The following is a 57,671-nucleotide window of genomic DNA, read 5'->3' as shown; positions in this document are numbered from 1 at the left end:
CCCTTCGCGTCGCTGAGGGCCTGCAGGTCTGCGGTGGTCGTCCCGTACTTCAGGCCAGCTGAGCCCAGCGTGACGAATGCGTCAACTTTCGCGGACGTCGTTTTCAAGGCTTCGGCAAGGACGTTCGTGCCGTAGGAGTGACCGATGGTGACGAACCGGTCAATCGATTTACCACGCTGCGCCGCGATCCCATCCAAGAAACTCGACATGCGAAGAGCCCCGCTATCGGCACGATCCTGCCACATTTCCTCAGCGACGTTCGGGGCACGGTACCCGATCCACGTCACCATGGCAAAGTTCGGATCATCTGCTCTGATCTTCTTGAAGGCGTCTAAGGTGTCCCCTAGCTCCCGGACGTTTGAGCCCATTCCCGAGGCAAAGAGCCCGACCTGTTTTGCTTGGTCGAGGTCACCCATCGAGATACCCGCAGTCACGGCACCGTCATGCACACCAAACGACAGCAGCAGCACGGGGTCGCCGTCTGCAAGCTTCTTCGCGTCTTTCAAGCCGGCTCGAATGCCTTCGAGGTCAAGTTTGAAGTCATCCAGCGACATGTCCCACCAGTTCAGGCCCAGTTTCGCGTACGCCGCAGCAAGGTTCTCTGGATGGTCTGGGTCGAGCGCCCAGGTCAGCGCGTACTGGCCGGCCTGGTCCATCACCGCGAACGGGATGCCGTTCAGGCTTGCGAGCTCGAACGCGTATCGCTCAACGAACTTCTCGAGGTTGAACCCCTTCGTCGCCGCAAGCAGCGCCCACACCTTCGCGACATCCTCAGGAGACAAATTTGCATCAAACAACGCTCGCTCAAGGACCTTTGGATGACCAGCGCTGATCGCGAGCATGATATCGAAATCATCCAGCGTCCCGCTCCCAGCGAGTTCGAACGCTTCAGCAATCGACGCGATCCATCGTTCATCCGTCACGTTCTCATCGATGAAACGCGAGAACCCGTCCAACAGCGTCACGACTGCCGTAGGCGCCCACGAACACGCACTCGCGTACGAAGACACTGCCTTGTGCAACGCAGTCTGGCCCTCGCGCATCAACCCGGTGATCGTCTGCGACCGTTGCACAAACCCGCGAAGCGTCACCGGGTCCGCCGATGTCGTTCCACCAGCCCCCGCAGCACTCGAGTACCGGCCGCGCCCCTTCGGCGCGAACGCTGCCGTGATCGTCGGAGGCCGCACCGGTGTCGTCTCAGGCTCAACCCCAACAAACGTCTCGGCCTGGCTGGCCCCATACAACCCAAGTGTCTGCCTCCGCAGCGCCTCTGCCGCTTCAACCCGGGCCTCCCACGCTTCATGCGCCGCGATCCGCTCCCGCTCCTTCGCCGCGGCAGCAATCGCCTTGTCAACGAGGTCTGCGAGGTCGTCAAGCTTCCCAGAGAGCTTGCCCCGGTCGTCCGACTCAATCGCGCACGCATCGGTGAACCTCGTTGCGTACCCACCACGAAAATCCACGCATGCAGCATCAACCGCGGCAGAGCGTTCCCACCCGGCTCGCTGCAACATCGCAGCAACCCCACGAAACGCATCCGCGAGCGTCGTCGCGGTCGGTTCATCAAATGCGATGTCGGCCATCATCACCTTTCACGGACACGAGCGAGAGGCCACAGACCGCGGCCACAAACGACAAAGGGGAAAGCCATTTCTGGCTTTCCCCCAATGCTCGCAACTATACCGGATTCGGCACACCTGTTAGCAAACTACAGAACCTCCGCGTTGATTATAAGAGGCCCGGAGCCTTCATTCGAACGCTACCCCTGGAAGCGGATGATGCGGTCTAGCGCCTCCGCGACCGCGGCTTCGCCGGCCGCATACGAGAGGCGAACCGCGCGGTGACCGGCGACGGGGTCGAAGTCGCCACCCGGCACAACCGCGACGTCGGCACCCTCGAGCAGGGCCCGGGCGTATGACGACGAGTCGCCGAAGCGCTCGAGCTGTGGACCGAGCTCTGAGTAGTAGTAGAAGGCTCCGTCGGACGGCGCCGCCGTACCCCAGTTCAGTGAGGACTCGGCCTCGAGAATGAGCGCTCGCGCCCGAGCGAAGCCCTCAACGACTCGATCGCGCTCCTCGTAGGTCTCGTCAGAGAATGAACGCATCGCGAGTTCCTGGGCGGGCGCGGGCGGTGACAGGGCAAAGTTGGATGCAAGCGCCTCGAACGGCGCGACCATGTCTTCGGGAAGTAGCGCCCAGCCGAGCCGCCACCCGGTCATACCCCAATACTTCGAGAACGAGTTAATGACGATCGCCTCGCCGTCGAGCTCGATCGCACTAACGCCGCGGCGATCGCGCTGCGGCACGGCGGGGTCTGCAAAGGTGATGCCGTGGTAGATCTCGTCGCTAATGAACCGCACACCGCGCGCCGAGCACCACGCGGTGATCGCGGCGAGCTCGGAGCGTCCCAGCATCGTTCCCGTCGGGTTCGCGGGCGAGGCGACGATCAGACCTGCGAGGTCGCCATGCTCACGCACGGCTTCATCGAGCAGCTCGGGCGTGGGCTGGTACCTCGTTGCGGGCCCCGAGGCGATCTCGACCACGTGAATGCCGAGCGCGGTGAGGATGTTGCGGTAGGCGGGATATCCGGGGCTCACGAGGGCCACCCTGTCGCCCGGGTCGAAGGCGGTGAGGAACACGAGCTGGAACGCGCCCGACGATCCCGTCGTCACTGCGACCCGCGCGGGGTCTACCTCGACGCCGTACCACGACCGGTAGTGGCCGGCGATCGCCTCGCGCAGCGGCGTCGTGCCGAGCGGCCCGGTGTACCCAGCGGGCTGCAGCGTGCCCGGTGCCGGGCGCGCGCTCGGCTCGCCCGCGCACAGCGAGACCACGTCGTGCCCGGCGTGCCTGCGCCGCCCGACCTCGTCGGTGATCTGCATGACCTCGAAGACGGGGATCTCGGAGCGGCGTGACGCGCTCAGCGGCGCCCGTGCGCCTCCCTGGGCGGGGCTCAGCGGCTCGGCGGGAACCTCCGCGAGCGGCTTTGGGTCGAGCTTGATCGACGGCGGCGTCTTGAACGGGCCTGGAACCTTTACCATGACTCCACGTTACCCGCGCTCGGTGAGTCGGAGGTAGCCCGAAAGCGCTGCGACGCCCTCGACCGAGGTTGGCAGTCCGTCTCCGAGGCTCGGCGCCGAGAAAAGGTAGCTCGCCCACTGAGCACGGCTAATCGCGACGTTGAGGCGATTGCGCATGAGCAGAAACTCGAGCCCACGCGGCACGTCCTCGGGGCTTGACGCGGCGAGCGTCACGAGCGAGATCGCGGCCTCCTGCCCTTGAAAGCGGTCGACGGTACCGACCCGAACGTGGCCAAGGCCCGCGTCCGCGAGGGCCTCGGTGACGCACTCGACCTGAGCGTTGTAGGCCGCAACGACAATGACGTCAGACTCCGTGAGTGGGCGGCCCCCGCCGGCCGGCCGGTCCCCTGCGTCGAGCAGTTCGGCCGCGGGCTGGCCACCCGCGCCCAGAAGCCGTTCGATCGTTGCGACGACCGCGGCTGCCTCCTCGATAGAGCTCGTCGAATTTCCGCTGTGCTCTACAGGCCGCCAGTGGAGGCCAGGCCCGTCAGCGCCGAGCACCGACCGTTCCAGGGTGCTCGGGTGCGCGTGCAGCCGCCCGGCGTATGACAGTTCTGAGACGACCTCGGTGAGCGCCGGGTGCATCCGTCGGGTCTCGGCAAGGAAGTAGCCGAGTTCCGGGGGCATCGTCTCGCCGCCATCGAGCAGCCACGACAGCGCGGCTTGGTCGACGTGTTCGGGGTGTGACCCCTGCGACACCTGTGGCAGCTGCTGTTGGTCACCGAGCAAGAGCAGTCGCTGCGCTGCAACCGACGCGGCGATGGTGGGTGCGAGCGAGAACTGCCCGGCCTCGTCGATCACGAGGAGGTCGAGGCTGCGCCGCGGGAAGCGATCCTCATTCGAGAAGTCCCACGCGGTACCGCCGATGACGGCGCCACGGCCGGCGAGTCCGTCGACGAACGAGGCGTACCCATCTCGGCCGAGCACGGTGTACCCCGGCTGCTCTGCTCCCGGGGCGAGTTTGCCGCCCTGCGGGACCTTGGCGACGAGTCGGGCGTCGAGCCCCGCGGCGACGACCCCCTCGAGCACGTTCTCCACGACCTTGTGTGACTGCGCAACGACGCCGATGCGCCAGCCGTCGCGTTCCACAAGCTGGCGGATCACCCGGGCGGCGAGGTACGTCTTGCCAGTGCCAGGCGGTCCCTGCACGGCGAGCGCGGCGCGGTCGAGCCCGCGGAGGCTTGCGAGCACCGCACCAATCGTTCGCGCGTCCTCGCTACCGCCGGCGGCGAGCGCCTCGTCGGACCCCGGCGAGACAAGCCCCGCGCCGCCCTGCAGCGTCGGACGTGCGCGCGTCAAGAGCGCGTAGACGGGGTCGCGAGGGGTGTCGCCGAGTTGCTTCGCGGTGACGAGCGAGCTCCCCCACTCTTCGATGGCGCCCTTCTGCCGACCTGCGGGCGGTGGCGGCCCTGGCGTCACCGCGATCGGCAGTGTTTCGAATGGGCTCGAGTCGTTCGGCAGCTTCTCCTCGATCGTCACTCCGTCTTCGTGCCGCTCTACGACCTCCACCTGGCGCGCGGCACGCGCCCCCGGGGCGCCGCCCCACTGCGGAAACGGTGCCGGGTGTTCATACAGCGCAAACATCTGCGCGCCGGGTTTCAGCGTACTTCCCGGAGCGACCTCGCCCCGTAGCCGCACGCGCCGCCGATCGATTCTGGCTCGCGGTGGGCGGTGCCAGCCTTCAACGGTCTCGCTGGCTTCGAAGGATGCGACAACGACGTCGCGCGTGTCAGCCCAGTCTTCGACGGGGTCGACGAGGCGGGCGAAGTGGGCCCACCAGAACGACTTCTGCTCGCGCTGGTGGTAGTCGATGGCGCTCGCAGCGAGTTTGAGGGCGGTGCGAGCAGTTTCGTTGCTCTCGACCTCGGCGAGCTCAAGCAGCTGCGCACCCACCCTGCTGAGCTCGACCGGCGGCTCTCCGGCCCCTTCGAGCAGGTCGGGCGAAGCCTGCGAGATGCCGTCGTCGTGCGCGATGCCGAGCAGCCAGTCACGGAGCCTGAGCGTTGAGACGCAGTCGTACCTGTTGTAGTCAGCGATGTCGTCGAGCCTGCGCTGACCCGCGGCTCGCTCGGCGGCGTCACCCGACGCCAGCTGGGCCGCCGCCTCGGCGTACTCGACGACAGACTGGGCCCCGTTCACGACACCGTCTTCGGCACGCACCTCGACGCCCATGTACAGGGGCTCGAGCTTCTTGATCGAGTACGAGCGAGACCCCACTCGAAGGGCCTGGCGCACAATCGGGTACAGGTCGACGAGCACGTGTTCGCGGAGCAGCTGGTCGACCTCAGCTTCGCACACGCCGTGGCGCGCCGCGATCGACAGGAGGTGGGTGCGTTCGTAGCTCGCGTAGTGGTAGATACGCATCCCCGGATACTGTTCGCGGCGCTCGCGCACGAGCTCTATGAAACGTTCGAGGGCGGCGCGCTCGTCGCGAAGTGAGTGCGCCCAGATCGCGGTGAACTCTTCCCGCGCGTCGACCATGCCGAACAGGTAGTCGAGGTTCCAGTGAGCGGTTCCGTCGCGTGTTTCCCGGTAGAACGGGTCTCCCTCAAAGTCGAAGAACAGGTCGCCTGGGTTCGGCACGGGCAGCGCCGCGAGCGCAGCAGGGGCGACAACTCTGACCTTGGGCGCCGCGGCCACCCCTGGTGCGGCCTCCGTCTGCTCGGTCTCGACCTGCACGGCGGCCTGCAGCGCAATGCGTTCGAGCACCGCGCCGGTGAACCCAGGCACCGTCAGCGACCCGGCTTCGACGCGCGGGAGCGCCTGGGCCACCGCGTCGATCGTGGCGAGGCCCGCGGCGACGAGGGCGTCGCGCTGCCTGGGATACAGCCCCGCGATGAGCAGCGGGTCGCGGGTGCGCTGAATCTCTGGCTCGCACACCTCGCAGCGGCCGCACGCGTTGACGCCTGTGGCGCCCCAGGCGACTGCCGGAGCACTCTCGCGCCTTCCGTCTGAGCCCACTGCCCCAAAGCTTCCGAGCAGGATCCGGTGGAGTCGCGCCCGGCGGCGTCGAAACACCGGCGCGATATCCGCGATCCTGTGTGACGTGCGCTCTCCTGAGCCGAGGATCAGTGTCGCGTCGCTCGCGACCGGCACGCCAATGCGCTCGAGCTGCTCGGCGTACGCGGCGAGCTGCATGAGCGCCGTGACCTTGGCGCGGCGCGCCAGCTTCGTGTCCTGTACCTCGTAGCTCCCGTCGTCGCGCAACTCCAGGAAATCCGCGAACCCGAGGAACGCGATCGCGGGCTCGCCACGCTCTGGCGCGGCGGGCCGCTGCTCAGGGTCGAAGAACGTCGCCTGGAAAACGACTTTCGCTCCCCCTGCAAGGGCAACCTCGGTCTCGGCGGCGACAGAGGCGAGCGCCTCGGGTGTCATCGCAGCGGGTCGCGGGATCTCGACGACGCCACCCGGCTCACCGACGAGACCCGACCCGTAGGTCGCGCGCAGCTCAGAGAGCACCCGCTCTTCGTGTTCGTCACCGAGTGCGCCGGCGCGAGCGAGCATCACGTCGTCGTCAGGCGGCACCTCAACTGCCCTGCCGAGCTTCGCGTCGACCCGGCGCAGGAAGGCGAACTCGCACATGCTCGCCGCGGTGAGGTCGCTCGCGCTCGTGACGAGCAGCGGGCCAGCCGGGGTCTCCCGTACGAACACTGCGCCTCCTTCGTGGCCTACGAGGCCGTTTCATCTGACAACGACGGTACCGCGCGCCACCGACAACGGCGCGCAGGCCGCGCCAAGCCCAAACCCGAGCCCGACCCAACCCCACGCCAAGCCTTAAACCCACCCCGCTCCAAGCACCCACAGCAGACGCCAAGTAGAATGGCAGTACCGGAGGAAATCCTCCATGACATATACCAACGCAGGAAGTACTCAACACCGCGTGACCACTCAGACTTTCGCCGATCTCGGCGTGCCCGCACTCATCGCCCATGCGCTTGAAAAGAACGGCAAGACTTCGCCGTTCCCGATCCAGCGCGACACTCTCCCCGACACGCTCAAGGGCCGAGACGTGCTCGGCCGCGGCCGCACCGGCTCGGGGAAGACCATCGCCTTCGGCATCCCCATCATCGCGAACCTCGCGGGTGGCGAAGAGGGCATCGCGGCCCACGCCGCCGCGAAGAAGCGTCAGCCCTCGCGGCCGCGCGCCATCGTGCTCGCGCCGACCCGCGAGCTCGTCACCCAGATCGCGGAGACCCTCAAGATGCTCGGCGACCCCGCCGGCATCAAGGTCACCACGATCTTCGGTGGTATCCCGCAGCGCCGCCAAGAAGCCGCGCTCGAGGCCGGCGTCGATGTTGTCGTCGCAGCGCCAGGCCGCCTCGACGACCTACTCAACCAGGGCGTGCTCACGCTCGACGGCGTCGAGATCACGGTGCTCGATGAGGCCGACCACATGGCTGACATGGGCTTCCTTCCCGTCGTCACCCGCATCATGAACAAGACGCCGAAGAAGGGCCAGCGGCTGCTGTTTAGCGCGACCCTCGATAACGGCGTCGATAACCTCGTAAAGCGCTACCTTCACGACCCAATCATGCACTCCGTCGACTCGGCTGAGTCGCCCGTGCCGCAGCTCACGCACCACGTTTTCGAGGTATCGGGCAAGGGCCAGAAGGATGCTCTGATCGAGGCGCTCGCGAGCGGCACGGCCCGCCGCATTCTTTTCACGCGGATGAAGCACCAGGCGAAGAAGCTTGCGAAGCAGCTCACCGCGGCCGGCATCCCCGCCGTCGAGCTCCAGGGCAACCTGTCGCAGAACGCCCGCGACCGGAACCTCGCCGAGTTCGTCTCGGGCGAGGCAAAGGTGCTCGTCGCAACCGACGTCGCGGCTCGCGGCGTCCACGTTGACGGTGTCGACCTCGTCGTGCACATCGATCCCCCGGTCGAGCACAAGGCGTATCTGCACCGCTCGGGCCGCACCGCCCGCGCCGGCAACGAGGGTGACGTCGTCACGATCGTGCTCCCTGAGCAGCGCGGCGAGATGCGCCAGCTCATGCGCGCGGCAAAGATCAACGTCACGCCGCTCCAGGTGAACCCGATGGCGCAGAGCGTCGACCGCGAGGTCCTCGACCTCATCGGCGATGTCGCGCCCCGCGTGGATCCGAAGCTCACTGAGCAGCGCCGTGCCGAGGCGCAGGCCGCGCAGCAGCGCGCAGCGGGCCACAACCCGGCTGGATCAGGGTCGTCGACCGGTGCGAACGCGAAGCGCAAGCGCTCGCGCCGCGGTGGCGGTGGCGGACAGGGCGGTCAGGGATCAACGACCGGCGGTCAGGGCGGACAGCGCTCGGGCGGTCAGCGCGGTGGCCAGGGGCAGCGCGGCGGCCAGGGCGGACAGCGCTCGGGCGGCCAGGGCGGACGACCCGGCGGCGGCCGGCCAGGCGGCCAGGGCGGCCCACGTCGCCAGGGCGGCGGCCAGCGCAGCGCCTAACCGGCGACAGCCCAGCAGCTATACAGAGCGAGGGGCTCCCACACCACCAGGTGCGGGAGCCCCTCGCTCGTTCCGGCGAAGGCGCGCTACCGCCCGATCATCTCCTGCTTGTGGATCCTGCCCGCCCGCGCGAACCACGCGACGACGAACGAGAACACGAGCGCGAAGAACACGCCGAGGTTCGCGTACGCCCAGTCGCCGTCCTTGCCCCCGATGAACCCGAGCAGGTATCCCTGCCAGTTGTTCCACGGGGCGTCGGCGGCGAAGCCGTTCGTCACGAGCCCCCAGCCGATCGCCGAAGCGACCGCGAAGATGGCGACCGAGACCCAGTCCCACGATCCGTAGCGGCCGCGCGCGTCGAACAGCGCCACCTCGTCGTAGTCGCGCTTCCGGCGAAGAATATCCGCGATCAGGATCCCGGCCCACGCAGCGAGCGGCACCCCGAGCGTGATGAGGAAGCTCTGGAACGGCCCGAGGAAGCCCTCCGCGAAGAACACGACCCAGATCGTTCCCGCGGTGAGGATCAGCCCGTCGATTCCCGCGGCGGCGGGGCGCGGGATCCGGATCCCGAGGCTCAAGAGCGTGAGCCCCGACGAGTAGATGCCGAGCACGGCACCCGAGACGAGCGCGAGCACCGCGGTGAGCAGGAACGGGATGAGCACCCAGACCGGCAGCAGTGTCGCGAGGGCGCCGATCGGGTCGCTTCCAACGGCGTCCATGAGCTCCGGGTCGGAGCCTGCGAGCAGCAGGCCAAAGACGACGAGGATCACGGGCGCGAGCGCGCCCCCGATCGTGTTCCACAGGATGATCGAACCGTCTGACGCGTCGCGACGTTGGTAGCGCGACCAGTCGGCGGCGATGTTGATCCAGCCAAGGCCGAACCCTGTCATCACCATGACGAGCGCCCCAATGACGTTCCCGGCGCTCCCGGCGGGGATCGCCATGACAGCGGCAAGGTCGATGTGTGGCGCCGCGAGAACGATGTAGAGGACGGTCACGGCGCCCGTGATCCACGTCAGGATCGACTGCATCTTCATGATCGTGTGATAGCCGAGCACGGAGGCGACGACGATGAGCGCGGCGACGACGATCGTCGCGACGAGCTTCACTGCGACCCCGCCGTCGCCGCCAAGCTGCGTGATGACCGTCGCGGTCGCGAGCACCGCCATGATCGCGAGGAACGTCTCCCAGCCGATCGAGGTGAGCCAGGAGATGATGCCGGGCACCTTCTGGCCGTGCACGCCGAACGCCGCGCGCGACAGCACCATCGTCGGCGCCGACCCGCGCTTGCCCGCGATCGCGATGACACCGCACAGGAAGAACGACACGACGATGCCGATCACGGAGACGGCGGTCGCCTGCCAGAACGAAATGCCGAAGCCAAGCACGAACGAGCCGTACGACATCCCGAACACCGAGACGTTCGCCGCGAACCACGGCCAGAACAGGTCACGGGGCCGCGCGGTGCGGGCGCCCTCGGGCACGATCTCGATACCCGTGCGCTCAATCAGTGAGGGCGATAGTTCTTCGTTGGACACGTTGGCCTCCGTGAAGCGGTAGGCGCTCCCCCGTGGAGCTCCCCTCCAACCATCTTTCCAGAGACCGGCCATTCTGGGCAGGAAAATGTGACGCGGCCCGCCGCCCGACGCTCGGGAGGAGCGTGGGCGACGGGCCGCGTCGTGGTCAGGGGCTGCGACTCTAGGCTGCGACTCTAGTCCGCGAGCTGGCCGCGCATTGCCGCTTGCAGGGTGTCGAGCCTAGTGACGCCGAGCTGCAGTGCCTCGCGGTGGAAATCGCGGATGTCGAACGCCCCGCCGCCTGACTCGGCGCGGCCCTTGGCCTCGTCGCGCAGCTCCTCCCAGATGCGCTGCCCGATCTTGTAGGAGGGAGCCTGACCCGCCCAGCCGAGGTAGCGGAGCACCTCAAAGCGCACGAAGCCGTCGTTCATGTTGACGTTCTCTGCGAGGAACTCGAACGCGTAGTCGCCGTCCCAGACACCGCCGCCGTCGGGGCGCTGCTTGCCGAGGTGTACACCGATGTCGAGCACGACGCGGGCGGCGCGCATGCGCTGGCCGTCGAGCATGCCGAGCCGGTCGGCGGGATCGTCGAGGTAACCGAGCTGCTCCATCAGGCGCTCGGCGTACAGCGCCCAACCCTCGGCGTTCCCCGAGCTGCCCGCGAGCTGGCGGCGCCACTCGTTGAGCGTGCCGCTGTTCACGACGGCCTGGCCGATCTGCAGGTGATGCCCGGGCACACCCTCGTGGTAGACGGTCGTGAGCTCGCGCCACGTGTCGAACTCGGTGACGCCCTCGGGCACGGACCACCACATGCGGCCGGGCCGCGAGAAGTCGCTCGAGGGGCCGGTGTAGTAAATACCGCCCTCCTGCGTCGGGGCGATCATGCACTCGAGGGTGCGAATCTCCTCGGGAATGTCGAACTGGGTCGCGCCGAGCTCGGCGACGGCGCGGTCGCTCGTCTCCTGCATCCACTTCTGCAGCGCGTCGGTGCCGTGCAGCTTGCGCGAGGCGTCTCCGTCAAGGTGCTTGATCGCGTCGGCGACGATTCCGGGGCGCGGCTTCTCGCCCAGGATCTCGCCTGCAATGCGCTCCTGCTCGTCGACCATGCGACGCAGTTCTTCAACGCCCCACTCGTAGGTCTCGTCGAGGTCGACCTTCGCGCCGAGGAAGACCTCAGACGCGAGCTCGTAGCGTTCGCGCCCAAACGCGTCCATCTCTGGCGCGTGCGCGGCAAGGTGGGTGTCCAAGAAGTTCGCGAGTCCAGCGTACGCCTCAGAGGCTTTGCCTGCGGCCTTCGCGAGATCCTGACGGAGCGACTCGGGCACCGACTCCCCCGCGCGCTCTGCCAGCTCAGCGAAGAACCCCTTCGGCTTGTCGCCCGGGGCGGCGCCGCCCGGCACCCCGCCGCGAGGCTGAATGAGCGGCGACATCCCCGCGGTGCGGCGCAGCTGAGCCGCGACCTCGCGGACCTGGCGCAGCGCGGGCACCAGCCCGCGCGCGACTCCTTCGTCAAGCGACTCGCGGTACGACCGCATCGCTTCGGGAACGGCGGCCATGCGCGCCGCGATGTTGGCCCAGTCGCCCTCGGTGTCGCTCGGCATGATGTCGAAGATGTCGCGAACCTGCTGGCTCGGTGATTCGATGACGTTGAGGTTGCGCAGGTCTTCCCCGGCCGCGTGACGCGCGAGCGAGAGCTCAAGCTCGGCCGTCAGGTCGATCTTCGTGACGCGGTCGACGTCGTCAGCGGGAGTCGCTTCGCGGAGCTTCGCGAGGGTGTCGCGCATCACCCCGGCGACGGCCTCTGACCCGGCGGGCGAGAAGTCGTTCAGGCGGGCGTGGGCGCCCTCGCGGCCGATGTAGCTGCCGGTGATCGGATCGTGCTCCGTGAGCGCGTCAACCCAATCCTCAGCGATCTGGTCAATGGCGGTAGATTCGCGTTCGAGACTCATGAATAGAGCTTATCCACGCGCCGCGGAAAAATAGGGCAGAATAGACAGGGTGCGCTGCATGATGCCGCGCGCTCACAGATTTCTGAGGAGACACAGTGAAGATCCGCACACGCATCGCAACCGCCGCTTCTGTCGCGCTCGCTACCGTTCTGGTCAGCGCGCCCGCGTTCGCGTCGGAGGGCGTCGAGAAGGTCGACACGCACGCACCGTTCTCGGCAGCTGGCCAGCCCGTTGACGTTGTCGCCATCTCGATCGTCGGCATCGTGCTGCTCGGCGTCATCCTGCTGACTTCGACGCTCGTCGGCAACCTCTTCGAAAAGAGCAAGAAGAAGGCCTAACGCTTCTTCGCACAGGGCGGGTGCCGGCTCTTGCCGGGCCCGCCCTTTGCTGTGCCCGGACGCGGCAGCACGCCCCGCCCGCGCGAGCCAAGCCAGGCCAAGACGAGCCCTGCCTGGCCTGGCTGGTGGCACCACGCCTCGTCCGCACAGGAGAGCCCCTTCCCCGCAGGCCTACCCCAATCGAACGGTTGGGAAGTACCTCTTGTGCGGGGAGGGGGCTCTTCAGCGGATGGCGGCGGTGCCAAGCACAGGCCCGCCGGCCCGCGAGGCTTCCCAGCGCGCGAGCCGGCCCGACCAGATCTTGTACTTAGTTGGCGCTCGCCGTGAGGGGGTCGCGTACGACGCGGAACGTCGCGACGAGCGGGTCCGCCGCACCGCGCACGTACCCCGTCGGCGACGAGGCAACGGCCTGCAGGAACGTCACGGTCTCCTCCGTGATCTCCTCGCCGGGCACGAGGTTCGGAATGCCGGGAGGGTACGCCGCGAGCGTGTCTGCCGAGATCTGACCGATCGCCTGGTGCGCTGTCACGACGATGCTCTCCGCAAAGAAGGCGGCGCGCGGCAGCATGCGCAGCGTGCCCGCCTCCGGAAGCTCCGGGAACGCGCCAAGCTCGCTCGGTCCGCCGTTGCTCTCGAGTGCCTCAGCGGCAACCGCTTCGAGACCCGCCATGACGCGGTCGATGTCGGGGGTGGCAAGAGCGCCGATCACCGCAACGATTGTCGTGGCCGTCGACATCTCAAAGTAGACACCGTACTCAGAGATCATGCGATCCCGAACCCAGTGGCCGCTCTTGCCGAGGCGCGACACGTCGATCGGGATGCGCAGCGGGTCGACACTCACGATGTCAGGGAAGTCGCCAAAATCGTCGCTGATCACGGTGAAGTATTCGCTCGCGCGAAGCCGCTCGCGGAACTCCTCCGAGAGCTCGATCGAGCGCCCGATCTGCTCTTTCCCGTTCATGAGCGCGTGACGGGCCGAGTCGAGCGACCCCATGAGCAGGGCGCTCGCGGAGGTCGACGCGGTCATCGTGTACGAGCGGTTCACGAGCGGCTCGAGCCGATCGGCGAACTCGGTGTCGCCCATGTGCAGCATTGCCGACTGCGTGAACGAGCCCGCGAGCTTGTGCGTGCTCGAGATGACCAGGTCCGCGCCGAGCCGAACGGGCGACTCGGGGAGGTCGTCATGGAACCCGAAGTGTGCGCCCCACGCGCCGTCGACAATGAGGGCCGCGCCGTGCGAGTGCGCGACGCGGGCGAGGCCAGCGACATCCGCGGTCGACCCGAAGTAGCTCGGCGACACCACGTAGACGCTCTGCACCGCGCGGCCAGCATCAGCCTCGGTCGAGAGCGCCTCGTCAAGCACCTCGGGGGTGAGGCCGTGTGCGATGCCGTGGTCGTGGTCGACGTTCGGCGCGACGAACGCGGGGATGAGGCCCGCGAGCAGCACGCCGTCGGTGAAACTTGAGTGCGAGCTGCGCTGCATGAGCACGCGCTCGCCGAGGCCGCGGACAGCGAAGGCAGCCGTGCGGTTGCCCTGCGAAGCGCCGTTCGTGAGGAACCAGGTGCGGCGAGCGCCCCACGCGCCGGCCGCGAGCTCGAGCGCCTGCGCGAGAGGGGATCCTGGCCCGAGGTCAATCCCGTCGAGCATGAGCGGCACGTCAAGCTGCACTGCACGGTCACCGAACAGCTTAGCGAGGTGCTCGCCGCCCGCCTCCGGCGCACAGCCGTGCCCAGGGACCATGAGGCTCTGCGGACCGGCGTCTGCGTAACGTTCGAGCGCGGACGCGTAGGGAGCGTCCTGTTGGGTCACATGATTCTCAATAGGCATACCTTTCATAGTGGCCTCGCGCAGCTCACAGGAGAACCCCCGATTCAGCTCCCTAGAGACATATACTGTATGTATCAGGGCGCTGAATTCTTCGCCGCAACCTCAGCTATTCCGGGAGCCCACATGATCGATCTCCGCCAGCTTCAGGCACTCAGCGCGGTCGCCGCCGAGGGCTCCGTCGCCCGCGCGGCAGCCCGGCTCGGGTGGAGCCAGCCAACGGTCGATTACCACCTCAAGAACCTCGACAGGCTCGTCGGCACGGAGCTCACCGCGCGCAGCAGCAGAGGCTCCCGCCTCACGAATGCAGGCCTCCTCATGCTTGAGCGCGGCGAGGAGATTCTCGGCCTGGCCGATCGCACGCTCACCGACGTGCGGGACCTCGCCGAACTGGGGCACGTTCGGCTCCGCTTCGGGATCTTTCCGACCGCGGCGGCGCGGATCCTGCCCGGCATCGCCACGCGCCTCTCGGAGCTCGGCATCGAGCTCGATGCCACCCTCGCGGAGGTCATGCCGCTCGTCGGCGGCGTCAACCAGCACACGCTCGACGCCGCACTCGTGTACGCGGCGGGCAGCTACGCGTTGCCCCTCAGGTCAGAAGTGCACACGACCCACGTGTTCACCGACCCGATGCTGCTCGCCCTGCCGGCGCACCATGAACTCGCGAACATTGAGGAGTTCGACACGGCCACGCTGCTGCAGCTTGGCAGCGCGAACTGGGTGATGGGGTCGACGCCGGGCGACACGCTCGACGACCTCGTGCGCGAACTGTTCGACGAGACCCGCGTGAAGCTCAACGTGCCCGTGCGCACCGACGACTACGCCGTGGTACTCGGTCTCATCGCGGCGAACATGGGCGTGGCCCTCGTCCCCTCGCTCATGCGAAGTAGCGCCCCAGAGGGCGTCGTGCTTCGGCCCATCGCCGACGACAGGTTCACGCGCGAGCTGCTGCTTGCGGCCCCCGCGGGGCCCGCCGGCCCGAGTGCCGCGGTGCGGCAGCTCGCCGAGGCCGTGCGGCGCTCGATCAGCGCGCTCGATTCAAAGCACACGGTGCAGGTCTAACAACTCGTACACGCAGCCCGGCCGACGACGAGGCCCGGCGCGAAAACGCAAGCGGACGCCCACCACCCAAGTGACAGGCGCCCTGCGTCACGCGAGAGGGATCGAACTACTCGCCGATCTCGCCAGCCGCGACGGTCTCTGCGAGCGCGTGCACCTGCGCGAGGTGGTGCGCGCTGTAGAAGTCGGCCTCGCTGAGGCGGCGCACGTCGTCGGCCGAGCGCTCGCTGTGCCCGAGCACCGCGGTCGCGATCGTCGCGTGCATCCACCCGCCAACGAGGGTCGCGAGCATCTCCTGGAACGGCACCGACACCGCGAACGCGTCGCGCGGGCTCGACGCGAACCCCAGGAGCGCCTGCGTCGCGCGCTCGGCGGAGGCCACGGCCCGCTCGGTGCGCTCTGCCACGCGGGTCGCGGTGGTGTCGCCCGTCGCGGTGAGCGCCTGGAGCTGCTCGCGAATCATCGCGAACACCTGCCCGATCGTCTGACCACCGTCACGGAGCACCTTGCGCCCGACGAGGTCGTTCGACTGGATCGCTGTGGTGCCCTCGTAGATGGGCAGGATGCGCGAGTCGCGGAAGTGCTGCGCCGCGCCGGTCTCCTCAATGAACCCCATACCGCCGTGCACCTGCACAGCGTCAGACGACACGTGCACTGCCTGCTCGGTGAGCCACGACTTGAGAATAGGAACGAAGAGCTCTGCAAGTGCCCCCGTGCCATCGGATTCGGCGCGGTCGTGCACGTCGCCGACGAGCACGGAGAATGCCCGCATCGCAGAGATGCGGCTCGACATCGACAGCAGCAGGCGACGAACGTCGGGGTGACCGGCGATCGGCGTGCCGTCTGGCAAGCCGAGCACGGCGCCCTGCACGCGGGTGTGCGCGTACGAGAGCGCGCGCTGGTAGGCGCGGTCTGCGACGCCGAGGCCCTGCACGCCGATGCCGACGCGCGCTTCGTTCATCATGACAAACATGCCCATGAGGCCCTGGTTGAGCTCGCCGACGAGGTAGCCCGTCGCGTCTTCGAACTGCAGCACGCAGGTCGGGCTCGCGTGGATGCCAAGCTTGTGTTCGAGGCCAACCGTCACGACGGAGTTCCGCTCGCCCGGAGCGCCGGCTGCGTCGAGTGTGAACTTCGGCACGACGAAGAGCGACAGGCCGCGGTGCCCCTCGGGCGCACCCTCTGTGCGGGCGAGGACGAGGTGGACGATGTTGTCGGCGACGTCGTGGTCGCCCCAGGTGATGAAAATCTTCTGGCCGCTCACGGCCCAGCTGCCGTCACCGTTGTCGCGCGCCATCGTGCGCACGGCGCCAAGGTCACTGCCGGCCTGCGGCTCGGTGAGGTTCATAGTGCCGGTCCACTCGCCGCTCACAAGCTTCGGGAGGTAGGCCGCGCGAATCTCGTCAGAGGCGTTCGCCTGGATAGCTCGGATCGCACCGTGGCTCAGGCCGGGACAGAGCGCAAAGGCGGCGTTCGAGGCGTTCCAGAACTCCGAGAGCGCGGCAGTGACGGATCCGGGAAGCCCGTCTCCCCCGGCCTCCTCAGCGACCGAGGCCGACACCCAGCCCGCCTCGGCGAAGGACTTGTAGGCCTCCTTGAAGCCGTCGGGCGTGCGCACGTTTCCGTCGACGAGCTGCGAGCCCTGCTGGTCGCCGACGCGATCCAGCGGCGCGAACACCTCGGCGGCGAACTCGCCAGCCGCTTCAAGGGCGTCACCCGCGTCTGAGGCGCTGAGCGCGCCGCCGGTGGCGCGGGCCACCACATCGGTTCCGAAGGCCTCGCCGAGCAAGAAGGCGTAGTCCGCGACAGGCGGCACGTACGTCGCAGCGTCGGGAACACTCTGCGGGGCGAAATTTGCGATTGCCATACTCGACACTCCATCGTTTGTCGTCCGGTGCGCGCCAGGGGTCGCGGCGCGCGTCACCAGAAGTATGCCTGACACTCAGTCTCAAAGCAAGGACACCCAGAGGCTGAGACCCGAGAATTCCGCTTGCGGCTGCCAAAACATATGCGAGACCGCGTCTCACCCCTGTGCTAGCTTTCACTCATGAGCGACAGGAACGCGCCCCCGCAGACAACGGCAGCGGCGTCACCGCAGGCGACAGCGGTGCGCTACCTCACCGAGCACGGCTACGAGCAGACAACGACGAGCAGCCTTGCTGACGCGATCGGCATGAGTCGCAGCACCTTTTTCAGGCGGTTCGGCAGCAAGGAAGACGTCGTCTTCGCCGACCACGACCTCGCGCTCAGCCAGCTGCAGGAGCAGCTCGATGCCTCAGAGCTCAGCGCGTCGGCGACCATCGCCCAGGGCACACTCGAGGTCTCGCGCGTACTCACGCGCGACCCCGTGACCGCCAGGATGCGCTCGCAGCTGCTCCGCAGCACTCCCCTACTCCGCGAGCGCGAGCTCGTCATCACTCACCGCTACGAGCGCATGTTCCAGCGCTACCTCGCGCGGGTCGCCGCCCCTGGCACCCCGGACTGGGGTTCGATCGCTGCCGCCGCCGCGATCGTCGCCGTTCACAACGCCGCGCTGCGCCGCTGGATGAAGTTCGGTGACAATCACGCGTTCGAAGAGCTCGAGCGCGAACTGACTGACCTACTGGGCAGGTTCGCCCCGTGGTTTGGCGGCGAGCGCGGCGCATCGCGCGTTGTCGTCACTTCGTTCAGCACGGATATCGCCCCCGAGGACGTGCTGCGCGCGGTCGCCGCGCAGCTCTCGTAGCCGCTAGTTCGCTGCCGGGCGGATCAGCATCTCGGAGATCGTGCCGTCGGGCTCGACCCGCACCTCGAGCGAGAACGATTCGGAGTTCGCGGCGGTGATTCGTGCCGCGCCAAGCACGTCGCTCACATCGGTGTACGCAGTGGTCTTAAAGGGCTTCAGGGGTCGAACGCCCTCGTTCAGCTGCGCCGCGAGATCTTCCACCGACACCTGCGCGAGGAACTCCTTCGTGAACCGGCCCTCGAGCTGGTCGACGGTCACGTCGGTATCGGCGTTCAGCAGGCCGAGAGCCCACTCGATCTGGCCCGCCGCCGCGGTCTCCGGGATCACGACGACGCCGCCCGGGTCGCTCGTCTCGGGGGCCGCGCTCGGCGACGTGCAGCCCGATAGCAGGAGACCCGCCGTGATCGCGAGCGCCGCAGCTGCGCCACCCGCGCGCCGGCGCGAAGTTTGGTACTGCGAGAGCGAGGTGAGTGGTGCGCGCATGCGTGGCCTCCGTGGGGTCGCTTGATGGGGTTCTCGTGCCAACCTATCAACGCTCTGTGTACGCCGCACAACGACAAGGGGCGCCCCACCGCTCTCGCGGCACGGGGCGCCCCAGTCGTGGCCGACCGTGAACCGGCGCGGTGCTAGCCCCCGAAGGAGACGTAGCCCGCGATGAGGTAGGCGATGAACGACAGCGCCGCCGCGAACCCTGCGTAGGGCAGGATCGAGAGCATGAGGTTCAACGGCTTCACGCCAACCGACTTCGACGCGAGAATCATGCCGTCGCCGTACAGGCAAGTCGTGGAGCCAAGCGCAGCACCCGAAAACACGGCTGCGCCGGCAAGTACGGGGTCAACGCCAACGGCGATCGCGAGCGGCAGCACGACGGGCGTGATGACCGCCGCGAGGTCCCAGAACGCACCCGTGGCGTAGGCGTACAGGCCGCACACGAGGAACACAATGGCGGGCAGCAGCGCGCCGTTCATGATGGGCTCGGTCGCGCCAATGACCCAGTCGGCGAGCTGGAGGTCCATGTTGATCTGCTGGACCATAAAGGCGAGCACGAAGAGCACCATGACGTAGGCCATGCTCATGATGCCCTCGAACGCCTGCTCCACGACGTCCTTGAACGTCATGCGGCGCTGGACGAGGTAGAGGATGATCGCGACGACGACAGCAGCCGCTGCGCCCTTCACGATGTCGACCTCGGTAAGGATCGTCACGACGACGAGCGTGATAATCGGGATCAGGAAGTTGAAGGGAAGCGGGCGCTTGCTTTCGGCACCGTCTTCGGCGAGCTCGAAGGCGCGCTCTTCGGGGGTAAGCCCCTCGGGCAGCGGGTCGCCGGTGCGGTCGACGCGCAGCTGCTCACGCTTGAGCGGGCCAACGAGCGGCAGCACGCCGAGGGCGAGGAGCAGGCCAACCGCGAGCGCGATCCAGCCGAAGAAGACGTAGGGCAGACCTGCAATGTAGGCGCCGAAGCCCGAGCCGTTGACCGTGACGCCGTCTTGCTCGAGCAGCGCGGAGAAGAAGATCGCCCAGGTCGAGAACGGGATGACCACGGCGATCGGAGCCGACGTCAGCTTGACGATCGAGCCAAGCATTGTGCGGGGCACGTTGTAGCGGTCGGTCACGCGCTTCATGGAGGTGCCGACGGTGAGCGCGTTCAGGTAATCGTCGATGAACAGCGCGATCGTCAGCAGCCAGGTCAGCAGCAGCGACTTGCGGCGGGAGTTTACGAACCGCTCTGTCCACTTCGCAAAGTCGTTCACCGCCCCCGACACGTTGAAGTAGGCGATGAGAATGCCGAACAGCACGACGACGAGCACGAGCCAGTGCACGGTCTCGTTTGACAGCGATGAACCGACGAGCCCGACGAGGGAATCGAAGAACCCCCAGCCGCCGATGAGGATCGCGCCGACGATGGCGCCCGAGAACAGGCCGAGGAGCGCTCGCTTGGTGAGCACCGACACGACAAGGACGGTTATGACTGGCAGCAGCGCCAGTGCAGTGTTTTGGACCACGGTGGCCTTTCGAGGGAGCGACGGTGCCGCTCGATGGGTGGGATGGAATTACTCGGTGTGGGAGGTGTGGAGCCCGTCGAGATACGTCGCGCGTACGGGGAGCTTGGCGAGATCGTCGCCTGGCACCTCGAGCGGATCTTCAGACCACACAGTGAGGTCTGCGTGTGCACCGGCACGGATGATGCCGAGGTCGTCGTCGCCCTGTGCGAGCGCTGCACCGCGGGTGTATCCGTGGAGCGCCTGAGCGGCGGTAAGTCGTTCTGCTGGCTCGTAGACGAAGCCATCCGTGTCGCCCGGGGCGCGGCGGAGCATCGCCCAGGCGAGGCCCACGCGCGCGTCGAGGTCGGCGATCGGCCAGTCCGAGCCGAGGGCGAGCGGGGCCCCCGCGCGGAGCACCGTGCCCGCCGCCCAGCCGCGCGATGCGCGCTCGGGGCCGAGGCGGCGAGCCCACTCGTCGCTCCCGTCGGGGATGCGCCACTGGAGGTGCGGCAGTTGCATGGACGCCGTGATCCCGCTCGCCGCGAGGCGCACGACATCGGCCGGGGTGAGCGTTTCGAGGTGCTCGATGCGGTGCGGCACCCCGGTGCGCGCGATCGGGCCAGCCGCTTCGTACGCGGTGATCGTCTCGCCGACCGCGCGGTCACCAATAGCGTGGGTCGCGATCTGGAAGCCCGCCTGGGTAAATTCGCGAACGGTCGCAGCGAAATCAGCCTGGTCGGGCCAGAACCCAGTCGTGCCGTCGCCGTCGGCGTCGGCCTCATAGAGCCAGCCGGCGCCAGTATCGATCACGCCATCAGCGTAGAGCTTGATGACGCCGCCGCGCCAGCGGCTACCGCCTCGGTCAACCTGCGCTTTGATCGCGGCACGAACCTCGGCGGAGTAGCTCGGCTTAATGTCCATCGCGCTCACGATGCGCACGGGCAGACCCATGCCGGTCCCATCGAGCGCCTCGAGCAGGTCGAGGGTCTCGGTGTTGCCGTCCATGATCGACCCGCCGGTGAGGCCCGAGCGGCGCATCTTTGCGAACGTGGCACGTGCTGCCTCGAGCGTCTCTTCACGGCTCGGCTTCGGCGCGATCTCGAGGATCGGCTGGTACGCGCTGTCCTCGCGCAGTTCGCCGGTCGGCGTCCCCCCGGGGCCGACAACGATCTCCGAGGTGTCCTCGAACGAGCGTGCGCCGGTGATACCGGCTCGCCGCAGGGCCTCCGTGCTCGCGACCGCCGTGTGGAAGTCGAAGAAGAACACCATCGCGGGCAACTCCCCCACGACGTCATCGAGGAACTGCGAGGTGAGCGGCGCGCCGTCAAACACGGCGTAGTCGAGATTCCACCCGCGGACCCAGCCCCCACTGGCTCCCGCGCGCACCCGCTCGGTCTCGGCGAGCAGCGCTGTGCGCAGCTCGCGGAGGTCTCGCACGCCGCCGAGATCGGCGCCCTGGCACAGTTCGACACCCTGGATCGGGTGCAAGTGAGCATCGATGAGGCCCGGCGTGACCGTCGAACCGCTCGCGTCGTCCACCCGGGTGCGGGGGCCACGGAAGGCTTCGTCGATTTCCTCGGGCTTCCCCAGCGCGAGAATTCGACCACCGGCGATGGCAATGGCGCGTGAAGCGTCAGAGCCGTCGCCAGCCACCATTGAGTGCACGCGCGCGCCCGTAATGATCAGGTCTGCGGTCGTTTCTCGCACGGTGGTCCCCCTTGGTTCGTGTGACCCCGTATCCTCGACAGAGACGCGGAGCAACTTTAATTTACGCAGATTCAATAATGTCTGCAACCCCGCGAGACAAGGATGCGCAATGACAACGGCTCCCGAGGCACATCGACCCGCCGGTCGGCCCCGCAAAGCGGTGCTCTCCCGCGAGCGCATTCTCGAGGCGGCGTTTGAGCTCGCCGACACCAAGGGCGGCGATTTCACGCTCGCCGCGCTCGCGCGAAACCTTGAGGTGCGCCCCTCCGCGCTGCACCACTATTTCTCAGGCAAAGACGAGCTCATCGCCGGCATGCGCGGCCAGCTCACCCGCCGGGTGGGCGACCACGGCTTCGAGACGCGCCCCTGGCATGTCGCGATCGCCGCGTGGGCGCGCGCCTACCGGGCAACCTTCGGCGCACACCCCGGCATCATTGCCGCGCTCGCAACCATGCCGGTGGACGATGAGCCCGAGTCGATCATTGACTACGAGCGCATCGCTTCGGCGATGCGCCGCGACGGCTACCCCGAGAGGCGGATCGTGCCCGCCATCGTCGCGATCGAATCGTTCGTCATCGGCTCGGCACTCGACTCGCTCGCGCCCGAGGACAATCTGCGCCCCGTCAACAACCCCGAGCTCGCCCCGCACCTGACGAGCGCAGAGGAGCGCGCACGCGCACACGCCGCCGAGCTGCGCACAACCGTGACAATGGAGACCTTTGAGTTTGGGCTCGCGGCCCTCATCGCCGGGCTCGTGGCCGCGGCGTAAGCGCCACTCGCGATGTCAGTCGCTACCAGAAGAGGTCGGGGGATAAGATAACTCTGTGAACTGAAGTAATAAGCGCAAGGAGGCGCATTGTTCGACAGAAAGATCTTTGAGCGGGACGTTCTCGGGGGCCTTGCAGCCCCCATCGTTGCCGCTCCCATGTTTCTCATTTCTGGCCCAGACCTGGTGGTCGCCGCGTGCCGCGCGGGGGCCATCGGAGCGTTTCCGGCACCAAACTGCCGAACGCCCGAACAGCTCGACGAGTGGCTCACCGAGATCGCGGCACGCCTAGCAGACGCGCGACGACGGGGCGAGTCCCCCGCACCGTGGGCGCTCAACCTCATCACGCACAGCAGCAACGAGCGGCTCGCAGACGACCTCACCCTAGTCGCGAAACACCAGCCGCCGATTGTGATCACAGCTCTCGGCTCCCCCGCACCCGTCATCGCCGAAGTGCACGCCTACGGCGGCATCGTCATCGCCGACGTCGTCAGCATTGCCCTCGCGCGCAAGGCGGTGGCAGCCGGCGCCGACGGGCTGGCCTGCGTCAGCGCGGGCGCTGGGGGCCACACCGGGCACCTCTCGCCATTTGCGTTCGTCTCAGGCGTGCGCGAGTTCTTCGACGGACTCGTGGTGGTTGGCGGTGGCGTCAGCGACGGCTGGGGTGTTGCCGGCGCGGTCGCGGCGGGTGCAGACCTCGTCTATGTTGGCACGAGATTCCTCGCAACCGATGAGAGCATGGCCCCTGACGACTACAAGGCAATGGTTGTCGCGCACGGCGCCGACGACCTGGTCGTGAGCGCGGCCATCACGGGAGCAAACGCGTCGTGGCTGCGGCCAAGCCTTGAGGCGAACGGCATCGACGTCGCGACCCACGAGCAGGCTGGCGCACCGAACTACAACTCGGCGGGAAATGTTCAGGGTCGTTGGCGCGACATCTGGGCCGCCGGTCAGGGCATCGAGAATATCGACTCGGTGAGGCCCACCGCGGCAGTCGTCGCTTCGATGAGCGCGGAGTACGTCGCCGCCTCGGCCCGGTTCGCGGCGGTGGCAGGGCGCCTCGCAGGCTGACGCAAGTGTGGGCCCCTCCCGAGGGAAGGGCCCACACTTGCGTTAGGCCTGAATATCTACAGCCCCACAGCGGAGGCGGCGTCATCATCCTGTCGCCAACGCCGCAGTTCCTCTCCCGCCGCCCACGTCGAGTGAGTGCCGCTAGAGACCCGCTCAGGGAGCTTGAGCTTGCAGACCGGCCCGTCACTCACCCGGGCCGCGTCGAAGACAACGCAGTACGAAGCGTCCGCGCCCATGTCGCTGATGATGGTGACGAGGTAGGCGTCATCCTCCGCGGTACCCCCGATCTTTGGGGCGACAGCCGTCTCACTCCCGAAGACCCCGTCGCCGAAGCTGTATTTCTCTTCACTGCCCGTCTTCAGGTCGTGACGCACCAGACCGTCAAAGAGGAACCAGCCGGGCTTTCCGGTCGCGGCGTAGGCGTAGCGGTAGTCGTCGGTCTGAAAGTCGCCGTTCATCATGCCAAATTCGGTAATCGTGTCGCTGAGCTGCTGCTCCCTCACCTTTCCCGTGACGAGGTTCAGCCGCCACCGGTGCAGACGCGCCTGCATCCGGTCGAGCGCGAGGAACCGGAACGCCCGCTCCCACTTCGTGCCCTGGCCGTTGTCTTTCGGCTCGGGGTCTCCCTGAAAGAAACCGTCGATGACAATCTCGTCGCCCTCCTCGTAAGCATTCACAAAGTGCAGCACGTACGTCGCCTCGGCCTCAAACCACCGAATATCGCTTGTCTGCCCGCGTCGCGGGATCACGCCGAACCGGCTCGGCATATCGCGATGGAAGCGGGCGGCGTGGTGCCCCTGCTTCAGTGCCTCTTCGTCCCAGAACAACGGGAAGTCGTTGAGGATCGCATAGTTCTCTGTGAAGGCCATGTCGTGCGGCAGGCGCGCCCCGGGAAGCGGCACGTCGACGTAGTGAACGAGGTCGTTCTGCTTGTCAACAACGCCGTAGTGCATGTACGGGGCTTCCTTGCTGTAGTTGAAAAACAGCATCTCCCCCGTGCGATCGTCGACCTTGGGGTGCGCCGAAACTCCCCATTTGAACGGGAATGCGCCGTTGAAGTCTTCTTTCCCGCGCGTCTCTGCCGAGTACGGGTCGAGGCGGTACATGTCGCCGCACTGGTAGAAGCTCGTCAGCGCCATGCCGCGGTGCACAACGACGTCGGTACTCGAGGCGTCTTTCATCCTGCCGCGCGCCCCCCAACCGTCTTCGCGCAGCGACAGCTTCGGGTTCTCTGCAAGACCCGCCCACAGCGCCTGCCCAGATTCCATCTCGGCAAGGTAGCCGTCGGTTCGAATCATCCGATTCCGGTAGAAGGCGGTGCCGTCGCGGAAGCCAACGACGTGGATCATGCCGTCGCCGTCGAACGGGTGGTAGTTCTTCAGGGACGGGTGAACGGGGTTCTCGGTGTTGCGCAAGTACACGCCGTCGAGGTCGTGCGGGATCTCGCCCTCGACGACCTCAAGGTCGTCCGCCTTCCACTCCGTCGTCTGGGGCCTCCAGGGACCGGTGCGGTACGGGTGGTCATCCTCCTCAGGCAGCGTCGAGAGCAGTCGCCCAACGATTTCAACGTCCATGGCCGTTCCTCATTTCTTGACAGTTGTGCAGGGTTGCTGGTGTGGTCACCGGTCAGACACTCCCTCGACGACGAATGACACCGTCGTCGTGGTTGAGCCGCCGAAGTTGAGTGTCGCGAAGCGCTTCGCCCCGTCGATCTGGGTGTCGCCCGCCATACCGGCAACCTGTTGAGACGCGTCGACCAGCATGCGAACGCCCGTCGCCCCAACGGGATGGCCGCCGCCGATCAGCCCGCCGCTCGGGTTGATCGGAAATCGGCCACCGAACTCGATCGTGCCGTCCTCGATGGCCCGCCACGATTCGCCGGGCGGCGTCAGCCCAATGTGGTCAATGGCGACGTACTCGCTCGCAGAGAAGCAGTCGTGCGTTTCAAGTCCACTCACGCTCGAAAGCTCCACACCGGCGCGCCCGAGCGCATCGTCAACCGCTCGTTTCAGGTGCGGAAACACGTAGGGGTCGCCCGAACTCCGGGCAAACTTCTGGCTCACGCCAAGCCCGGCGGTACTGTGGCCCCACCCCGCGATCCGCGCCACGGGTAGGGCTCCGGGGTGCGCTCGCAGGTAGGCATCGTTGACCAGCACAACGCCCGCACCACCGTCGGTCATCTGGCTGCAGTCGTAGCGCCTCAACCGCCCTTCCACTGGCGGGTTCACCTCGTCGTCGCCGCCGTTGGCGACCAGGTCAGGTACCTCCCAGCCGCGTGTCTGCGCCAGCGGGTTTCGCTTTGCATTGGCGAGGTTCTTCTGTGAGATCGCGCGCAGGTACGCGTCGTCGAGGCCGAACCGGCGATCGTACTCGTCAGCCACGGCGGCAAACATGTACGGCCACATAAACGTGGCCTCTTGGCCCTCGTGCCCGGCCCAGGCCGCTGTGCCCATGAACTGAGCACCCTTGCCTCCGGGAACGGTCTTCTCGAGCTCAACACCGACAACCAGCGCGACATCGTAATTACCCGCCCGCAGATCCGCCATCGCGGCGAGCGCCGCGACGCTTCCGGAGGCGCACGCCGCCTCATGGCGCGCCGCAGGAACGCCCCACAGCGAGCCCCGCGCGGTGGCGGGCATCGCGCCAAGCTGCGCCTGATCCGCGAACAGTTCACCGAAGGCGTTGCCGACGTGCAGCACCCCCACATCGGCGGGGCTGATCTTCGCGGCGGCGAGTACCCCGTCGACGACTTCGCCCGTCAAATCGGCGAACCCCTTGCCTTCACGCGTGAGGTTGCGGGCGAAGTCACTTTGGTACCCGCCAAGCACCCAGATGTTGTTTTCAGCCATGTGCGTCTCCTTCGGTCAGTGTGTGCGTGTGCTTCATTTCACAGAGCTTGCGGTCAGCTGAATGACTCGACGATCACGGCCGTGGCGAGCCCCAGGGCCGCCGGGATCACGAGGAGGCCGAACCCGCCGCCGCGCTCCGCGAGGCGGTCGAGCGCCGTCGCAAGCAAGATCCCTCCGCTCGCCCCGAGCGGGTGCCCAACCGCAACCGCCCCACCGCTTCCGTTCACCCGGGCCTCCCCGATCCCAAGCTGATGACTGAGCACTATCGGCGTGACCGCGAACGACTCATTGAACTCAGCGACCGCGATGTCTGCGGGTTCCAGCCCGGCTCGCGCCAGCGCCTTCCTCGCCGCTGCTTCCGCGGCCCACAGCCCCGGCGACCGCACTGCGGCGTGCGCCCACGACACCACGCGACCCCGCGACTGCCTGCCAATCCGGCGCCCGGCCTCCGACGTCCCGAGGACGACTGCCGAGGCGGCGTCGGCGAGTTGCGGCGCGGTCGCGACGGTGTGAAGCCCGGCCGTTGGCCGATCAACTCGCTCGCTCGCAAACCGACCGAGCGCTCGAGCCCACTGCGGATCCTGCCCGAACAGCGCGGGGAGCTCTGCAAGCGCGGGCCCGCTCATCCCGTGGCGCGCCCCCTCGTCGCGATCGAGCAGCAGGTCACCGCCGCGCGCGATGGGCACGACCGAGTCTGTAGCTGGCGCGGCGAGTGCGAGGCTGTGCGACCGGACCGCCCACTCGTCGAGCTCTGACCGCTCGATTCCAAACCGGGCGGCCATCAGGTCGGCGGCGACTCCGATCGTCACGAACCCGACCCTCTCCCCAAGCTCGTCCTCCCGGGCGAACGCCGGTTCGTCCGCGAACATGGGGGTTCGCGACATCGACTCGGCCCCGCCCGCGACCACGAGTTCACCACCACCGCTCGCAACCTGCGCGGCGGCGCTCGCAATCGCATCGAGCCCAGAACAGCACATCCTCGAGACGACTCCCCCACTCACCTCGTCGGGCCAGCCGGCGACGGCGATCGCGACCCGGGCAAGATCAGCGCCCTGCTCGCCCACGGGAGTGCTGACCCCGACGAGCACGTCGTCGACCTCGCGCTCGGGAATTCCCCGGCGCGAGAGCTCCGCAAGTAGGCCAGCGAACAGCTCGTAGGCCGGGACGGCGGCGAGCGTCCCGCCGTCACGCCGCACCCGACCGCGAGGGGTCCGGACCGCTTCGAAGATCAATGCTCCACGCACCGCGCTCTCCTTTCCAGGCAGGCTCACCATCAAACAGCCGCGAGCCGCAGCTCTCGCTTGAGCACTTTCCCCACGGGATTCCGCGGCAGCGCTTCGACGAGCGCCAGGCGCTCGGGCAGCTTGAACGACGCGATCTTCTGCGCGCGCAAGTACTCCACGAGCTGGTCGAGCGTGAGTTCAGCACCCGGCCGCAGCACCACAATCGCAGCAACACGCTCGCCGAGCATTTCGTCTGGGTCGCCGACCACGGCAACCTCAAACACCGCGGGGTGCTCGGTGATGAGCTGTTCGAGGGAGGCCGGCGCGATGTTCATTCCCCCGCGAATGATGAGGTCTTTCGCCCGGTCCACGTACCTGAGGAACTGGTTTCGCTCACCTGCGATCTCGAAAACGTCACCCGTCTTCAGGTAGCCCTCGTCGTCGAAGGGGTTCGCGAGTCGCTCCCCGTTGACGTAGCGCCCAAAGAGCTGCGGGCCGCTGATGTGCAACTCACCTGGCCTTCCCGGCTCTGTGATCACCTCGCCCGTCTCGAGGTCCACGAGTTTGTGGTGCACCCAGGTCGAGACCCGGGAGGCCCAACGCATGCCCTCCGCCCCGTAGCGCGGGAAGAAGTTCGCCCGCTCATCAGGGTCAGGGAAGTCCTCGCCGCTCGACAGGAGCGAGACCCCCTCGTTTGACCCGAAGAAGTTGATCACTCTCAGCCCGAACCGCTCTTGCCAGCCGCGCACCATGGCGGGCTGCAGCGGAGCCGAACCTGAGCCGATGCGGGTGAGGCTCGACAGGTCGACCTTCGCGAGCAGCTCTTCGTTATTGAGGAGCATCCACAGGAGCGCCGGTGGCAGAATCGTGCATGTCACCCGTTCACGCGCAACCTGGGCGAAGAACGTGGGGCCGTCGAAGGGGTGGTGTTGCACCAGCACGCACCCGGTTCGTAGCCACGGGAGGAGGAACCCGCACACCCCGGCCATGTTGATGAGCGGGAACGGGTTCAACAGCACGTCGTCAGCCCCAAGTTCTTGCAGCTCACCCGCACCGCCGTTCTCGCGTGACCCCGCAGCCTTGAGCGCATCAATCACAGCCCAGCTAAAGCTCAACCAGTCGTAGTGCGCTCGCATGACGCCCTTGGGTTGCCCTTCCGTCCCCGAGGTCCAGCAGATCGTTGCGCACTCGTTCGGGTCATTCGTTCGATCGGCACGCAGCGCTTCGATCGCCTCACGCTCGGCTTCGCTCGCGGCTCGCGGCGAGAGCCGCACGACACCACGAATCGGCTCCGTCGCGGCTCGTCCGATGCTCAACACGGTTCGAATGGACGGGACCTTGTCGCGCAGCCCGGCGACCTCGACCGCCATTCGCCTGTCCCCAAACCGGTCACCGCACACATACGCGTCGAAGGCCGCGTCGTTGGCGGAACTCGTCACCTCGAACTCGCGGTACTGCATGGCGAGCGGCGAGACAATGGCCCCGATTGTCCAGGCCGCGAGGTACACCTCGAGCTGCTCGATACTGTTGGGCAGCTGCATCCCGATCACGTCACCCTGCCCGATGCCGTGCTGCAGCATTTCGGACGCGAGCCAGGCAACCTCACTGCCGAGCTCGCCCCAGGTCAGCCTGCGCGGCTCCTCACCGTCGAGGTCTGGCCGGTTCAACGGGTCCACAACGGCGAGTGCGTCCGGGCGCTCGGCCACGCGCTGCCAGAAAAGGCCGTCGATTGTCTCGCTCGTCCACCATCCCTTCGATACAAAATGGTCTACTCGAGATTGCGGATGCAACCCGCCTGCGAGTGTGTTCATCGGTGGCCTCCTTGCCAGTCCGGAAGTGCTCGTACAGGAAACCCAGACGCCAGTGTCTGCGGCTTCGTGTCCGAGATTACTGCAGTTAGCAGAGTGACACAAGCCTGTGACCCACGTGCAAGGGCTCCGAGCCGCGGCGGCCCGCGATTACACCAGCAGAGCCCGGCGCTGACGGGTACGCTGGGGGCATGACCTCACCGGCTGACCCCACCGCGGCACAGCCCCGAGCGGCACAGGCTCGAGCGGCACAGCCCAACGGCCTCGGTGTCACATTCGGCCTCCTCGGTGATGAGTGGACGCTGCTGCTGCTCCGGGTGGCGCTCTCAGGCGGTAAACGGTACTCAGATTTTCGCGACCGACTGCCGATCTCTCACGCGGTGCTCAGCGGCAGGCTTGAGCGATTGGTGAGCGAGGGGCTGCTGGAGCGCCACGTCTATCAGGTGCGCCCCGAGCGCTCCGAGTACCTTCTCACGCCAAAAGGCTCGTCGATCTGGCCACTCCTCCTCGCAATCTGGACGTGGGAGCGGCGGTGGGTCACCTCGCACAGCTACGCCACTCCCCCGATCAGACACCTCACGTGCGGCAACGAGATGTCGCCCGAGTACTGCTGCAATGCGTGCGGCGGGGCGGCCCTGCCCGAGTCTGTCACGCTCTCGTGGGGCCCGGCCGGCGGGTGGGACAGGTCCACGCCAGGTGCGCACACGCGCCGCAGGGCAGCTCATTCAGGGCGAAGCGAGTCATCCGCGTTCTACCCTGACACAATGACGGTGTTTGGCAATCGCTGGTCTGCCGTCATCGTCGCGGCGGCGTTTGCCGGGGTCCGCAGGTTTCGCGACTTCGAGGCGTTTCTCAGCCCGCCCCCGATCGTGTTGAGCGAGCGCCTCACCGCGCTCTGCACCCGGGAGATTTTCGAGCAGGTGCAGCTCGTTGACCGGTCAGACTGGTCCGAGTACCGCCTAACCCGCAAGGGCAGCGACCTGTTCCCCGTCCTCGCAACCGTCGTCGATTGGTCAGAGCGCTGGCACAGCGAGCCGGAGGGGCCGGTGCTGCGCCGCACGCACACGACGTGCGGCGCAGAGTTTCGCGGCATGCTCGTGTGCGACCACTGCCACGCCGCCGTCCGCGGGCACGAGATCGACCTCTCGAACGCGTGACGGCGGCGCTCGCCAGCTAGATGTGCAGCTAGACAGACTGCTGTTCAGCCTCGGCCTCGCGCACGAAGAGCGCCACGATCGCGCCGAGCGATGCGATCACGCCTCCGATGATGAAGGCCACACGGGTTCCGTGGGCGAGCGCCTCGGCGTCGACCGCAACGGGGTCGCCACCGGCCCAGGAGACAGAGACGAGCGTCATCACGGTCACGAACAGCGCCGTGCCAGCCGCGCCCGAAACCTGTTGCACCGTTGAGAGCATCGCGCTGCCGTGCGAGGCAAGCTCGACGGGCAGCGAACCGAGCGACACCGAGAACAGCGGTGTGAAGACGCCAGCGAGCCCAACGCTCAACACGAGGTGCGTCGCGAGCACCTGCCAGACCGTCGTCGTATCGGGAAAGAGGCCCATGCTCAACAGCGCGAGCGCGGTCACGATCGTGCCGGGGATGAGCATCGGGCGCACCCCATGCGCGTCGATGATGCGCCCAACCACGGGCCCGAGCAGCCCCATGAGCAGGCCGCCGGGAAGGAGCAGCAGGCCGGTCTGGAGCGGCGTGAGGCCGAGGACGTTCTGTGCGTAGATCGGCACGAGGATGAGCGACCCGAACAGCGCCATCGAGGCGCACGCGATCAGGATCACCGAGAGCGCGTACGGGCGGCTCTTGAACGTGCGGAGGTCGAGCAGGGCGCGGTCGGTGCGCTGCAGCGACAGCTGGCGCCAGACGAAGAGCGCGAGTGCGGCAGCGCCAACCCCCGCAGGGATGAACGGCGGCACGAGCGCCTGGCCGTTTGCGGCGCTGCCGATCTCGCTGAGCCCGAGGACGAGCCCACCGAAGCCGAGCACGGAGAGCAGCACGGAAAGCACGTCGATCGAGGTCCGCTTCCGCACGCCAACGTTCGGCATCCGTACGCCGCCGAGCACGAGCGCCACGATCGCGATCGGGAGCACGAGCAGGAACAGCCAGCGCCAGCTCAGCACCTCAAGGATCATGCCAGACACGGTCGGCCCGAGCGCGGGCGCAACCGACATGACGATCGAGATCCTGCCCATGATGCGGCCGCGCTGCCCCGGCGGCACGAGCGTGACGACGGTCGTCATGAGCAGCGGCATCATGATCGCGGTGCCGCACGCCTGTACGATGCGGCCAACGAGCAGCATCGGCAGTCCCGGCGCGAGCGCCGCGACGAGCGTGCCGACGCTGAAGAGCGTCATTGCAGCGATGAACAGCGCCCGGGTCGGAACGCGCTGGATGAGCATGCCAGTGATCGGGATCACGACGCTCATCGTGAGCAGGAACGCCGTGGTGAGCCACTGCCCCTCGGACGCGGAGATTCCGAGGGTGTGCATGAGCTCGGGCAGCGCGACACCCATGATCGTCTCATTGAGGATCACGACGAACGCTGAACCGAGGAGCAGCCAGATCGCAAGTTGTTCGCGCGCGCCAAAGGCCCGCTGGGCGGGCTCGTTCGGCTCGTGGAATTCGTCGAAGTTTTGGGCGTCGTCTGAAGTTGGCATAGAAGGGATATTCTATGCCAACTTGACCCCCGCAGGGAGCCAAGAGTGACCAATGGGTTAACGGGCGCTAACTGGCCGGTCCGCGCAGGCGCTCCCAACGCCTTCCGGGAGCCCCAGCGCCGCACGGGTCGCGGCGGCGGCCGAACCGATAGCTTTCACACCCTCCCACGAGTAATCCACGAGATCGACCGCGGGGAGCTTCGCTGCGCGCGCGGCCTGCTCAGCGTCGGCGGCCAGGGTCTCGGCTACCTCCGCGACCCCGCCCTCGGCCTTCGCCGGCCACGCGACCGTCTCGTCGGAGAGGGTCTCGGATGCGGCCGTTGACGCCCGCTCAAGGTCGGCGAGGGCACCCCCAATCGCCGCGGTGTCGCCTGTATCGCCCCGCGAGAGCACGAGCCGCAGGCGGTCGACCTCAAGATCAACGCCCTCCCACGCAGCGTTCACGGGGCAGATCGCGTCAAGGTAGCGCGCGCCCGCCGCCGAAACCGTCAGTTCCTCAGGCTCTGGCTCGGGGGCGGTGCATCCCGTGAGCGCGACCACGACCACAACCGCCAGCGCTCCCACATATTTCGCTCTCACGCTTCGAGGATATCGGGGTTAGGCTACGTGAATGGCACGTTACCTCACAGAAGCGGATGCGGCCGAGGCCGGCATCACCATCGTCCACGAGCCCGAGGCGCAGCGCTTCGCGGTGTACCAGCAGACCGAGACCGGCTCACAGGTCGTCGGCGAAGCCCACTACTCGTTTCCGCGCGAGAGCGTCGTCGACTTCGACCACACGCTGGTCGACGGGTCGCTCCGCGGCACGGGCCTCTCGGGTCTGCTCGCGCGCCGAGCGCTCACCTCCGACATCGCGGCCGCGAACCGCGTGCAGGCCTCGTGCTGGTTCATCGAGGGCTACATCGCGAAGCACCCCGAACTGCTCAGCCAGGCCGAGTAACCGGGCGGGCTACTTCGAGCCCTTAAGCCTGATCCGATCCTTCAAACTCGGCTTCGGGGTCTGCTGCTTGATGAGCGACGTGAGATCCTTTTCGATCAGCTGCTGAATGCGATCGTCACGGTTGTTTCGGTAGTCCTCGTCGTGGCCGCCGCTGTAGTACGGGTGGCTTGCGCGCTCCTTCAACGAGTCGCCGATCTCGGCCCACGCAAGCCCGCGGGCGCGCTCGACGGTCGAGCCGAGGTACTCCTCGTCTTCCGTGCGCGCGCGCAGCTCGGCGGCGACCTGCTCGTACACCTCTTGCCGGTGCTTCAGCGTGCGGCTGTCGCTGTTGCCGTACTCGGTCTCGCTCCACGCGCTCCGACCGGTGTCTTTAATCTCGCCGCGCACTCGCGCGATGTGGCGCGCGTCGCGCTCGCGCTCAGCGGCGAGCTCGTTCAGTGCGTTGCGCACCATCTCGAGGATTTGCGCTTCGTCGTAGTCGGCGTGCTCCTTGAGCGCGTTCATGATGATCGCGTTCTTCACGGTCATCCGAACGGCGACGTCGGCGACGAGCAGCCCCTGCTCAACGATCTCCTCGACGGGAGCGAGCACGCGCTTCGGGAGACGGCGCGGCGGCTGAGCTTGCCGCTTACGCTTCGAAAACCAGCCCAACTTCGCCTCCTCTCAAGACACCCTCACCATTATCTCGTATTGCGGAGCGCGAGGAAGCATCTCTCACCGAACGGTGATGCGTGCGCGCTGCGTCATTGCAGTGTTGCCGGTTCACGGTGGCCTCAGGCGAGCGGCGAGGCCCAGACGGAGTTCGATGCCGCCTTGCCGAGCAGCACCTGCTGCCCGGTCCCGGCGACGGCAACGGCTGTGGTCTCGGAGTAGGGCTCGCCCTCGAGTATCTCGAGTTCGGCGTCGACGATGATGCCGCGCGATGCGAAGTACTGCAGCATCTCGGGGTCAGCGTCAGAGATGCGCTCGACGCGCACCTTGCACGGCGCCTCAATATCGGTGAGCAGCTGCGCCACGGGCTTGTGCACGAGACCGTCAGCGCTCGGGATCGGGTCGCCGTGGGGGTCGCGCGTTGGGTAGTCGAGCACGCGATCGATCCGGTTCACGAGCTCATCAGACACCGCGTGCTCGAGCCTGTCTGCCTCGTCGTGCACCTCGTCCCACGAGTAGTCGAGCACGCGCACGAGGAACGTCTCCAGCAGCCGGTGCCTGCGGGTCATCACGACGGCGAGCTCGCGCCCCTCGTCGGTCAGCGTCACGGTGCCGTAGCGCTGGTGGTCGATCAGCCCCGAATCCGCGAGCTTGCGCAGCGCGTCCGAGACCGTTGACAGCCGCACCCCGGCAGACTCAGCGATCGCCGAATTCGTGATCGGGGTATCCGACCACTCTTCAAGGCTCCAGATCACCTTGAGATAGTTCTGCATACTCGCAGTGATGTTCTCAACACTCACCTTGCAAGCGTACCCCGTCACCCGCGCGGAGCAGGAGATTCGCGCAGCACGGCGGCGAGCGCGCCCAGCCCCGCTTCAAAGGCAGTGTCGTCTGAACCGCCGAGCCCGATGACCAGCCCAGACATGCCCGCTCCGCTCCGCTGCCAGTACCCGCCGAGCGGCTCGGCGCCCAGCCCCGCCACTCGGGTGCGCTCAACAACATCGACCTCGCGGCGCCGGAGCGCGACCGCGTCGGGGCCGATGAACTCGATGACCGCGTGGAGGCCACCGTCCATCGGCCGAACTCTGACCCCGCGCGCGCCGGCGAGCCGGTCCGACACCAGATCGCGGCGCTCGGCATAGCGGCGGAGCAGCCTCGCGGTGTGCCGCCTCAGCTCGCCCGTCGCGAGGTAGTGCGCGAGCGCGAACTGCACGACCGACGAGACCGGCCCGCCGAGTTCCCTGCGCACCGGCTCGATCATCGATCGGATCCCTTCGGGCGCAAGCAGGTACCCGGCCGACAAGGAGGGTGCGACCGTGCGTGAGAACGTGCCGAGCAGCACGACCGAGCCGTGGACGTCATCGTCGAGGGCTGCGAGCGTCGGCAGCGGGCTCCCGGTGAATCGGAGCTCGGAGTCGAAGTCGTCCTCGACGATGACGACGCCGCCGCGCCGCGCCCAGGCGAGCAGTTCTCGGCGCCGCACGAGCGGCAGCGACCCGCCGAGTGGGTACTGGTGGCTCGGCGTCACGATGACGAGGTCGAGCACGCCCTCGGGCAGCCGCGACGTGTCGAGCCCCTCACCGTCGGTGGGAAGGGCGACGATGCGGGCGCCGTGCCGGGCGGCCACGCCGCGCAGCGACGGCAGGCCCGGGTCCTCGACGCCGACGACGAGGCCGCGGCCACGCGTCGTGCCGAGGGAGGTGAGCAGCAGCCCGAGCCCCTCACGGGTACCCGCCGTCACGATCACATCGGCCGCCGAACGCGCGGTCGCGCGCATGCGCCGCAGGTGGTCTGCAACCTCCTCGCGCAGGCGCGGGTCGCCCAGCGCGGGCGCGACGAGGTGGGCGCGCGAGGCGGCCTCCCGCCAGGCAGCGCGCCACGCGGGGCTGTTGATCGCGCTCGGGATCGGCTCCCCCGGGGCGAGCGGAGCTCTGCCGCGCGGGGCGCCACTATCCGCACCAGCCGCGGGACCCCGACCTGCGGCAGGATCCCTCGCAGGATCCCGCACGGGGCGTATCTCGCGCCGTCTGGCTCCCGGGCCGTCGTCAGCCGCGCGCTCCAAGCGCTGCGGCGGCGCCGTGTCGAGTTCGGGGTTCACCGCGGTGCCTCGCCCGTGCACGGCGACGAGGTACCCCTCCGCGATGAGCTGTTCGTACGCCGCAACGACGACGCCGCGGGCGACGCCGAGTCTGCGGGCGAGTTCGCGCGTCGCGGGGACGGGCTCGGCGGGCCTGAGCGTACCGACGTCAATCGCCTCGCGGAGCGCTGCCGCGAGTTGCACGGGCAGGGGCGCTTCGAGTTCCCTGTCGAGTTCGACAGGGAACTCGCGTGGAGCACCCCGAGTGCCCCCCGCCGCGCCTGATCCAGTCATGCTGTAAGCGTAGCGTCGCGCGAATGACCCCCGGGCTACAGCCCCAGGCCGGTCTCGCCCGCGGCGTGCGGCGCAAGGATCTCAGCGATTTCCCCCGCGTCAAGCTCTTCGACGCGCTTCGGCTGCCACTTAGGGTTCCGGTCTTTGTCGACGAGCTGCGCTCGCACGCCCTCCGCGAAGTTCGGCAGCACCGCGAGCCTCGGCACGATCCTGTAGTCGTCCTCGAGCACGCCGCGCACGTCAAGCCCCTCGGCGCGCGTGCGCGCGATCTGCGAGACGGTCACCACGAGCGACACCGGGCACATCCCGCGCACAATCTCGGCGGCCTGACGGGCGTCCGGAACATCGCTCGTTTCAAGGCCATTGAGGAGTGCGGCGGTCGCGCCGACGGGGTCGGTGACAGCGTCGACGCGGGTGAGCGCGGCGTCGGCGATCGGGTCGAACCACTCGCGCACCGCGTTCAGCGGTGCCTCGGGCACCGGCACAGCAAACCTGGCGACGGTCTCCGCCGGGTCGCCGCCTGCGGCAAGCGCCTCGCGGAGCTCGTCGATGCGCGCGCTGTCGATGAGCGTGTCAGCGAAGCCGAGCGCGATCGCGTCAGCAGGGCCCATCTCACTCGCGGTGATCGCGAGGTATTCGCCGAGCCGGCCCGGGGCGTTCGCGAGGAGGTAGTGACCGCCCACGTCGGGCATGATGCCGATGCGCGCCTCGGGCATTGCCAGGCGGCTGCGCTCGGTGACGATCCGGAACGCGGCGTGCCCGCCGAGCCCGATCCCGCCACCCATCGCGATGCCGTCCATGATCGCGACGACGGGAACGTCGGAGGCGTGGACGCGGTAGTCGACGCGATACTCGGCACCGAACAGTGCCCGCGGGTCACCCCCGAAGGCGATCTGCTTGATGTCGCCGCCGCCGCAGAACCCTCGCTCGCCGGCACCGTCGAGCACAATCGCGCTCGACCCGGAAGCCGCGTCAAGCGCCGCGTCGAGGCCAGCGAACATCTCGGTGTTGAGCGCGTTGATCGCGCGCGGTCGGTTGAGTGTCACCCGCGTGATCGCGCCTTCGCGTGCAGCAAGGATGAGCGGTTCGGAAACGTCAGCGTTCATATCGCCACGGTAGCAGCCCCACCGGCGCGGCGCATGGGCGCCGCTGTTCGCTAGGCTCGAGACCGTGTTCGACAACCGCTACGACAACGACCCGATCGCCCAGATGAAGCCGCGCCGCGGCCCTGTCGAGCGCGCCGAGGTGGAGCTCATCAAGGGCCTCGTCGTCGAGCACAGCCTCACCGAGTTCTGTGGCGCCGTCGTTGACGCCCGCGATGGCGTGCTGAAGCTTGAAGACTTTGACGGCGCCGTGCGCGGCTTTCCGCTCTCAGACGCCTTCCTCGTCGACGGCAAGCCCGTGAAGTTCGTGCCGCCCAAGCGCGCCAAGGTGCGGCAGCGCACCGCCTCCGGCTCGTTTGCGGCGCCGCTCGAGCGGGCGCGCGTCGCGATGCCGAGCCGCATCTTCGTCGAGGGCAAGCACGACGCCGAGCTCGTCGAGCAGGTCTGGGGTGACGACCTTCGCATCGAGGGCATCGTCGTCGAACTCCTTGACGGCGCGGATCACCTTGAGCGGGTGCTCGCCGAGTTCAAGCCGGGCCCGGGTCGCCGCGCCGGCGTGCTGCTTGACCACCTCGTCACCGGTTCGAAAGAGACGCGGATCGCGGAGGCGATCGAGCGCGGCCCGCACGGCGGCCACGTGCGCATCGTCGGCCACCCGTACATTGACATTTGGGAGGCCGTGAAGCCGGCTCGGCTCGGGCTCACCGAGTGGCCGAAGATTCCGCGCGGCATCGACTGGAAGACGGGCATCTGCCGCGCGCTCGGGTGGCCGTCGGACGACCTCGCCGACACCGCGGAGGCGTGGCAGCGCATTCGCGGCCGGGTGCGAAACTTCCGTGACCTCGAGCCGCAGCTCGTCGGCCGGGTCGAGGAGCTCATCGACTTTGTCTCTGTCGGGCACTGACTCAGCTACGTCGGCGTAGGCTGAGTGGATCACGAGACAGAGGGTGGGTGCGATGGCTGAGCCGACCAGAGCGAAGTATCTGTTGATGCCCGAGTGGCAGGGCTCGGCGTCCTCGCGCGCGATGCTCATCACCGACGGGGCCGCTCACCTCCGAGAGGATCTCCCGCCCACGGCCCGTTTCGACGTGCCCGTGCCGCAGCAGGCTGGCGATTCGCTCGGCACACCCGTCGCGCGCCTGAGCTCGGTCGTCGCGGCGCGCGACGCCGCACGCGAGATCCTTCACGGCACTGAGGAGCCCGCAATCACGCTCGGCGGGGACTGTGCGTCGACGCTCGCGGGCCTCGACCGCGCGGTCGAGCGCGACCCGAGCGTCGCCGTGCTCTGGTTCGATGCGCACCCCGATTTGCAGCATCCGAGCACGTCGCCCTCTGGCGCGGCCTCTGGCATGGCGCTGCGCCACGCCCTCGGGCAGGGCATCGGCGACCTCAACGGCGCGCACCCGGTAGAGCCGGCGCGAGTGTTGCTCATCGGGGCCCGCGAGGTCGATCCCGAGGAGGCGCAGGCGATTGACGAGCTCGGGTTGCGAGCTATTCCGGCGTCGACCGAGAGCCCCGCGGAGGCGATTGCCGGTTGGCTCGCTGAAGTGGGAGCGACGAGTGTCTACGTGCACATCGATCTCGACGTGCTCGACCCCGCCGAGTTCGCTGCGGTGCACTCCCCCGTGCCGTTCGGCCTTTCGGTTTCCGACCTCGCGGGCGCCGTGCGGGCCGCCATCGCTCAGGCCCCGCTCGCCGGCGCGGCGATCTGCGAGTTCGCCCCGGCGTCCGCCGAGATCGCGGCAGACGACTCACCGACGGTGCTCCGACTGCTCGCGGCCCTCGTCTCAGGGGGCACCAGGTGACGGCCCCGGCACGCGAGACCCCCGCACGACCCCAGCGCAACCTGCCGCTCGCGTGGTTCGGCTACGCCTACGCCACGGTAGTGGGCTTCATCTGGGGCAGCATCTGGTCGACCGGCGCGGTCGAACGCGTCGACGGGCTGTGGGTGTTTCGCGGCATGCCCCGGTGGACCTTCGGCCGCGGCGGCAGCTGCGTTGGCTCGTGCTACCTCACCGACGAAAACGTGAGCCCCGCGATCCTCAGACACGAGCAAGTGCACCGGCGCCAGTGGCGGCGCTACGGCCTCGCAATGCCGCTCCTCTACTTCCTGGCCGGCCGCAACCCCCTCACCAATAGGTTCGAGGTCGAGGCCGGGCTGCGCGACGGCGGCTACGTGCGCTAGCGCCCACCCCGGCACGGAACCGACCACGCGGTTCGTAACAACCCTGCAACAAGGTCGACTTCTCGGCGTCACTTCGAGTTTGCTCAGCGTAGTCTCGATCCTCGACACCCGCGCAGCGAGGCGCAGGCGTTCAGCGCACGGCTTTCCAGCGCTGATCCCGCCTGCGTGCGCCATGCGTCAACGCAGGCTCCGAAACTGACCCATCTGCCCCGTCGCAGATCGACCCCGAGGAGTCACCGTGAGTGAGTCGAACCCGCAGCCGACGTACACGAAGCGCAAGCGCTCGAAGACCCCCATTGTCATCGGCGTCATCATCATTGTCGGCCTCATCGCCGCCGTCGCCGCCTACTTCGCCCTCACCCGCCCCACGGAGGGCGGCGACGCGAAGAAGGAGATCGCGGTTGGGCTCGTGCTCGAGCCCACAAGCCTCGACATTCGTAACGACGCCGGCGTCGCGACGGGCCAGGTGCTCATCGATAACGTCTACCAGGGCCTCGTCGGCATTGAGCCCGGCAGCATCGCCGACATCGTTCCCGTCCTCGCAACGAAGATGCCCGAGGTGAGCGCCGACGGCCTCGAGTACACGTTCACCCTGCGTTCGGGCGTGACGTTCCACTCGGGCGCGGAGCTCACGGCAGACGACGTCGTTGCGTCGCTGAGCGGCGCGCTGACGGCGGACGCCGTCGGGTTCGACGCGAAGGTTGAGCAGATTGACGCTGACACCGTGAAGGTCGTGCTCGGTGAGCCAAACTCGCGCCTCCTGTGGGAGCTCGCTGGCTCGGCGGGTGTCATCCTTGAGGGCGGCTCCACCGACGGGCTGCAGAACTCGGCCAACGGCACCGGCCCCTTCGAGTTCACGCGGTGGAAGCAGGGCGACAGCATCACGCTCGACAGGTTCGCCGACTACTGGGGCGAGCCCGCGATCGTTGACCGCGCAACCTTCCGCTTCTTCCCCGAGGGCCGTGCGGCCGTGAACGCGCTGAAGGACGGCGACATCGACGTCCACACTGCCCTGCTCTCGCCGCTGCGCGCGGAGTTCGAGGGCAACGCGAACTTCGAGATGGTCCGCGCAGACAGCGCTGACGTCTTCACGCTCGCCTACAACAGCGCCCGCGCACCCTTCGATGACCCCCGCGTGCGCAAGGCGCTGAGCATGGCGATCAACGGTGAGGCCCTCGTCGCATCGCAGAACGGCGACGCCGTGCAGCTTGGAAGCCCGATCACCGAGGGCGAGCCCGGCTACGTCGACCTCACCGACGTGAACGCTTACGACCCCGAGGCCGCCCGCGCGCTGCTCGCCGAGGCCGGCCAGTCGAACCTCAGCCTCACCATCACCTCGCCAAACTTCTACGACACCGCGGCGCTCGACATGGTCACCAGCCAGCTCGCGGAGATCGGGGTCTCGGCGAAGGTCAAGCCCGTCGAGTTCCCGACCTGGTTGAACGACGTCTACTCGAACCACGACTTCGACCTCAGCTACGTCGACCACGCGGAAGCGCGCGACCTCGGCAACTACGCCAACCCCGGGTACTACTTCGGGTACGACAACCCCGAGGTGCAGCGCCTGTACGCGGAGTCGATCGCAAGCACCGACGCCGGTGCCGAGGCGAAGCTACTCGAGGACGCCGCCCGCATCATCGCGGAGGATGCCCCCGCAAAGTGGCTGTTCAACTACACGCCGACCAACGTCATCAGCACGAAGGTCAGCGGCTTCCCGAGCGTGAACACCAACGCTCGCGTGAGCCTCGCCGGCGTCTCGATCGACTAGCCGGTCACACCGTCCACCCGGGCTCGGGGACCGCCGCGCAGGCGCTCCCCGAGCCCGAACACGTCTCACGCCTACGCACATAGGAGGCCCCAGAGTGAGTAGTCTCGGAACGTGACGCGATTCATCATTGGCCGCGCAGGCCTCCTGGCTCTCGCCTGGCTCGTCGCGAGCGTACTCATCTTCGCAACGTTGCGAATTCTTCCGGGCGACGTCGCCCAGGTCATTGGCGGCACCCAGGCATCCCCGGCCCAGGTCGAGGCGCTGCGCGAGCAGCTGGGCCTGAACCGACCGCTGTTCGCCCAGTACGTCGACTGGATCGGCGGCGTGCTGCGCTTCGATCTCGGGCACTCCGTCGTCACGGGAACAGAGATCTCCTCCGAACTCGCCGAGAAGGCGGAGGTCACCATTCCGCTGACGATCATGTCGCTCGCCGTCGTCTTGCTCGTGGCGCTGCCGCTCGGGGTGTTCGCCGCGTACCGCAATTCGACGACGCTCGGGCAGCTCGTGTCGGCCTCGAGCGTGCTCGCCTCCGCGATCCCTGTCGTGTGGGCGGGCCTCCTCGGCACGCTGGTGCTCTCGTCGTGGCTCGGGTGGCTGCCGTCCCAGGGGTTCCCGCAAGACGGGTGGGAGCGGCCGTTCCAAGCGTTCCGGTCACTCGTGCTGCCCGCCCTCACGATCGGCCTCATCGAGGGCGCGATCCTCTTCCGGCTCGTGCGAAGCGCGACGCTGCGCGCGCTCGACGCTGACCACGTGCGCACCGCGATGTCGCAGGGGAACTCCAGGCTCCGCGCGCTCCTCACGCAGGGGCTCCCGGGCGTCGGGCTGTCGATCATCTCGATGCTTGGCCTCCAGGCGGCGGCGCTGCTCGTCGGTGCCGTCGTCGTCGAGCAGCTGTTCAGCCTCCCGGGCCTCGGCACAATGCTCGTTTCCGACGTCGGCGAGCGCGACCTCCCGAAGGTCCAGTCGACGCTCTTGGTACTCACCTCCGTGATTCTCGTCATGGGGGCTCTCGTCGATGTGGTGCACCGCATCATCGACCCGCGGCTCCGGGCGGAGGGCGAAGAATGAAGACGCTCCGAAAAGTCATGCGAAAGCCCGTCGGTGTTTTCGCGGTCGGCGTGCTTGTGCTCGTCGCCTGCGTGTCGATCGCCTCGTACTTCTGGCTGCCACAAGACCCGAACCACGCGACCGGCAACGTGTGGCTGCCACCGTCGGGCGAGCACTGGCTCGGCACCGACGGCAGCGGCCGCGACATCGCATCACGCCTCATCGCCGGCAGCCGCGTCTCCTTCGGGGTCGCGCTGGGCACCGGCGCACTCGCGAGCCTCATCGGCTTCGTGCTCGCGCTGCTCGGCGGGCTCGGGGGGCGCCCAGTCCGCGAGGTTGTGGCGGTCGGCATCGACGTGCTCGTCGCGTTCCCGACCACGCTCCTCGCGATCATGCTCACCGCGGTCTTCGGCAGTGGCATTCCGATCGTCGTCGCCGCGCTCGGGGTCGCGTTCGGCGTCTCCATGGGGCGCGTACTGCGCGCCGAGTTCCGGCAGGTGCAGGGCGCCGACTTCGTGGTCGCCGCCCAGGTCGCCGGGCTCTCGCGCACCCGGATCCTGTTCCGCCACCTCATCCCGAGCGTGCTCCCCGTCTACATCGTGCAGGTCACCTGGACGATGGGCACGGCGGTGCTCGCTGAGGCGAGCCTGAGCTACCTCGGGTTCGGCGCCCCGAAAGACGTGCCCTCATGGGGCGGAATGCTCGCGTCGACGCAGCGCTTCGTGTCCGTCTACCCGGAGACCGTGGTGTGGCCGGGCCTTGCGATCACGGTCACGGTGCTCGCGTTCTTCCTGTTTGGCGACCAGCTTCGAGACGCGCTCGACATGCGCGAGCCTGCCGATGAGACCGCGGAGGTGCCCCGGTGAACGAACAGCACGACACTGTGGAGACGGGCGCGACCGAGCTCGAGGTCAAGGATCTCAGGGTCTCGATTGGCGGCACCGAGATTCTGCACGGTATCAGCTTCTACCTCGAGGCCGGCGAGCGGCTCGGCATCATCGGCGGCTCGGGCTCGGGCAAGACGATGACGGCGCTCGCAATTGCCGGCCTCCTCCCCCGCGAGGCGACGGTGAGCGGCTCGGTGCGGGCGAACGGGCGCGAGCTGCTCGGGCTGAGCGACCGCGAGCTCGCGGCGATTCGCGGCGACCGCATTGGCATGGTCTTCCAGGAGCCGAAGACAGCGCTGAGCCCGTTCCGTCGGCTCGGAACCCAAATGACGGAGGCGCTCGCGATCCACTACCACCTCGGTCGCGCTCAGCGGCGCGAGGCGGCGCTCAGGCTTGCGCGGCAGGTCGGGCTCCGCGATCCTGAACGTATCGTTCGCGCCTACCCGCACGAGGTGTCGGGCGGCCAGCGGCAGCGAGCGGCGATCGCCGCGGCGATCTCGGCGTCGCCTGGCCTGCTGCTCGCTGACGAACCGACGACCGCGCTCGACGTGACCGTGCAGCGCGGCATCCTCGAGCTGTTTACCGAAATCACCGACCGCGACGAGTGCTCCCTCGTCTGCATCACGCACGACATCGCTGTCGTGAATCAGGTCGCCGAGCGCGTGCTCGTGTTCGCCGACGGGCAGATCGTCGAGCAGGGCAGCGTGCGAGAGATTCTCGAGCGCCCCACCCACGAGGTCACCCAGGCGCTCATCGCAGCGGCAGGAGGGGAAGCCGCATGAACGACCAGACGCCGGCCGCCACTTGGACGGGCAGTACCCCTTGGACCGGGCAGTTAAACCTCCCGGACGCGGAGCAGCGCGCCCGCGAGGCAGGCCACCCGCTCGTCGAGCTCACTGACGTCTCGAAGGAGTTTCGCACCCCGGCACGCAAGCTCTTCGAGCGCGGCCAGGTCGTACGCGCCCTCGACGGCGCCTCGCTCACGATCGAGCGCGGCGAGAGCGTCGCAATCGTCGGGGAATCAGGATCGGGCAAGACCACACTCATCAGGCAGCTCCTCGGCCTGAGCAAGCCGACCACCGGCACCATCCGCTTCGCGGGCCGCGAGGTCGACGCACGTTCTGGCGACCTGGGCTGGCTGCGCCGCCGCACCGGCCTCGTCTTCCAAGACCCGTACTCGTCGTTCAACCCGCGGCGCACCATCGAACAGTCGGTCTCCGAGTCGCTCGAGGGCGCAGGGGTCGCCGGCGACCACGGCGCGATGGTGCGCGCCGTGCTGGAGCTCGTCGGCCTGCCTGCGAGCGCCGCGACCCGCTACCCCGATGCGTTTTCCGGCGGGCAGCGGCAGCGCATCGCCGTCGCCCGAGCGATTGTGCACGGGCCCGAGCTGCTCGTCGGCGACGAACCGGTGAGTGCGCTCGACGTGCTCGTGCGGGCGCGCGTGCTCGGCCTCCTCGCCGAGCTGCGGGAAGAGTTCGGGCTCACCCTCGTGACGATCACGCACGACCTCGGCATCGTGCCGCAGCTCGCTGAGCGCACGGTGGTCATGCAGGGCGGCAAGATCGTCGAGGACGGGCCGACCGCCGAGCTTCTCGAAGCCCCAACGCACCCGTACACACGGGAGCTCGTCGCCTCGCGGCTGCGGCTCCCCGACACCACCTGGCGCGGCGAGGCCAGCGCCCCACCGAGCGAAGGATAGACATGAGCATCGACACCGTGCGCACCCACCTGCTGGCGCAGGGCTGGAACGGAAGCATTCTCGAGTTCGCCGAGTCGAGCGCGACGGTCGAGCTCGCCGCGAAACAGGCCGGCACCGAGCCAGCGCGCATCGCGAAGACGCTCGCGTTTGCAAGCACGACCGACGAGCCCGGCGCAATCCTCGTCGTCGCTGCGGGCGACGCGAAGGTCAACGGCGGCATGTTCAAACGCGAGTTCCGCGCGAAGCCGAGCATGCTGAAGTTCGACGACGTTGAGCGGCTCACCGGCCACCCCGTCGGCGGCGTGTGCCCGTTTGCGAACCCCGACGAGGCACGCGTCTACCTCGACGCATCGCTCAGGCGCTTCGCGACAGTGTTCCCGGCCGCGGGCAGCGCGAACTCAGCCGTCGAGCTGACGATCGCCGAGCTTGAGGAGCTCAGCGACGCGCTCGGATGGGTCGACGTCTGCACCGGCTGGCACGACGAGGAGTAACCGGGCTAGACGGTGAGGCCTCGGAGGCTAATGCGGCCCCGGGGCCGGTGCGTTTGATGGGTGCGTGCGTGTGTCTCTTTGAACACTCACACGTTGGACCCCGCGCCACAGGTCAGACCGCTTTCGACAACACAATTCACGTCAACTGTTGCAAACATGATTGCCCCCTGAAATGATGTGCGTATGGTTCAGTTCAGTCCCGAGGCTGCCGACGGCCTCGTGAAAGCCGCTGAGCGCGCCGCGTCCACGCTCCGCGTTCAGGGTTGGTCTCGATCCCAGCTCGCCTCGCACGCGTGCGAGGGCTTTTCCGGCCGTCACGCACGCCCTTCCACTGAACTCTGCACCGTTGAAGCGGCGATCCCCGGCGTGGGAACAGTGGTCGGAGGTTTGATCGGCGGATTTGCCGGGACTACCGCCGGCCAATGGCTGGGTGATCAGATCAAGGACGTTGCCGGAAAGGCGACCCAAGGCGTCGCTGACGCTGCAACTAAGATCGGTGCGGGTATAGCCGTTGGCCCGCAATCGGCCGGTATATTCTTCGGAGGGTTGTTCGGTACCTGATGATCCTGTGGACTCTATTCGGCGGGCTTCTCTCGCTCGCGGCGCTTGGCTTCTGGGTGAGATGGTTACTCACTCCATCTTCTTCAACCTGGCACCAAGGGTACTTGCGTTCTACGCTGATGTACGGGGTGCCTGGTTTCCTTATGGGACTCTCGGTGATCTTGTTGATGCGCTTCGCCGAGAATGTGGGAGTCCCAAATCCACTAGTCACTCGCGTCGCCGCGCTCCCCGTTCTCGCATGCCTCGCACTTGGCGCACTCGTACTCCTGGTCTACGCGGGCGTCCCGGCTCCGCCATTCTGCGTTCCGAAGTGGATTCGCGCGCACGACCAGGAGCGACGCGGGCGACGCCGCGCGCGCAAGCGGCAAAAGGCCCGGAGGCGAGGCGTAGCGCGAGGTACGGGAGACGTGCGTCCGAAGGGAGACTGATGCCGAACAGCGCTACGCATAGTTTGGGCGGCGACGAGGTCTTCGTCAGGGAAGCGGAATTCCCATGGGAGCTCCGGCTTGCCCCCGGCTGGACGGCTGATGTCTCCGGAGCCAGGGAAGGCAGGAACTGCGCGAGCACACCCTAGCGTGGCTAGACACGCCATCCGGAGTGATCGTCCCGTTCCAACAGGGCGGCGTCTTCACGCGGCAACAGTTCGCGCTAACCCTGATGCCATCCTGGCTCGTCTGGAAGAACATTCTTGACGTCCTCCCAACCAGTGAGGATGTGGAGTTGTGGAACGAGCTCGCCGCCGCGACAGCGTCCGAACGAGTGAGGTTCGGGACCCGACCACCCCCGAGGATGGCCTGGCCCGGTAAAGCTAGACGGTGAGGCCTCGGAGAATCGCGTCTCGCAGGTCTGCTGGCGCAGCGCCGTCGCGTTCTTCTTCGCAGGCACGGCGTACGGCTGAGGTGAGGCGCGCGCAGACGCTCTGCTCGTTCTGGCAGTCGGCACAGTGCTCGAGGTGCTCCCGGATCGGGGCCGATTCCTCAGCGCACAGCTCACCGCGCAGCAACTCATAAATGTTGGCTTTGGCTTTGTCGCATCCGCAGTCGCTCATCGCGCGGCTCCCTTCGTTGTCGGTGTTTTGGTCGCCTGTTCGGCTCTGTCTAGTCCAACGCCCTGCTCGCGCGCGTATTCCCCAAGCACCTGCCTGAGCTTCGCCCGTCCACGGTGGAGGCGACTCATGACGGTGCCGATCGGCACCTCCTGAATGTCTGCGATCTCCTGGTAGCTGAAGCCCTCAACGTCGGCGAGGTAGACGGCCATCCGGAAATCTTCGGCCAGGTCATTCAGCGCGCTCGTCACGACCGAATCGGGCGTGCGATCGATCGCTTCAGCCTCCGCCGACTGCGATGCCATCGCGGTCGTCGACTCGGCGCCTCCCAGCTGCCAGTCCTCAAGCTCCTCGACCGCCCCCAGGAAGGGCTGGCGCTGCTTCTTGCGGTATGTGTTGATGTAGCTGTTCGTCATGATACGGTACAGCCAGGCCTTCAGGTTCGTGCCCTCTTGGAACGAGGCAAACGCCTGGTAGGCCTTCAGAAAGGTCTCCTGCACGAGATCCTGCGCATCCTGCGGGTTGCGTGTCATCTTCATCGCGGCGCCAAACAGCTGGTCAAGCAGCGGCAACGCCTCGTCGGCGAAGCGGGCCTTGAGGGTCGCGGACTCGTCGTCCTGTTCGTGGCTCTTCACTCTTCGATCCTAACCACCCCTCGCTATGAATCCCGTCATCTGGCGACTTCCCTACGCTCTCGGTGCGAAGCCCGGTAAGCTCAGACTGATGCTGGCAGCAAAATTGAACCGCGGAAACGAAGACGACGGCAAGAGCTCGGGCGATATTCCCGACGACGTCGTCGAAGCTTGGGCTGCCCCGGCAGCCGACACTGACTCCGCGGGTGACCGCGCCGCGCTCAACGCGTACGTGCCGCTCCCCGGCTCGAAGTCATTGACGGGGCGCGAGCTGATCCTCTCCGCGCTCGCGGATGAGCCCGGCACGCTCCGCGTTCCGCTGCACTCGCGCGACACCGACCTCATGGTTGAGGCGCTGCGCCTCCTCGGCACGTCGATCGACCCATTGCCGGGCAAGAACCCCTACGGCCCCGACCTCCGGGTCACCCCCGCCGCCGAGCTCACGGGCTCCACGAGCATCGATTGCGGTCTCGCTGGCACCGTGATGCGTTTCGTGCCGGCGGTCGCGGCGCTCGCCCTCGGGCCGGTCTCGTTCGATGGTGACCCCTACGCCCGCAAGCGCCCCATGCGCCCGGTGCTCGACGCGCTGCGAGCGCTCGGCGCTGACATCTCAGACGATGGCCGGGGCGCGCTGCCCTTCACCGTGCACGGCGGTGGCGGGCTTCGCGGTGGTCGCGTCGAGGTCGACGCTTCGCTGTCGAGCCAGTTCGTGTCAGCGCTGCTGCTCTCGGCCCCCCGCTTTGAGCAGGGCGTGCACGTCGTCCACACCGGCGAGCGGCTGCCGAGCGTGCCGCACATCGAGATGACGCTTGAGGCGCTGCGTGCCCGCGGCGTCGAGGCTGACTCCCCCGCGACCGGTGAGTGGCGAGTGAAGCCCGGCCCGATCGGTGCTCGCGACATCACGATTGAGCCCGACCTCTCGAACGCCGCCCCGTTCCTCGCGGCGGCGCTCGCGGTCGGGGGAACCGTGACCATCCCGCACTGGCCAGCCGAGACGACGCAGGTGGGCGACAAACTGCGCGACCTTCTCCCCGAGTTCGGCGGTATCGCCGTGCTCGAACACGGCGCGCTCACGGTCACGGGAACGGGCGCGCTCCGCGGCGTGAACATCCACATGCCCGACGCCGGCGAACTCTCGCCCACCCTCGTCGGCCTCGCGGCGCTCGCGGCGCTGCCCCGCCCCGATGGCTCGCCTGGCGAGCCGAGCACGATCACCGGCATCGGCCACACTCGCCACCACGAGACCGACCGCATCGCTGCGCTCGTCGCGGAGATCAACGGGCTCGGCGGCCGAGCTGAGGAGCTCGAGGACGGCATCGCGATCCACCCCGCGGAGCTGCACGGCGGGCCGTGGCGCGCGTACGCTGACCATCGCATTGCGACGACGGGAGCGCTCATCGGCCTCCTCGTCCCCGGGGTGCTGATCGACGACATCGCATCGACGTCGAAGACCCTCCCCGAGTTCCCTGAGCTCTGGCACGGCTTGCTCGGCGCTGACAGCGACACCGACCGCGACCCGCTCGGCTTCGGGCTCGACATCGCCGCCGAGGGCGCCGTTTCGGGCGCCCAGATCGCCGGCGGCCTCGGGCGCATCGCGCGCGGCTTCCTCGAAGGGATCTGACCGCGTGAGCTGGTTCAACGTCGACGACGATGACGACGCCCCCTACGGCGAGTACGCGGACCACGAGGTGCGGGCGCGCCCAAACCCGAAGGCCAACCGGCCCCGGACGAAGCGCCGTCCCGAGCACTCCGACGCCGTCATCGGCATGGTGACCGCGGTCGACCGCGGCCGCTACACCGCGCTCGTGCCCGCGACCCCGGCGGTAAAGGGCGGGCCGAAGGCGCTCCCCGAACGCGTCGTCGTCGCCGCGCGCGCCCGCGAGCTGCGGAAAACGGCGATCGTCATCGGCGACCGGGTGCAGCTCGTCGGCGACGTGTCAGGGACGGAGGGGTCGCTTGCGCGCATCGTCTCGGTTGAGGATCGCGCGACGGTGCTTCGGCGCAGCGCCGACGACAGCGACCGCGTCGAGCGCATCATGGTCGCCAACGCCGAGCAGATGCTCATCGTTGTCGCCGCCGCGAACCCCGAGCCGCGCGTACGTCTCGTCGACAGGTACCTCGTCGCGGCGTACGACGCCGGGATCCAGCCCCTCATCTGCCTGACCAAGATCGACCTCGCAGACCCAGAACCGTTCCTCGAGAACTTCGCCGCGCTCGAGGTCCCGGTCTTTCGTTCGGCCCCCGGCGCGTGGGAGGACGACTCGACGGAGGGCGTGCTCTCGCAGATCCGGGAGACGCTTGCCGGCAAGACCACGGTGTTTGTCGGCCACTCTGGCGTCGGAAAGTCGACGCTCATCAACGCGCTCGTCCCGGAGGCCGACCGCGCGACGGGCCACGTGAACGAGGTCACGGGCCGCGGCCGCCACACCTCATCCTCGTCCGTCGCACTCAGCGCGCCTACCCCGGGGGCCGCCGGGGGCGACACCGGCTGGGTCATCGATACCCCCGGCGTGCGCTCCTTTGGGCTGGGCCATGTGACAAGCGATGGCATTCTGCGCGGGTTCACCGACCTGATCCCACTCCTCGACGCTTGCCCGCGCGGCTGCACTCACACCGACGAGGCGCCGGACTGCGAGCTCGACCTCGCGATCGCTGACGGCCGACTCGACGCACTCGGCGCGAGGCGGGTCGAGTCGCTCCGCCGCCTACTGAAGTAGCCCGGGTTCTCACGCGCTCCGCGTAAACTGGGGCCATGACTGACGAGCAGCCTCAGCAGCCCCCGACCCCGCGCTACGCGCCGCCGCATGCCCAGGCGCCTGGGCATGCGCCCGCTGCGCCGGGCTATCCCCCGCAGGTCGTGCCTAAGCCGTTGCCCGACCTCGCTCGGGGCTACCAGTCGCTCGTGGCGTTCACGCAGCCGCTCTTGAGCGTCGTGTTCCCAGTACTCGGGCTATTCCTGCTCGGGGTCTACGGCCTGGGACTCGGCGCATGGGCCGGCCTCGCGGGCCCATCACTCATGCTCGCGTTCATCGGCTGGCTCTGCATCGTCGGCGGCGTCGTCACCAGCGGCGTTATCGTCCGCCGGATGGTCAAGGACTTCGTTCGTTCCGGTAGTTACTTCAGCGCCCTGCTGTGGCTCGGGATCATCGTGCCGAGCTTTGGCCTGATCCTCATCCTCATCTCCCCGCTCGCGAGCCCGTACGCGATCACCTCGGGTTCGCTCAACGGGTTTCCGATGCTCGGACTCTTCGTCGTCTGTGTCATCCTCACGCCGCTCGTCGGCCTCACGCAGGCGATGAGCGTGCGCCGCGTGGAGCGGGGGTTCGGGGCCGCCGGAGTGTCTGCGCTCTGGGCGTTCCAGCAGGGCAACCTCTCGCGCGAGCACCAGTACCTCGCGCAGTTCGCGGTGCCGCAGCAGTTCGCGGTGCCGCAGCAGTTCGCGCAGCCGCAGCAGTTCGCGCAGCCGTCGCCATACGGGCAGCAGCCGCCATACGGGCAGCAGCCGCCACACGGGCAGCAGGCGCCGTACGGCCAGCAGCCGCCTGCCAGCGACTCCGGGCAGCCGGGTCTCAGGTAGAGCCCGTGCCCCTTGTCCCTGGTCGCCGCTAGGCTGGGGTGCATGACTGAACGTGTGATCCTTGAGCCAGGTATGCCCGCCCCCGACTTCACGCTGCTCGACCAAGATGGCACCGAACGAAGCCTCAGCGAGTTCCGTGGCTCGAAGCTCGTCATCTTCTTTTACCCCCAGGCGATGACGCCCGCGTGCACGACTGAAGCCTGCGAGTTTCAGGAGTCCACGGCCCCGCTCGCAGCGGCAGGCTACAGCGTTATCGGCGTTTCGCGCGACGCGGTCGACAAGCTGAAGCGCTTCGCCGAGCGCGATGGCCTCGAGTACCCGCTGCTCAGCGACCCCGATACCGCGGTGCACCGCGCGTACGGCACGTTCGGCGAGAAGAACAGCTACGGGCGAATCGTCGAGGGCGTGATCCGTTCGACCTTCGTCATTGACGAAGAGGGCAAGGTTGAGCGCGCGCTCTACAACATCAAGGCAACCGGTCACGTCGCTCGCGTGCTGAAGATGGTGGGCGTCTAGCGGCGCGACCGGCAACCGTTCCTCCACCAAGCGTTCATCCCGCTGCGCCTCTGGGCCCGGCGGGATGAACTGTTGCGCCGCCGTCCGAAGCCCGAAGAGCGGGCTGTGCGAGGGCTAGCTGGGCTGCGGCGCGCCCTGTGCGGGCTTTCCGACGAGGATCGCAGCCGCGAATCCGGCGACCGCGAGAACAAGGAGCAGCGCGCCGATCGCGGGCGTCCCGAGGATGCCTTGGAACACCCCGAGGGCGGCGGCGAACATGAGCACGTGGATGGTCACGGCCGAACCGCGCACCCAACTCCCCTGTCGCCGCAACGATCCGAGAAGGGTGATCGCGACCCACACACACGAAATAATAACGCTGAGCAGCAAGCTGATCCAGAGCGGGGCGAGCGCTTCACGTTCTGGCCCGGCCGCCGGAAACGTCGGAATCATGGTCACGACGAGCGCGAGACCCAGCACCAACTCGACGGCGAGTGCTGCTGCGAGCACAACCCAGGCGGAGCGTGAGCGCATATTCGTCACCATACCTATTCGTTTCCTGAAACAACAGCAAAAAGCCTATTGTCTTTCGTTCAATTCCGTGGAACCATATATTCATCAAGAGTTTCGCGCACGCCGGTGTGAGCATTCTCAGTCACGTTGACAAAAGGCAACGCGCGATCTCTCTTAGGCTACCTGGTCTTTGCTGATTAGCGCGTGTACAGATTGAGCATCGCACGTGCGACGCAGAGGAGGTAAGTATGGATTGGCGTGAACAGGCTGCGTGCCTGACCGTAGATCCCGAGCTGTTCTTTCCGGTTGGAAACACCGGGCCGGCAGTGGATCAGATTGAGCGAGCCAAGGCCGTCTGCGCCCGCTGCCCAGTGACGGAAATGTGCCTCCAGTACGCAATGGACACCGGCCAGGATTCCGGTGTCTGGGGCGGCCTCAGCGAGGACGAGCGCCGCGCTCTCAAGCGTCGCGCAGCACGCGCCCGCCGCGCTTCCTAAGCGTCTCCCGCCGCTCACGCGGCCGCAAGCGAGTCCCGGTTCCTGAAAGGGCACCGGGACTCGCTGCGTTGTGCGGGGTCGCCCCGGATACGGCTGTGGGCCGCGTCCGACCGAAGTCAGGCGCGGCCCACAGCCGTTCGTCCGTAGTCCGCTGCCGAATCGGCAGCCTGCCGTTAGTCGGTGCCGGAGTCGAACGCAGCCGCGAGGCCGAGCTCGTCACCGTTCTCGTCGATGCCGCCGACAGCGGTCGCGATCTCGTCTGCACCGCCAGCCTCAAGCTTGCCGACGAGCTCAGCAGTCGCGCCCCCGACGAGGCCCATCGCCGCGTACTGCTCGAGGCGCTGACGCGAGTCAGCAATGTCGAGGTTACGCATGGTGAGCTGACCGATGCGGTCCTCAGGGCCGAAGGCTGCACCCACGGTGCGCTCCATCGAGAGCTTCTCGGGGTGGTAGCTGAGGTTCGGGCCCTCGGTGTTGAGAATCGTGTAGTCGTCGCCACGGCGAAGGCGCAGCGTGACCTCGCCCGTGACTGCCGAGCCAACCCAGCGCTGCAGCGCCTCGCGGAGCATGAGTGACTCGGGGTCGAGCCAGCGGCCCTCGTACATGAGGCGACCGAGCTTGCGGCCGTCGTTGTGGTACGAAGCGAGGGTGTTCTCGTTGTGGATCGCGTTGACGAGGCGTTCGTACGTGATGTGCAGCAGGGCCATGCCCGGTGCCTCGTAGATGCCGCGCGACTTCGCCTCGATGATGCGGTTCTCGATCTGGTCGGAGATACCGAGGCCGTGGCGGCCACCGATCGCGTTTGCTTCATACACGAGCGCTACGGGATCGTCGTACTCGACGCCGTTGATCGCGACGGGGCGACCTGCCTCGAACCGAACCGAGACCTCCTCGGTGACGACCTCAACGTCTTCGCGCCATGCAGCGACGCCCATGATGGGGGTCACGATGTCGAGCCCGTTGTCGAGGAACTCGAGATGCTTCGCCTCGTGGCTTGCGCCCCAGATGTTGGCGTCGGTCGAGTACGCCTTCTCGGCCGAGTCGCGGTACGGGTAGCCGTGCGCGACGAGCCACTCGCTCATCTCGTGGCGGCCGCCGAGCTCTTCAACGAACTGGCTGTCGAGCCACGGCTTGTAGATGCGCAGCGACGGGTTCGCCATGAGACCGTAGCGGTAGAAACGCTCGATGTCGTTGCCCTTGTAGGTCGAGCCGTCGCCCCAGATGTCGACGCCGTCTTCCTTCATCGCGCGGACGAGCAGTGTGCCCGTCACTGCGCGGCCGACGGGGGTCGTGTTGAAGTAGGTCTTGCCGCCCGAGCGAACGTTGAACGCGCCAGTCTGCAGCGCCACGAAGCCTTCCTCGACGAGAGCGCGCTTCGCGTCGACGTGACGCGCGATCTCTGCGCCGTACTCCTTCGCGCGGGCCGCGACACCGTCGAGGTCTGGCTCGTCGTACTGGCCAATGTCTGCGGTATAGGTGCAGGGAATCGCACCGTTTTCGCGCATCCATGCAACGGCGCATGAGGTGTCGAGACCACCGGAGAACGCGATACCAACGCGCTCGCCTACAGGAAGGGAAGAAAGAACTTTGGACATGCTTCTATCTTACGGGTGCTTGACGTACCGGGTGGACGCTTCCGGAGCGGGTGGGCCCGGGTGGCTGTCAGATGAGACCGAGCGCCGCCACTTGATCGCGCTCGGCGGCCAGCTCGGCGACGGAGGCGTCGATCCGCGCTCGCGAGAATTCGTCGACGCTGAGCCCCTCGACGACTTGCCACTGTCCGTTGATCGAGCGCGCCGGAACCGAGGCGATGAGGTCCTCTGGAATCCCGTAGGCGCCCGTTGACGGGAGCGAGACCGAGGTCCACGGCGCCGGGGCGCCGGACGTCGCAGCCGCGTTGCCCGTGCCGAGCACCCAATCGCGGACGTGGTCGATAGCCGCGTTCGCCGCCGATGCTACGGACGAGCCGCCGCGCACCTCAATGATTTCGGCCCCGCGCTTCGCGACCCGGTCTGCGTAGGCGCCGCGGCCCCACTCTGCCCCGACGACGTCGAGCGCTGGACGCCCCGCCACCGTTGCGTGGCTGAGGTCTGGGTACTGTGTTGTCGAGTGGTTGCCCCAGATCGTCACCCCGGAGATGTCTGCGACCGCGGCGCCCGCGCGCTCGGCGAGCAGGCCGACCGCACGGTTGTGGTCGAGCCGCGTGAGCGCGGTGAAGCGGTCGGCGGGCACGTCAGGCGCATTCCGTTGTGCGATCAGCGCGTTAGTGTTCGCGGGGTTGCCGACGACGAGCACCCTGACGTCTTCCGCCGCGTGATCGTTGATCGCACGCCCCTGCGGGCCGAAGATCGCACCGTTCGCTGCGAGGAGGTCGGCGCGTTCCATTCCAGCCGTGCGGGGGCGCGAGCCGACAAGCAGGGCGACGTTTGCCCCGTCGAAACCCCGCTCGGGCGCCGTGGCAATGTCGACGCTCGCGAGCAGCGGGAAGGCACAGTCGGTGAGTTCGAGGGCCGCGCCCTCGGCGCCCTTCACGCCCTGCGGGATTTCGAGCAGCCGAAGCGCGACGGGTTGGTCGGGGCCGAACATGGCCCCCGACGCGATTCGGAACATCGCCGCGTACCCGATCTGGCCGCCCGCCCCCGAGATCGTGACGGTGATGGGTGCGGGGCTGCCTGCACCGCCCACTGTTGATGAGGTCATCTTGGCTCCGTTCGCTGCGCTGCTGTCAGTGGTGAAATTTTGGTGGCGCTCTCTGGTGGCTTTATGCGTTGAGGCGTGCGTATTCCGCGAGCACCGCGTCTGAGAACGGCGGCCAGACCTCAGCCGACCACTCGCCGAAGTTGCGGTCAGCGAGGCCGACGCACGCGAGCCCCGCGACGGGATCGACCCACAGGAACGTGCCCGCCTGGCCGAAGTGGCCAAACGTCTGCGGGCTATTCGTGCTACCCGTCCAGTGCGGTGCCTTCGAATCCTTGATCTCAAAGCCAAGGCCCCAGTCGTTCGGGCGCTGGCGGCCGTAGCCAGGCAGCACGCCGTCGATCCCGGGGAACACGACCTGGGTCGCCTGCGCGATCGTCTCAGGGTGCAGAATGCTCGGATTCTGCAGTTCCGCGGCAAAGCGCGACAGGTCGGCGGCGGTCGAGACCCCGCCAGCGGCGGGGCTGCCCGTGAGCTTCGTGGAGTGCATGCCGAGGGGCTCGAGCAGCCCCTCCCGCAGGTATTCCGCGAACGGCATCTCGGCGCGCTCCGTAAAAGTCTCAGCGAGCACGTCGATGCCGAGGTTTGAGTAGATGCGTCGCTGGCCGGGGCGGCTTCGCACGGTGTCTTCCGAGAAGTCGAGCCCCGAGGCGTGCGCGAGTAGGTGCCGAATCGTGGAACCTTCGGGGCCCGCCGGGTCGTCGAGTTCGAGCGCCCCCTCCTCGATCGCGAGCAGGATCGCGCTGGCGCTCAACAGCTTCGTCACCGAGGCGAGGGCGAACTGCCTCTCTTGGTCCCCTCGAGAACCCACAACCGTTCCGTCTTTCGCGATGACGGCAACGGCAGCGTTGTCGACGGGCCAGGTATCGATGAGGCTCAGACTCTCCATAACTCCACGCTACTCCGTCGGCCCGAGAGCCCCGCAACTTTGTCTACGGATTGACGTAGTTCACACCCCTCCAAGTACGTCAAAACCGAGACAAAGCTGGGGTGAAGGGCCAGGTGGCAGGTGCCCTCCTACCGGGCGTCCATCTCGTGCGGGTTCGACCCGAAGTTCTTCTGCTCGTCGAGGGCGTCAATCGCGGCCATCTCGGCGTCCGAGAGTTCGAAGTCGAAGATCTGTGCGTTCTCCACCATGCGCTCGGCGCGCACGGTCTTGGGGAACACGATGCGCCCCTGCTGCGCGTGCCAGCGGAGGATCACCTGAGCCGGGGTCTTCGAGTGCGCGGCAGCGGCGTCAGCGATTGCCGGGCGCTCGAACAGGTCTGACTTGCCCTGCGCGAGCGGCCCCCAGGCCTCAATGCGGATGCCCTTGGACTCGCAGTACTCAACGAGTTCGCGGCGCTGGTGCAGCGGGTGCAGCTCGATCTGGTTCACGGTCGGCACGACGCCGGTCTCCGAGATGATCTCCTCAAGGTCAGAGATCTCGAAGTTCGAGACACCGATCGAGGCCGCGCGCCCCGACTCGTGGATCTTCAGCAGCGACTTCCACGCGGTGAGCGCCTCGCCAAACATCGGCTGCGGCCAGTGCACGAGGTAGAGGTCAACGCGGTCAAGCCCGAGCTTCTCGAGGCTCTCGGCGAAGGCCTCCTCGCCGCGGGTCTGGTCGCTGTTCCAAAGCTTCGTGGTCACGAACAGCTCGTCGCGCGGGATGCCGCTCGCGGCGATCGCAGCCCCCACCTCGGCCTCGTTCCGGTAGATCGCGGCGGTATCGATGTGACGGTAGCCTGCGGCGAGCGCGTCGGCGACAACGCGCTCCGCTTCGCCTGGGTCGACCTTGAAGACGCCCAGCCCGAGCTGGGGAATCTCGGTGCCGTCGTGCAGGGTGATGTTCGGGATATCGAGTGCAGCCACAGTCTCTCCTTGAAGTCGAATGGGTGCCAGTCTATGACTCGCGCGATAATGGATCCTGTTATGTCGAACCCCGAAAGCCACGCCCCCGCATCGAGTTCCCGAGGAACCTCCCGGTCTCGCAGATGCGAGACGAAATCCAGCAGGCGATCTCCGACCACCAGGTCGTCATCGTCGCGGGCGAGGACGGGGTCGGGAAAGACCACGCAGCTCCCGAAGATCGCGCTCGCGCTCGGCCGCGAGCGGATCGCGCACACGCAGCCCGCGCAGGATCGCCGCCCGCACATCGCCGAGCGCATCGCCGAGGAGACCGGCACGAGCTGGGCGGACTCGTGGGCTACCAGGTGCGGTTCAACTGATCAAGGCCGTCGAAGGACCGGAAGATCCGGCTGATGACCTGACGGCATTCTGCTGAACGCGATCCACCGCGACCGCGATCTCAAGGCGTACGACACGATCATCATCGACGAGGCGCACGAGCGTTCGCTGAACATCGACTTCCTGCTCGGATATTTGCGCACGCTGTTGCCCCCGCCGCCCCGACCTGAAGGTGATCATTACGTCGGCGACGATCGATCCCGAATCGTTCGCGAAGCACTTCGCCGACCACCGCACGGGCGAGCCCGCCCCGATCATTGAGGTGTCGGGCCGCACCTACCCCGTCGAGA

At 67.6% G+C, this 57,671-nt stretch carries 50 protein-coding genes and 1 pseudogene (1 of these 51 running past the window's edge); 24 read left to right on the top strand and 27 right to left on the bottom strand.

Going from position 1 to position 57,671, the window contains the following annotated elements:
• From FB468_RS00255 to FB468_RS00245, 3 genes are all read right to left on the bottom strand, one after another.
• Positions 1-1,580, bottom strand: the 5' portion of a protein-coding gene (locus tag FB468_RS00255) for an alpha/beta hydrolase (protein WP_170219586.1). The gene continues 367 nt to the left of window position 1, outside the view; the window shows 1,580 of its 1,947 coding nt (coding positions 1-1,580); its start codon is at positions 1,578-1,580; the stop codon falls past the left edge of the window.
• A 176-nt stretch (positions 1,581-1,756) separates the two neighbouring features.
• Positions 1,757-3,037, bottom strand: coding sequence for a pyridoxal phosphate-dependent aminotransferase (locus FB468_RS00250; RefSeq protein WP_141885575.1), 1,281 nt, complete (start codon positions 3,035-3,037; stop codon positions 1,757-1,759).
• Positions 3,038-3,046: 9 nt separating this feature from the next.
• Positions 3,047-6,727: a TM0106 family RecB-like putative nuclease gene (locus FB468_RS00245; protein WP_342777237.1), complete on the bottom strand. Its 3,681-nt coding sequence runs from the start codon at positions 6,725-6,727 to the stop codon at positions 3,047-3,049.
• 193 nt (positions 6,728-6,920) lie between these two features.
• On the opposite strand from FB468_RS00245, the gene FB468_RS00240 reads away from it, so the two are divergent.
• Positions 6,921-8,501 (top strand): DEAD/DEAH box helicase, encoded by a 1,581-nt coding sequence (locus FB468_RS00240; protein ID WP_141885574.1) that lies wholly within the window; start codon positions 6,921-6,923, stop codon positions 8,499-8,501.
• An 86-nt stretch (positions 8,502-8,587) separates the two neighbouring features.
• Here FB468_RS00240 and FB468_RS00235 read toward each other — a convergent pair whose 3' ends face one another.
• Both FB468_RS00235 and FB468_RS00230 read right to left on the bottom strand, forming a co-directional pair.
• Positions 8,588-10,111 (bottom strand): purine-cytosine permease family protein, encoded by a 1,524-nt coding sequence (locus FB468_RS00235; RefSeq protein WP_141885573.1) that lies wholly within the window; start codon positions 10,109-10,111, stop codon positions 8,588-8,590.
• Positions 10,112-10,212: 101 nt separating this feature from the next.
• On the bottom strand, positions 10,213-11,967 hold the full coding sequence (locus tag FB468_RS00230) for a DUF885 domain-containing protein (RefSeq protein WP_141885572.1): 1,755 nt from the start codon (positions 11,965-11,967) through the stop codon (positions 10,213-10,215).
• Positions 11,968-12,062: 95 nt separating this feature from the next.
• On the opposite strand from FB468_RS00230, the gene FB468_RS00225 reads away from it, so the two are divergent.
• Positions 12,063-12,305 (top strand): hypothetical protein, encoded by a 243-nt coding sequence (locus FB468_RS00225; protein ID WP_141885571.1) that lies wholly within the window; start codon positions 12,063-12,065, stop codon positions 12,303-12,305.
• A 307-nt stretch (positions 12,306-12,612) separates the two neighbouring features.
• Here FB468_RS00225 and FB468_RS00220 read toward each other — a convergent pair whose 3' ends face one another.
• A complete protein-coding gene (locus FB468_RS00220; protein ID WP_246055654.1) occupies positions 12,613-14,133 on the bottom strand; it encodes an aminotransferase class I/II-fold pyridoxal phosphate-dependent enzyme in 1,521 nt (506 codons plus the stop codon).
• Positions 14,134-14,256: 123 nt separating this feature from the next.
• Here FB468_RS00220 and FB468_RS00215 point away from each other — a divergent pair, with 123 nt between their 5' ends.
• The gene (locus FB468_RS00215) at positions 14,257-15,192 is read left to right on the top strand and encodes a LysR family transcriptional regulator (RefSeq protein ID WP_141885569.1); all 936 of its coding nucleotides are present in this window, start codon (positions 14,257-14,259) and stop codon (positions 15,190-15,192) included.
• Positions 15,193-15,298: 106 nt separating this feature from the next.
• Here FB468_RS00215 and FB468_RS00210 read toward each other — a convergent pair whose 3' ends face one another.
• The gene (locus tag FB468_RS00210) at positions 15,299-17,056 is read right to left on the bottom strand and encodes an acyl-CoA dehydrogenase family protein (protein WP_141885568.1); all 1,758 of its coding nucleotides are present in this window, start codon (positions 17,054-17,056) and stop codon (positions 15,299-15,301) included.
• A gap of 180 nt (positions 17,057-17,236) precedes the next feature.
• On the opposite strand from FB468_RS00210, the gene FB468_RS00205 reads away from it, so the two are divergent.
• On the top strand, positions 17,237-17,914 hold the full coding sequence (locus FB468_RS00205) for a TetR/AcrR family transcriptional regulator (RefSeq protein WP_141885567.1): 678 nt from the start codon (positions 17,237-17,239) through the stop codon (positions 17,912-17,914).
• Between the two features lie 3 nt (positions 17,915-17,917).
• Here the strand turns inward: FB468_RS00205 and FB468_RS00200 are convergent, their stop codons facing one another.
• From FB468_RS00200 to FB468_RS00190, 3 genes are all read right to left on the bottom strand, one after another.
• Entirely contained in the window at positions 17,918-18,397 is a 480-nt protein-coding gene (locus FB468_RS00200) for a Cpe/LpqF family protein (protein WP_141885566.1), read from the bottom strand.
• A gap of 143 nt (positions 18,398-18,540) precedes the next feature.
• The gene (locus FB468_RS00195) at positions 18,541-19,920 is read right to left on the bottom strand and encodes a Na+/H+ antiporter NhaC family protein (RefSeq protein WP_141885565.1); all 1,380 of its coding nucleotides are present in this window, start codon (positions 19,918-19,920) and stop codon (positions 18,541-18,543) included.
• A gap of 48 nt (positions 19,921-19,968) precedes the next feature.
• Positions 19,969-21,606: an amidohydrolase gene (locus tag FB468_RS00190; RefSeq protein ID WP_246055653.1), complete on the bottom strand. Its 1,638-nt coding sequence runs from the start codon at positions 21,604-21,606 to the stop codon at positions 19,969-19,971.
• 109 nt (positions 21,607-21,715) lie between these two features.
• Between FB468_RS00190 and FB468_RS00185 the strand changes: the two genes are divergently transcribed.
• The gene (locus FB468_RS00185) at positions 21,716-22,375 is read left to right on the top strand and encodes a TetR/AcrR family transcriptional regulator (protein WP_170219585.1); all 660 of its coding nucleotides are present in this window, start codon (positions 21,716-21,718) and stop codon (positions 22,373-22,375) included.
• An 87-nt stretch (positions 22,376-22,462) separates the two neighbouring features.
• Positions 22,463-23,443 carry an NAD(P)H-dependent flavin oxidoreductase gene (locus tag FB468_RS00180; RefSeq protein ID WP_246055651.1) on the top strand — a complete coding sequence of 327 codons (981 nt, stop codon included), beginning with the start codon at positions 22,463-22,465 and terminating at the stop codon, positions 23,441-23,443.
• Between the two features lie 56 nt (positions 23,444-23,499).
• Here FB468_RS00180 and FB468_RS00175 read toward each other — a convergent pair whose 3' ends face one another.
• The 4 genes from FB468_RS00175 to FB468_RS00160 are packed head-to-tail and all read right to left on the bottom strand — an operon-like array spanning position 23,500 to position 29,326.
• Positions 23,500-25,017 (bottom strand): carotenoid oxygenase family protein, encoded by a 1,518-nt coding sequence (locus FB468_RS00175; RefSeq protein ID WP_141885563.1) that lies wholly within the window; start codon positions 25,015-25,017, stop codon positions 23,500-23,502.
• 45 nt (positions 25,018-25,062) lie between these two features.
• Positions 25,063-26,292, bottom strand: coding sequence for an acetyl-CoA acetyltransferase (locus tag FB468_RS00170; RefSeq protein ID WP_141885562.1), 1,230 nt, complete (start codon positions 26,290-26,292; stop codon positions 25,063-25,065).
• 53 nt (positions 26,293-26,345) lie between these two features.
• Positions 26,346-27,536 carry a thiolase family protein gene (locus FB468_RS00165; RefSeq protein WP_211359052.1) on the bottom strand — a complete coding sequence of 397 codons (1,191 nt, stop codon included), beginning with the start codon at positions 27,534-27,536 and terminating at the stop codon, positions 26,346-26,348.
• A gap of 29 nt (positions 27,537-27,565) precedes the next feature.
• On the bottom strand, positions 27,566-29,326 hold the full coding sequence (locus tag FB468_RS00160; RefSeq protein ID WP_141885560.1) for a class I adenylate-forming enzyme family protein: 1,761 nt from the start codon (positions 29,324-29,326) through the stop codon (positions 27,566-27,568).
• Between the two features lie 188 nt (positions 29,327-29,514).
• On the opposite strand from FB468_RS00160, the gene FB468_RS00155 reads away from it, so the two are divergent.
• Positions 29,515-30,480, top strand: coding sequence for a winged helix-turn-helix transcriptional regulator (locus FB468_RS00155; RefSeq protein WP_141885559.1), 966 nt, complete (start codon positions 29,515-29,517; stop codon positions 30,478-30,480).
• A gap of 28 nt (positions 30,481-30,508) precedes the next feature.
• Here the strand turns inward: FB468_RS00155 and FB468_RS00150 are convergent, their stop codons facing one another.
• On the bottom strand, positions 30,509-31,993 hold the full coding sequence (locus tag FB468_RS00150; protein ID WP_141885558.1) for an MDR family MFS transporter: 1,485 nt from the start codon (positions 31,991-31,993) through the stop codon (positions 30,509-30,511).
• Between the two features lie 57 nt (positions 31,994-32,050).
• Positions 32,051-32,572, bottom strand: coding sequence for a hypothetical protein (locus FB468_RS00145; RefSeq protein WP_141885557.1), 522 nt, complete (start codon positions 32,570-32,572; stop codon positions 32,051-32,053).
• Between the two features lie 31 nt (positions 32,573-32,603).
• Between FB468_RS00145 and FB468_RS00140 the strand changes: the two genes are divergently transcribed.
• Entirely contained in the window at positions 32,604-32,933 is a 330-nt protein-coding gene (locus FB468_RS00140) for a GNAT family N-acetyltransferase (RefSeq protein WP_141885556.1), read from the top strand.
• A gap of 9 nt (positions 32,934-32,942) precedes the next feature.
• Here the strand turns inward: FB468_RS00140 and FB468_RS00135 are convergent, their stop codons facing one another.
• The 4 genes from FB468_RS00135 to FB468_RS00120 form a co-directional block, all read right to left on the bottom strand.
• The gene (locus FB468_RS00135) at positions 32,943-33,584 is read right to left on the bottom strand and encodes an asparagine synthase (protein ID WP_141885555.1); all 642 of its coding nucleotides are present in this window, start codon (positions 33,582-33,584) and stop codon (positions 32,943-32,945) included.
• Positions 33,585-33,706: 122 nt separating this feature from the next.
• Positions 33,707-34,384: a metal-dependent transcriptional regulator gene (locus FB468_RS00130; protein ID WP_170219584.1), complete on the bottom strand. Its 678-nt coding sequence runs from the start codon at positions 34,382-34,384 to the stop codon at positions 33,707-33,709.
• Between the two features lie 17 nt (positions 34,385-34,401).
• Entirely contained in the window at positions 34,402-35,955 is a 1,554-nt protein-coding gene (gene pdxR, locus FB468_RS00125) for a MocR-like pyridoxine biosynthesis transcription factor PdxR (RefSeq protein WP_141885554.1), read from the bottom strand.
• Between the two features lie 35 nt (positions 35,956-35,990).
• Positions 35,991-37,061 carry an enoyl-CoA hydratase/isomerase family protein gene (locus tag FB468_RS00120; RefSeq protein WP_141885553.1) on the bottom strand — a complete coding sequence of 357 codons (1,071 nt, stop codon included), beginning with the start codon at positions 37,059-37,061 and terminating at the stop codon, positions 35,991-35,993.
• Between the two features lie 64 nt (positions 37,062-37,125).
• Here FB468_RS00120 and FB468_RS00115 point away from each other — a divergent pair, with 64 nt between their 5' ends.
• The 10 genes from FB468_RS00115 (at position 37,126) to FB468_RS00070 (ending at position 45,696) form a co-directional block, all read left to right on the top strand.
• On the top strand, positions 37,126-37,962 hold the full coding sequence (locus FB468_RS00115) for a DUF3097 family protein (RefSeq protein WP_141885552.1): 837 nt from the start codon (positions 37,126-37,128) through the stop codon (positions 37,960-37,962).
• Positions 37,963-38,014: 52 nt separating this feature from the next.
• Entirely contained in the window at positions 38,015-38,863 is an 849-nt protein-coding gene (locus tag FB468_RS00110; protein WP_141885551.1) for an arginase family protein, read from the top strand.
• Positions 38,860-39,243, top strand: a complete 384-nt coding sequence (locus tag FB468_RS00105; RefSeq protein WP_141885550.1) for a Fe-S oxidoreductase — start codon at positions 38,860-38,862, stop codon at positions 39,241-39,243. The genes FB468_RS00110 and FB468_RS00105 overlap by 4 nt, the downstream gene beginning before the upstream one ends.
• Before the next feature lie 238 nt (positions 39,244-39,481).
• Positions 39,482-41,011: an ABC transporter substrate-binding protein gene (locus FB468_RS00100; RefSeq protein WP_141885549.1), complete on the top strand. Its 1,530-nt coding sequence runs from the start codon at positions 39,482-39,484 to the stop codon at positions 41,009-41,011.
• 111 nt (positions 41,012-41,122) lie between these two features.
• Positions 41,123-42,079 carry an ABC transporter permease gene (locus FB468_RS00095; RefSeq protein ID WP_141885548.1) on the top strand — a complete coding sequence of 319 codons (957 nt, stop codon included), beginning with the start codon at positions 41,123-41,125 and terminating at the stop codon, positions 42,077-42,079.
• A complete protein-coding gene (locus tag FB468_RS00090) occupies positions 42,076-42,924 on the top strand; it encodes an ABC transporter permease (RefSeq protein WP_141885547.1) in 849 nt (282 codons plus the stop codon). Before FB468_RS00095 ends, FB468_RS00090 begins: the two co-directional genes overlap by 4 nt.
• Positions 42,921-43,727 carry an ATP-binding cassette domain-containing protein gene (locus FB468_RS00085; RefSeq protein WP_246055650.1) on the top strand — a complete coding sequence of 269 codons (807 nt, stop codon included), beginning with the start codon at positions 42,921-42,923 and terminating at the stop codon, positions 43,725-43,727. The genes FB468_RS00090 and FB468_RS00085 overlap by 4 nt, the downstream gene beginning before the upstream one ends.
• On the top strand, positions 43,724-44,644 hold the full coding sequence (locus FB468_RS00080) for an ABC transporter ATP-binding protein (RefSeq protein ID WP_141885546.1): 921 nt from the start codon (positions 43,724-43,726) through the stop codon (positions 44,642-44,644). Before FB468_RS00085 ends, FB468_RS00080 begins: the two co-directional genes overlap by 4 nt.
• A gap of 2 nt (positions 44,645-44,646) precedes the next feature.
• Positions 44,647-45,135, top strand: coding sequence for a YbaK/EbsC family protein (locus FB468_RS00075; protein ID WP_141885545.1), 489 nt, complete (start codon positions 44,647-44,649; stop codon positions 45,133-45,135).
• A gap of 183 nt (positions 45,136-45,318) precedes the next feature.
• Positions 45,319-45,696 (top strand): hypothetical protein, encoded by a 378-nt coding sequence (locus FB468_RS00070; RefSeq protein WP_141885544.1) that lies wholly within the window; start codon positions 45,319-45,321, stop codon positions 45,694-45,696.
• 808 nt (positions 45,697-46,504) lie between these two features.
• Here FB468_RS00070 and FB468_RS00065 read toward each other — a convergent pair.
• Positions 46,505-46,744, bottom strand: a complete 240-nt coding sequence (locus tag FB468_RS00065) for a zf-HC2 domain-containing protein (protein ID WP_141885543.1) — start codon at positions 46,742-46,744, stop codon at positions 46,505-46,507.
• Positions 46,741-47,376: a sigma-70 family RNA polymerase sigma factor gene (locus tag FB468_RS00060; RefSeq protein ID WP_141885542.1), complete on the bottom strand. Its 636-nt coding sequence runs from the start codon at positions 47,374-47,376 to the stop codon at positions 46,741-46,743. Before FB468_RS00060 ends, FB468_RS00065 begins: the two co-directional genes overlap by 4 nt.
• Before the next feature lie 88 nt (positions 47,377-47,464).
• On the opposite strand from FB468_RS00060, the gene aroA reads away from it, so the two are divergent.
• From aroA to bcp, 4 genes are read left to right on the top strand one after another with little or no spacing between them, the layout of a single operon-like run.
• Complete coding sequence (gene aroA / locus FB468_RS00055; RefSeq protein WP_141885541.1) at positions 47,465-48,994, top strand: 3-phosphoshikimate 1-carboxyvinyltransferase; 1,530 nt, start codon at positions 47,465-47,467, stop codon at positions 48,992-48,994.
• Between the two features lie 4 nt (positions 48,995-48,998).
• The gene (rsgA, locus tag FB468_RS00050; protein ID WP_141885540.1) at positions 48,999-50,090 is read left to right on the top strand and encodes a ribosome small subunit-dependent GTPase A; all 1,092 of its coding nucleotides are present in this window, start codon (positions 48,999-49,001) and stop codon (positions 50,088-50,090) included.
• 35 nt (positions 50,091-50,125) lie between these two features.
• Entirely contained in the window at positions 50,126-50,950 is an 825-nt protein-coding gene (locus tag FB468_RS00045) for a hypothetical protein (protein ID WP_141885539.1), read from the top strand.
• A 42-nt stretch (positions 50,951-50,992) separates the two neighbouring features.
• On the top strand, positions 50,993-51,466 hold the full coding sequence (bcp, locus tag FB468_RS00040) for a thioredoxin-dependent thiol peroxidase (protein WP_141885538.1): 474 nt from the start codon (positions 50,993-50,995) through the stop codon (positions 51,464-51,466).
• A gap of 114 nt (positions 51,467-51,580) precedes the next feature.
• On the opposite strand, the gene FB468_RS00035 is transcribed toward bcp, so the two are convergent.
• Positions 51,581-51,979, bottom strand: a complete 399-nt coding sequence (locus FB468_RS00035) for a hypothetical protein (RefSeq protein WP_246055647.1) — start codon at positions 51,977-51,979, stop codon at positions 51,581-51,583.
• 227 nt (positions 51,980-52,206) lie between these two features.
• Here FB468_RS00035 and FB468_RS00030 point away from each other — a divergent pair, with 227 nt between their 5' ends.
• A complete protein-coding gene (locus FB468_RS00030; protein WP_042543325.1) occupies positions 52,207-52,455 on the top strand; it encodes a WhiB family transcriptional regulator in 249 nt (82 codons plus the stop codon).
• 173 nt (positions 52,456-52,628) lie between these two features.
• Here FB468_RS00030 and argG read toward each other — a convergent pair whose 3' ends face one another.
• From argG to FB468_RS00010, 4 genes are all read right to left on the bottom strand, one after another.
• Positions 52,629-54,050, bottom strand: a complete 1,422-nt coding sequence (argG, locus tag FB468_RS00025) for an argininosuccinate synthase (RefSeq protein ID WP_141885536.1) — start codon at positions 54,048-54,050, stop codon at positions 52,629-52,631.
• Positions 54,051-54,117: 67 nt separating this feature from the next.
• Complete coding sequence (locus FB468_RS00020) at positions 54,118-55,155, bottom strand: malate dehydrogenase (protein WP_141885535.1); 1,038 nt, start codon at positions 55,153-55,155, stop codon at positions 54,118-54,120.
• A gap of 61 nt (positions 55,156-55,216) precedes the next feature.
• Complete coding sequence (locus FB468_RS00015) at positions 55,217-56,041, bottom strand: serine hydrolase domain-containing protein (RefSeq protein ID WP_141885534.1); 825 nt, start codon at positions 56,039-56,041, stop codon at positions 55,217-55,219.
• Positions 56,042-56,169: 128 nt separating this feature from the next.
• Positions 56,170-57,006 (bottom strand): aldo/keto reductase, encoded by an 837-nt coding sequence (locus FB468_RS00010; RefSeq protein ID WP_141885533.1) that lies wholly within the window; start codon positions 57,004-57,006, stop codon positions 56,170-56,172.
• A gap of 122 nt (positions 57,007-57,128) precedes the next feature.
• Between FB468_RS00010 and FB468_RS00005 the strand changes: the two are divergent.
• Positions 57,129-57,671: pseudogene (locus FB468_RS00005) on the top strand (DEAD/DEAH box helicase); the annotation flags it as partial.

This window comes from Leucobacter komagatae (genome assembly GCF_006716085.1).
Classification (GTDB): Bacteria; Actinomycetota; Actinomycetes; order Actinomycetales; family Microbacteriaceae; genus Leucobacter; species Leucobacter komagatae.
Note: the sequence above shows the minus strand (reverse complement) of the source record. Positions and strands in the feature narration are given on the sequence as shown.

What these genes read in the sequence shown, in the direction of transcription:
- argG (WP_141885536.1), bottom strand. Translation starts at nt 54,050, where the DNA reads ATGTCCAAAGTTCTTTCTTCCCTTCCTGTAGGCGAGCGCGTTGGTATC.
- FB468_RS00250 (WP_141885575.1), bottom strand. Translation starts at nt 3,037, where the DNA reads ATGGTAAAGGTTCCAGGCCCGTTCAAGACGCCGCCGTCGATCAAGCTC.
- FB468_RS00075 (WP_141885545.1), top strand. Translation starts at nt 44,647, where the DNA reads ATGAGCATCGACACCGTGCGCACCCACCTGCTGGCGCAGGGCTGGAAC.
- FB468_RS00045 (WP_141885539.1), top strand. Translation starts at nt 50,126, where the DNA reads ATGACTGACGAGCAGCCTCAGCAGCCCCCGACCCCGCGCTACGCGCCG.
- FB468_RS00155 (WP_141885559.1), top strand. Translation starts at nt 29,515, where the DNA reads ATGACCTCACCGGCTGACCCCACCGCGGCACAGCCCCGAGCGGCACAG.
- FB468_RS00185 (WP_170219585.1), top strand. Translation starts at nt 21,716, where the DNA reads ATGACAACGGCTCCCGAGGCACATCGACCCGCCGGTCGGCCCCGCAAA.
- bcp (WP_141885538.1), top strand. Translation starts at nt 50,993, where the DNA reads ATGACTGAACGTGTGATCCTTGAGCCAGGTATGCCCGCCCCCGACTTC.
- FB468_RS00215 (WP_141885569.1), top strand. Translation starts at nt 14,257, where the DNA reads ATGATCGATCTCCGCCAGCTTCAGGCACTCAGCGCGGTCGCCGCCGAG.
- FB468_RS00220 (WP_246055654.1), bottom strand. Translation starts at nt 14,133, where the DNA reads ATGCCTATTGAGAATCATGTGACCCAACAGGACGCTCCCTACGCGTCC.
- FB468_RS00200 (WP_141885566.1), bottom strand. Translation starts at nt 18,397, where the DNA reads ATGCGCGCACCACTCACCTCGCTCTCGCAGTACCAAACTTCGCGCCGG.
- FB468_RS00035 (WP_246055647.1), bottom strand. Translation starts at nt 51,979, where the DNA reads ATGCGCTCACGCTCCGCCTGGGTTGTGCTCGCAGCAGCACTCGCCGTC.
- FB468_RS00020 (WP_141885535.1), bottom strand. Translation starts at nt 55,155, where the DNA reads ATGACCTCATCAACAGTGGGCGGTGCAGGCAGCCCCGCACCCATCACC.
- FB468_RS00030 (WP_042543325.1), top strand. Translation starts at nt 52,207, where the DNA reads ATGGATTGGCGTGAACAGGCTGCGTGCCTGACCGTAGATCCCGAGCTG.
- FB468_RS00015 (WP_141885534.1), bottom strand. Translation starts at nt 56,041, where the DNA reads ATGGAGAGTCTGAGCCTCATCGATACCTGGCCCGTCGACAACGCTGCC.
- FB468_RS00240 (WP_141885574.1), top strand. Translation starts at nt 6,921, where the DNA reads ATGACATATACCAACGCAGGAAGTACTCAACACCGCGTGACCACTCAG.
- FB468_RS00120 (WP_141885553.1), bottom strand. Translation starts at nt 37,061, where the DNA reads ATGAACGCTGACGTTTCCGAACCGCTCATCCTTGCTGCACGCGAAGGC.
- FB468_RS00175 (WP_141885563.1), bottom strand. Translation starts at nt 25,017, where the DNA reads ATGGACGTTGAAATCGTTGGGCGACTGCTCTCGACGCTGCCTGAGGAG.
- FB468_RS00110 (WP_141885551.1), top strand. Translation starts at nt 38,015, where the DNA reads ATGGCTGAGCCGACCAGAGCGAAGTATCTGTTGATGCCCGAGTGGCAG.
- FB468_RS00170 (WP_141885562.1), bottom strand. Translation starts at nt 26,292, where the DNA reads ATGGCTGAAAACAACATCTGGGTGCTTGGCGGGTACCAAAGTGACTTC.
- FB468_RS00065 (WP_141885543.1), bottom strand. Translation starts at nt 46,744, where the DNA reads ATGAGCGACTGCGGATGCGACAAAGCCAAAGCCAACATTTATGAGTTG.
- FB468_RS00205 (WP_141885567.1), top strand. Translation starts at nt 17,237, where the DNA reads ATGAGCGACAGGAACGCGCCCCCGCAGACAACGGCAGCGGCGTCACCG.
- FB468_RS00080 (WP_141885546.1), top strand. Translation starts at nt 43,724, where the DNA reads ATGAACGACCAGACGCCGGCCGCCACTTGGACGGGCAGTACCCCTTGG.
- FB468_RS00140 (WP_141885556.1), top strand. Translation starts at nt 32,604, where the DNA reads ATGGCACGTTACCTCACAGAAGCGGATGCGGCCGAGGCCGGCATCACC.
- pdxR (WP_141885554.1), bottom strand. Translation starts at nt 35,955, where the DNA reads ATGACTGGATCAGGCGCGGCGGGGGGCACTCGGGGTGCTCCACGCGAG.
- aroA (WP_141885541.1), top strand. Translation starts at nt 47,465, where the DNA reads ATGCTGGCAGCAAAATTGAACCGCGGAAACGAAGACGACGGCAAGAGC.
- FB468_RS00160 (WP_141885560.1), bottom strand. Translation starts at nt 29,326, where the DNA reads ATGAACACACTCGCAGGCGGGTTGCATCCGCAATCTCGAGTAGACCAT.
- FB468_RS00090 (WP_141885547.1), top strand. Translation starts at nt 42,076, where the DNA reads ATGAAGACGCTCCGAAAAGTCATGCGAAAGCCCGTCGGTGTTTTCGCG.
- FB468_RS00150 (WP_141885558.1), bottom strand. Translation starts at nt 31,993, where the DNA reads ATGCCAACTTCAGACGACGCCCAAAACTTCGACGAATTCCACGAGCCG.
- FB468_RS00230 (WP_141885572.1), bottom strand. Translation starts at nt 11,967, where the DNA reads ATGAGTCTCGAACGCGAATCTACCGCCATTGACCAGATCGCTGAGGAT.
- FB468_RS00210 (WP_141885568.1), bottom strand. Translation starts at nt 17,056, where the DNA reads ATGGCAATCGCAAATTTCGCCCCGCAGAGTGTTCCCGACGCTGCGACG.
- FB468_RS00235 (WP_141885573.1), bottom strand. Translation starts at nt 10,111, where the DNA reads ATGGCCGGTCTCTGGAAAGATGGTTGGAGGGGAGCTCCACGGGGGAGC.
- FB468_RS00070 (WP_141885544.1), top strand. Translation starts at nt 45,319, where the DNA reads ATGGTTCAGTTCAGTCCCGAGGCTGCCGACGGCCTCGTGAAAGCCGCT.